Genomic DNA, 48,394 nt, shown 5'->3' with positions numbered 1-48,394 from the left:
TGTAGGATACTGTATGATATGAAACGACTATGGGCATTGGAGTCTGCGAACTAAACAACCCCCTTGCCCCCTTTGTTAAGGGGGAATTGATGTTGATTTATCTACGTGGAGATCATGTGAATTCCAAATGCGGTTACCCTGATAAATATGCTTCTTTCCATTGACGATAATTCAATATTCTGTTAGTTTACTGGTAGTAATATTTGCATTATAAAATTAATAACACACCAAATGAATTAAAATGTGCTTATAAGCAGAAGTGTGTAGATAATAGTTGTTTATTTTTTAATAAGGTATCAATGCGTATGGAAGAAGAATTAAATATAAAACGAATTTGCGTAATAGACGGCCAGGGTGGCGGAATCGGAAGCGCAATCATTAAAAGACTGAGGGAAGTTGTTGTTGATACAATTGAAATTCTTGCTCTTGGCACAAATGCCATAGCAACATCTCAAATGTTAAAAGCCGGAGCAAATCGTGGAGCATCAGGTGAAAACTCAATAGTTCATACCGTAAAACAGGTTGACATTGTTATCGGACCTATAGGGATAATTCTCGCAAACGCCATGATGGGTGAGGTAACACCTCAAATTGCACAATCTGTTTCGTCTTGCAGTGCAAGAAAGCTTCTGCTTCCGCTTTCTCAGGAAAATGTTGAAATAATCGGGGTTTCTTCTTCTCCGCTTCCCCATATGATTGAAGAAATGATAGATAAAAATCTTAAAGGGGTTACAAAAAAACAAGCTTTAAGCAACATCAAATATTAGTCTGGTGTAAATATTTTGTTTTAAGTATGCCAGGCAAAGGAATATGGACTATTAAAAAGATATTAAAGGAAGGTTAAAATGTGCGAAGCCAATGCATATCTTATAGAAGAGAATGACAATAAACTTATAATGGAAGCAGTTGATAGTGTTGAGCCTGAAGGTGATGGAATCAGACTTGTCAACATATTCGGAGATCAAAAATTCATAAAAGCCAGGGTGCACTCTCTATCACTTGTAGATCATAAAATATTTCTAAAACCTCATAATTCGTAATGAAAATTCTTGTAGCCAAAACAGCGGGCTTTTGTATGGGTGTTAGAAGAGCAGTTGAAATGGCTCTTGATATGCCCAATAAGTACAAATGGCCGATATTTACTTTCGGGCCGCTTATCCACAACCCACAGGTGCTTGATCTTTTGCGCGAAAAAGGCATTACAGTTATCAAGGATATTCCTGAAAAAGGGTCAGGTACTGTGCTGATAAGGGCTCATGGGGTACCGCCAGGCACAAAAAAAAGTCTTAAAAATTCAGGTTTTAAGGTAATTGATGCTACTTGTCCCCGTGTTATTAAAGTACAAACTATAATCGGTAAACATGCAAAAGATGGGTATACCTCCATAATCATCGGGGATAAAAATCATCCGGAAGTAATTGGTCTGCTCGGGTATGCCAGAGGTCACGGATATGCTGTCGCAAGCATTGAAGAGCTTGAGGCTCTTCCCGAATTTGAGAAGGCAATAGTTGTCGCCCAGACTACACAAAACATCCATTTTTATGAAAAAGTAAAGCAATTAGTTGCAAGTAATTACCCTCATTTTAAGCTTTATGATACTATCTGCAACTCAACATCCATGAGGCAAGCTGAAGTAAAAGAACTTGCAGAACAAGTTGATGCAATAGTTGTAGTTGGGGGACATAACAGCGGAAATACACAAAGGCTTACAGAAGCAGCTATACAGGCCGGAAAGCCGGCTTATCAGATTGAAACGGAATCCGAGCTTGACCTGGCATCTCTTTCTTCTGCCAAAAATATCGGAATAACAGCAGGTGCTTCTACACCAAACTGGTTGATTAAAAGAGTTTACAGATCTTTAGAAGATCTTTCATATAACAAGGCGCGTGGCTGGCGCAAGCAACTTTACAATATACAATATTCTTTGTTTATAGGAAATATCTATGTATCTATAGGAGCCGGATGTCTTTGTTATGCAAACATCAAACTGCTGGGTGCTTCAAATTATTTTCCATATGTGGTTATGTCAATGCTTTATATTTTTTCAATGCATGTAATAAACAATCTTATAGGCATGAACGCCGATTATTACAATGATCCGGACAGAGCGGTTTTTTACAACAAGTATAAAATACCACTTGCCTTTCTCGCAATTTCGGCGGGAGGTGCAGGCATTTTAACTGCATATTCTATAGGTCTTACTCCATTTATTGTTCTTTCATCTATCAGCATAATGGGTCTTTCCTACAATTTGAGGATTATCCCGGAAAAAATAACAAAGGGCAAATACAGAAGCATAAGAGATATCCCAGGCTCTAAAACAGTTCTGATTTCTGCTGCATGGGGTGTTGTAACTTCACTTCTGCCTGCCTTGTGTTTAAAAGCCAGCCCCGGAATTATTCTGGTTTTCACATGGTCTGTGTGCATGGCTTTTGTGAGAACCTCCTTTTTTGATATTCTTGATATGCAAGGCGACCGCATTGTAGGCAGGGAAACAATTCCAATAATCATAGGAGAAGAACGCACTATACGCCTTTTAAAGGCTATTCTTATTTCGATGGTTGCGCTTTTGCTTGTATCGGGTGCATTTAATATTATCACAAATCTTGGTTTTATTCTTTTTCTATGTCCTTTATCTTTGTTTTTGATTCTCTTAAAACATATTGAGGGCTATATGCTTTCAGGAACGAAGCTGGAATTTCTTGTAGAATCTCATTTTATAATTGCAGGCATAATAGCTTTGTTGTGGCCGTTTGCCTGAAAAATATTTTCTTCTATTCCAAAGCCCCGGCAATGGCATCCAGCTTTTCCCAGCGCTTATAAGCAGCTAAGATTTCCGTCTCAATTACTTTCAGGCGTTTTGTAATGGCATCGATTTCAACTTTATCTTTTTTGTAAAAAGCCGGATCTGACATATTGGCGAAAAGCTGCTTTTGTTCAGTTTCCAATTCGTCGATTACCCGTGGCATGATTTCTAAGTCCCGTTGCTCCTTAAATCCCAGTTTGCGGGGTTTTTCCGGTTTGTTTTTTAAAACACGGGGCTTTGATGTTTTATTTTCCTGTTTGGGTAAAGACTCTATAACCTGGCGTTGGGCCAGCCAGTCATCATAACCACCGGGGTATTCACGCACTGTGCCGTTTCCCTCAAAGGCAAAAGTGCTTGTGACCACGTTATTTAAAAAGCTACGGTCATGGCTTACAAGCAAAAGGGTTCCTGTGTAGTCTAACAGCAGATCTTCTAAAAGCTCCAGTGTTTCTGCATCCAGATCGTTTGTTGGCTCATCCATAACAAGTAAATTGGCCGGTTTGGCAAACATCTTTGCAAGCAGCAGGCGATTTTTTTCACCACCGGAAAGGATGTGTACCGGTGTACGAGAACGTTCGGGAGGAAATAAAAAATCCTGAAGATAGGAAATCACATGGCGGTTTTGTCCATTAAATTCTATAAAATCATTTCCTTCGCCAATATTTTGAACTACGGTTTTGTTTTCATCAAGCAAAAGTCGCAATTGATCAAAATAGGCTACCTGAAGCTTGGTGCCGTGACGGATACTGCCACTATCCGGAGCGATTTCGTTAAGCAGTATTTTAAGCAGGGTGGTTTTACCCGAACCATTGGGACCAATAAGCCCTATTTTATCCCCTCTCATAATTACAGTGCTAAAACCCTTGATATATGGCACATCGGCATAAGAAAATAAAATTTCTTTGGCTTCGATGACCAGCTTGCCACTTCGTTCGACATCCTGGGTCTTCATGTTCGCACGGCCAATTTGTGCCCGGCGCGCCCGAAAAGCTTCCCGCAATTTTTGTAAAGCACGAACGCGTCCTTCGTTTCTTGTCCGGCGGGCTTTTATGCCCTGGCGAATCCAGACCTCTTCTGCCGAAAGCTTTTTGTCGAATCGCCTGTTTTGGTTTGCCTCGCTTTGGGCATCTTCTTCTCTGCGTTTTAAATAAGTATCATAATTGCAGGCGTAGGAGATCAAGCGGCCTCGATCCAGCTCAAGAATGCGGTTTGCGATTCTTTTTACAAATGCCCGGTCATGGGATACAAAGAGCAAGGTTTGAACGTTTTTGGCAATATAGTCCTCCATCCAGACGATAGTGTCGATATCCAGATGGTTGGTGGGTTCGTCCAAAAGAAGTATATCGGGTTGCCGGATCATGGCACGGCAAAGCATTGTACGGCGTTTCATGCCTGCGGAAAGAGAGGCAAAATCCAATTCTGGATCAAGCCCTGCACGCGCCAGCAAATCTTCGATTTGAGGTGCCAACACCCATCCATTGGCAGCATCCATCTGATGCTGTAGCGTTTCGTACAGGGAAAGGTGCTCAGGGTTATCTGTCACAAGGTTGTCGGATAAGCGGCGGTACTGGATAAGAGTTTCGCCTTTATGTCCCAAGCCAAGAGCTACCATATCGAAAACAGAGCCTTCGGATTGGCAGGGTACTTCCTGCTCTAAAATAGCTGTGGTCGCACCCTGCTGGAATCTGATTTCTCCGCTGTCTTGCAACAGACTGCCGTTTATAAGCTTGATCAGGCTCGATTTGCCTACACCGTTTCGCCCGAGCAGGCAGATACGTTCGCCCTTTTCAATTTGCAGGCTTACTTTGTCGAGTAATGGTGTACCTCCCAGGCCCCAACTCACATCCTGCATGCTGATTAACGCCATAGGATATTATCCTTGAAACCTAAAGTTGCAAAAATACCAGCATCCTTTGATTTCGTCTGGTTTTTATAATGCAAATCAGGCCTATATATTTGTTTATCATCAGTATAACGCATTATTAATCACTTTTTGGTATTATATCATTATTTGTTTTGGTCATCTTTTCGAAGATTTTCGTCAGATCAAAGCCAAAATACCGCAAACACATCAAAAGCAGCAAAGCGGCACCTCCTTCATCTAAATTCCCTACAAATGGAATATTGTCAGGAATAATTTCAATTATTCCGACGCCGATATTAAGAAGATAGAGAAGCGATATAAGACCTAAACATGCTACAATAATCTTTTTCATCAGGGTTCTTTTCCCTTTATTTATATTTAAATTCAAAGCCTTAACCTACCATTCCTGTTTGAATTTCAGTAAGCATACAAACGAGTGATCGCATGATACCTTATGTGATAAGGAAAAAGCAAATATTGCTTCTCATTATCACTTTTGATATGCTGGTTTACAAATGAATGCATGTAAAAATATATTCTTTGTTTGTTTTTTGCTGTTGCTTATTTCAGGGTGTGCTGCAAAATACGGGATAGAAACAGATTCTACAGCCAGGTATAATGAAACTGTTGAAAACCGTAAGCTTAAAGCAGGTGATCTGGTTTTTTTTGATCCTCCGCGGTATAAAAGACATGTAGGAATTTATATCGGAAAAGGAGAATTTGCCCACACTTCAAGCAGCAAAGGGGTAACTGTTTCCAGGCTTTCCAATCCTTACTGGAAAAAACATTATCTGAAATCACGCCGGATACTCCAATGATTCAAATTACAGATCAAATATCAATTTCAGAAGATGAAATAAAAGAAGAATTCATTCAGGCTTCGGGACCGGGCGGTCAAAATGTTAACAAGGTGGCATCTGCCGTCCAGCTCCGCTTTAATGTAAAAAACTCTCCTTCACTGCCCGATGATGTGCGCAACAGGCTCATTCAGATTTCAGGAAAAAAAGTTTCATCTGAAGGCATACTTATAATAAATGCCAAACGATTCCGCGACCAGATAAAAAACCGAAAAGATGCAACAGACCGCCTTGTTAAATTAATACAAAAAGCAGCTGAGATACAAAAGAAGCGTATCAGAACAAATCCATCCATTGCTTCAAGAAAAAAACGGCTCGAAGCAAAGCATCGCCGAAGCACAATAAAAAAAATCAGAAAAAATGTTCCTTCGGCAGAAGAATACTAGAACTCAAAATCCACAACAATAGTACTGTCACTCATCTCTTTAATCACTCCACCCACTTCCTGATGCATCGGGTGCACCGTGTATTTACCCAATGAATCCAAGTCCACAAAAACAGATACTATAGCAAAATCGTAAGATCTTTCGGAGTGCAGAACATCACATCCAAATTTATAATATGTGATCTCCGGAATTTTTTCGGATAAAGCTCCCAGCTTTTTTTCAAGTTTATCTATCTCATTTTTACCAACTTCTTTTTTAAACTTTATTACAACAACATGTTTTATCATATACTTTCCTTTCAACTATTTCAGATACACTCTTTTTACGCGATCCGAAACCGATGTTACGATCTCATAATTAATGGTTGTTTGTCTGGCTGCTTCATAGGTTGCTTCATAGCTGACTTTGAACCCGGCAGCAACATCTTTTATTTATGTAATTACTGCTTTAAGAGACATGGTATGCAATAGAGAGCAATATTTTTCACGTTTTATAATTGCGCACGTTTAAGTCTGAGCGAATTACTAATCACGGAAACTGAGCTGAAGCTCATTGCTGCTGCAGCTATCATTGGAGACAACAGTATTCCAAAGAATGGGTACAACACTCCAGCGGCAATTGGAATACCCACCGTGTTGTAAACGAAAGCAAAGAATAAATTCTGTCTGATATTACGCATGGTGGCCCGGCTTAATCGTCTGGCTCTGACGATACCCCGCAAATCGCCTTTGACTAAAGTGACGCCAGCGCTTTCAATTGCCACATCAGTACCTGTACCCATGGCAATACCGACTTGGGCTTGCGCCAGTGCAGGGGCATCATTAATGCCATCGCCTGCCATGGCAACGATATGGCCATCTGCCTGAAGCTGCTTAATGAGTTCGGCTTTTTGTTCAGGCAATACTTCGGCATGTACCTGGTCGATCCCCAGTTTGCCGGCAACGGCTTTTGCGGTGGTTTTGCTGTCACCGGTAAGCATCACTACCCTGATACCTTCTGCATGCAAATCACGAATGGCTTCGGCTGTCGAGTCTTTGATGGGGTCAGCAACGCCGATTAAACCCGCTGCTTTGCCATTAATGGCAATCAACATCACTGTATTACCTTCGATGCGTTGTTTGTCCGCTTGTTGTGATAAGTCGCCCATGTTGATACCTATGCTTTCCAGCAGTTTTACGTTACCTGCTGCCACCGTATATCCATCAACTTCGCCCGTAACGCCTTTTCCTGTAATAGACTTGAAGCTATTGGCCTTAACCAGCTCAATTCCCTTTTCTTCCGCTCCACGTACGATCGCTTCCGCCAACGGGTGCTCACTGGCGCGTTCGAGGCTTGCGGCTATACGTAATATTTGATCATCTGAAAACCCAGCTTCTGCCTGCACAGCGACCAGCTTTGGTTTGCCTTCGGTCAGCGTGCCGGTCTTGTCCACAACCAGGATATCGACTTTTTCCATGACCTCCAACGCTTCGGCATTCTTGAGCAAGACTCCGGCCATAGCGCCCCGTCCCGTTCCCACCATGATAGAAACAGGTGTAGCAAGTCCCAATGCACATGGACAGGCGATTATAAGCACAGCAACGGCATTAACAACGGCATGTGCCAGACGAGGCTCCGGTCCCCACATCCACCAGGCGATGAATGCAACCACGGCAACGCCAACCACCGCGGGTACAAAATAACCTGCCACGACATCTGCCAATTTCTGAATTGGTGCTCGTGAGCGTTGTGCTTCGGCCACCATATTAACAATTTGTGCCAGCAAGGTATCGGAGCCGACTTTTTCCGCCTGCATCAACAAACTGCCCGTTCCGTTAACCGTCGCGCCGATGAGTTTTTCACCGGCCGACTTTCCCACAGGAATGGGTTCACCTGTAACCATGGATTCGTCTACGTTGCTTTCACCGTCAATGACCTTACCGTCTACAGGCACTTTCTCGCCGGGACGAATACGCAAGATATCGCCTGGTTGTACCTTTTCAAGTGAAATATCTTCTTCCGTTCCATCATTTCGTACGATGCGTGCCGTATTCGGAGCGAGGCCGAGCAACATCTGAATGGCCGCATTGGTCCGTGAGCGGGCACGTAATTCAAGTACTTGTCCCAAAAGCACCAGGACAGTAATCACGGCTGCTGCTTCAAAGTAGACAGCTACCAAGCCATCTTCCATCTGCATGACGGGAGGGAAAATCCGTGGAAACAATAAAGCCGTTACGCTATATAACCATGCTACTGAAACACCCAGTGAGATCAAGGTAAACATGTTGAGATTCCATGTCTTGATTGATTGCCAGCCTCGAACAAAAAACGGCCACCCTCCCCATAATACAACAGGTGATGCCAGCGCAAATTCAATCCATTGAACCGTTTGCATCGAAATCCAATTGGGTAACCAGGCAGGCATCAAATCAGCAATCATGGCCAGGAAAAAGACCGGTAAGGCCAGTACGGTGCAGACCCAAAAGCGACGGTTCATGTCGATTAGTTCTTCATTTTTTTCTTCACCGCTGACTGTAACCGGTTCCAGAGCCATACCACACTTGGGGCAATTACCGGGATGGTCTTGCATCACTTCAGGATGCATGGGACAGGTGTACCCGGTTTTAGCTGCTGCTGCTTTCATTGGTTCCAGAGCCATACCGCACTTTGGACAACTGCCATGTCCCTGCTGTTGAATTTCAGGGTGCATGGGGCAAGTGTAAATTAACTCGCCATTTGTTTCGGAAGATGGTGAGCTTTCCTTATCCAGATATTGTTGCGGATGTTCTTTAAATTTATGGAGGCAATGCTCACTGCAGAAATAATACTGCTTGTCTGCATAAAGGTAATTGTATTCGGAGTCACTTGATACACTCATGTTGCAGACAGGATCTTTATGCTGATTTTTTTCTGAAATTAGTTTTGTGCTCATATCTCTGCCTCCCTTGTGGTTTGGTTAACTCAGGTCAGCAACGGGGGTGTAACGTCAGAAAGACCCGGCGCGATAGACCTGTTGGCGCAAGCCCGGCATGAGTTCATTTATAGCTATCAACACTCAATGCACATCTGAACCCAACCTCCGGAAAAGCTTCCCACGGGTAGCTTTCATTTTGGATAACCACGCCATTTGAAGTCAATTTGTCGACGGTTATACTGAAATAAGGCGTCTTTGTATCATTGGAATTTATTTTTGCCGACCATAGTTTGGATGGTGTATTGCTTAAATCTGTTTCTACCGACGATTCATTTCCGTTGCCCATACTGGTCATGTTATGAGATTGCATTATATTTTTGGAATTATCGTAAACCGGTTCGGTCTTTTCTTTTTTCCTAATCTTTCTCAAAGGCGACCAGTCGTTTTTTATCAGATACGCCAACTCATTTTCAGTTAACAGCCGTTTCCCATAATATTCTGCGTAAGCCATAGCGCCATACCAGGTTACCCGAACAACTGAGTTGGCAGCTCTTTGCGGATCACGCAAGTGAAACATATTGTGCTGGTAAATGATCTGTTCATAAGGTTTTGTTCCATCACCCATATAAAACCAAATTTCTTCATTTTGTTTAACAAGTCCATTTTCAACATTCAAACGTTTCTTTACAGCATTTAAAAATTCTACATAGTTAAAATAGGTCACTTCGAATTCATCTATGTAAAAAGATTGTACTTTGGAAGTACTATTTTTTGAATTGACTGCTTCAGCATCTGTAGCAAAATCACCTCCGTTTATAAGTTTCATATTAATACCATCATAACCCAACAGTTCTTTTGGTTTTAATTGTATAGGGTACGGTTTGAACATAGGAGTTTTAAATGTATGGTTTTCTGCGTTTTCGCTGATTTCGGATGCTTTTTGTTTTATTCCCGGCTCGCCGATTAAGTGCCAAATACTCATTGAAATAATAGATGCAATCGCTATTATCACCCCTGTCCATATCCATTTAGGTTGATAAAATCCGGATTTTACAGTCTTGTTTTTATCCCCGTTAAATTCTTTTCTTTGTTTATCCGCATTTATCAGATCCAGAAGGGAATTATACAATTCAGAAACTGATTGAAAGCGATCTTCTTTTTTTTCAGCCGTTGCTTTCTGGATTACCAGGTTTAATTCCTTGAAAAATTCCTTTTCCGGATTATTTATACTTGCTTGTCTAAACGGAATAACGCCCTGATTCATTTTGCCGCATACTGCTTCATAAAGGATTTTTCCTAAGGAATAGATGTCCGCCTGATTGCCTGCCATTCGAAAATCCATAAATTGTTCCGGTGACATATAGGCAGGTGTTCCCATGCTATCTACTGAATGAGTTACAGGTTTCCATCGGTTGGATCGAGCCAATCCGAAATCAGCGATTTTAGGTATATTATCATCCATAAGTATGTTTTCAGGTTTAATATCCCGATGCACAATACCATTATCATGAAGTATCTTAACCCCGTCCAAAACCTTCAAAAAGTACTTATCCAGCCAATTAATGACTTGTTCAGTATCATCATCAGGGTAGAACCCTTCTTCCGGCATGGCATAACGAAATGTGGCGCCGGGAATATATTCCATAACAATAAATTCAACAAATGTATCATCTTTTGCCAGATCTGCTAATCCTGAACCATAGTCATAGATTTGAAGAATATTGGGATGCCGAATTTGAGCTAATGCTTGCACTTCCCTGCGAAACCGGCACAAAGCGGCTTCCATCATTTCGTCATCATCAAGGGTTTGCAAAAGCTCCTGGGAGATAACTTTGATGGCTACATCCCTGTTTAAATTAAGCTGATGAGCCCGGTAGACTTCACCCATCGCCCCTTTTCCGATAAATTCCAATATCACCCACTTATCATTCAGGACAGCGCCGATTTTAAATAATTTCATTTGGTTCTTTTCCATAAGTCCAAAGAGATTAAACTTCTACCACAATTACAGTCACATTACCTGTTTCTAACTGCTGCTGCACGAAGGTATGATCCTTTGTTAATTGAACCATTGCATTGTCTCTGAAACGATATATCCTGCTATCGCCAACATGAGCAATAAGTGCTTTACTACCCAATAAAACAAGTGCGGAAAGTGTTGTGCCCATTATATCATCTTTAATCTTTTCATTGGTATACTTGCTGACGATTTTATTATCGGGTCAATAAATCAAAAAAATCTTCCGCTGGTACCGGAGGACTGAATAAATACCCTTGTATCATATCACAGTCATGCTTTCTTAAGAATTCTAATTGATTTTCATCCTCTACTCCTTCGGCGATAACCTTCAAATTCAGATTATGCGCCATAGCTATAATTGTCTTAACAATCGCAGCATCATTAGAATTTGATACAACGTTCCTTATGAAAGAAATGTCGATTTTCACAACATCGAGAGGCAACCGTTGTAAATAATTGAGTGACGAATACCCTGTGCCAAAGTCATCTAACGAAATCTTAATACCCGCATCTTTCAATTGTTCCAGGTTACTGACAGCCCTTTTGGGATCTGTCATGATAGTTGTTTCTGTAATTTCCAGCTCGAGATATTGTGGATCAAGCTTGATATCCTCTATAACTGTTAAGACCTCCTGGACGAAACCTTTTTGTCCGAACTGTCGCGCGGACACGTTTATTGCCACACTAATCCTTTTTGAACAGGCTTCCTGCCACTTTTTATTTTGAAGGCATCCGGTTTGCAAAACAAATTTGCTGATCGGCACGATAAGTCCATTGGCTTCAGCCAATGGAATAAATTTAGCCGGCGAAATCAAATTCCCCTCCGGTGTTTTCCATCGTATAAGCGCTTCCATTCCGATTATTGTTCTTGTAGCTAAATCCACCTGCGGTTGGTAATAGAGCAGAAATTCCTGCCGCTCGATAGCCCTGCGAAGATTGGTTTCCAGCGTCAGAAGTTCAAGGGCGTTTTCATTCATTGATTTCGAATAGAATTGAAAGTTGTTTTTCCCCCTTTTCTTTGCATAATGCATTGCTGTATCTGCGTTTTTGATGAGATTTTCAACATCTTTGCCGTCATCAGGATACACAGCTATGCCGATGCTGGCGGTTATAAAGACTTCACTGCCATCCAGTTCATAGGCTTGTGACAGTTCGTTGAGGATACGGTGAGCAACATGGACGTAATTTTCGGTATCATCAAGCCCGTGTAACAGTACAATGAATTCATCGCCACCCATCCGGGCTATGGGTTCTTCTTCATCAAATATACGTGACACAAAATCGCTGCTTCGCAAGGTATTTAAAAGCCTTGAAGATACAATCTTAAGAAATTTATCTCCGATTATATTTCCAAGAGTATCATTTATTCGGTTAAAATCATCTAAATCAATTATGGCAACAGAAAATGTATGTTTATAACGATTTGCATATTCAATCGTCTTTTTTACGAGTTCTTTAAAGAAATATCTGTTTGGTAAATTTGTCAGATTATCATAGTATGCGAGAAAGTGTATCCTGTCCTCAGCCTTTTTCCGCTCTATACCTAAAGCAATTTCATCCGAAATTGATGATAGTGCCGTAAGAGCCGACTCCTGAAGCGGTTTTTTTGAAAACATCGCCATCACACCCACCAGCTTTTCACCAACTACAAGAGGATGTCCGGCAAAGGCCACCATCTTTTCCAGCTTTGCCCATTCCTGATCACTTATCTGAGGATCTCCGATCACCGTATTGGTCAAATGTGGCTTTTTATTTTCAGCTATTTTGCCAATCTTATATTTTCCGATCGGTATACTTTTATGGTTACCATCGATATGCGTATACATTCCGGCACTTGCCATTAAGTGAAGTGCATTTATATTTTCTTGAAATATCCAGATTCGCGCAAAGGCTGCATCAAGGTTTTTAACTATAGACTCTGTGCAGAGTTGCAATAAAGTTCTCAAGTCCTCTTGCTGCACAAGCGCTTTTCCAATTTCAGCTCCCAATGTTGCTTGACGTGCCCGGTCAATCAGTTCATCTTCAGCTTTTTTTCTATCAGTAATATCGCGGAAATTAAGTTGGATGACCTTATAAGAGCCTTCCTGATAAACATTTCCGACAAACTCCGTGATGACTTGCCGTCCATCAACAGTTTCAAGGATTACCCCATCGTAATGAACAAGACCTTTTTCCCGCAACTCTCTTAGTGCTGTCCCCTTTTTATCAAAATCATTAAAGTAGCGGATTTGCGAAAATTCTTTTCCTATAAACTCTTCATGTTCAGCGTCGAATAAACTCAAAAGAAACGGATTTACATCCTTAACCTGTCCTGTTTCAAAATCGAGAATCATGATACCGTCATTGGATGTTTCGAAGAGACGTCTGTATCTTTTTTCTGATTCTTCCAAATCTGTTTCAATACATGTGAATTCATTCAGGGTCTTCATGGGCCGGACGACCACAATATAAATTGTTAAAGCCGACAAAATGCTCAACAACAAAGTATCGGCAAAACTCATCATATGGGGAGACATCCATTTATTAACTTGTAAGAAAGAGAAAGAAAGCATAATGAGCAATTCGATACCGGCAATGAGGCCAAGCAGTTTGAGTCCTATCACAAAAGAATTTGAACCTGACTTATAATCAGATTTTATTAACATCTAAAACCTCCTCAACAGCAAAAGGTATAGGGGAGTATGGGTGAAGTGATTTTACAGAATTCAGGATATGCCAAACAAAGCAATTGAAAATCGACATGAAATTATTTCAACCACAATCGGCGATTCACTTTTTCTGAGATTACTATTAAAATAGCAGACTTCATTATAAGATACAATCAAAGAATGAATATTGAAATTAACCATTGAGCGGTTTGATAAAGCAAATCTTCCGATCTTTCAACTATTTCAGATACACTCTTTTCACGCGATCCGAAACCGATGTAACAATCTCATAGTTAATGGTGTTTAGCATGGATGCTATTTCATCAACTGTAATAGAATTGCCCTGCTGTTTACCAAAAATCACAACTTCATCGCCTTCTTTTACTTCCGGCATATCGCCTAAATCTATCATAGTCAAATCCATGCATACACGCCCGGCTATTGGAGCTTTCTGCCCGCAAACAAGCATGGAACCTCGCGAAGAAAGAAGCCTGTTGTATCCGTCGGCATATCCGACCGGAACTGTGGCAATGGTTGTTTTTCTGGCTGCTTCATAGGTTGCTCCATAGCTGACTTTGAACCCGGCAGCAACATCTTTTATTTGTGCAATTACTGCTTTAAGAGACATGGCAGGCTGTAAAGATATTTTATTTTTATTTACTTCTTCAGATGGATAAAGTCCATAGATTGATATTCCGGCACGAACCATATCAAGATGGGTTTGCGGCAAATCAATAATTGCCGCACTGTTTGCAGCATGCTTAAGCTTAAACTCAATGTTTTTTGACTTAAGCTGATCTGTAAATTCAGTAAATATTTCAAACTGCTTTAGTGCAAATGATTTGTCAAAACTATCTGCCATTGAAAAATGGGTATATATCCCTTCTGCTTCAATGCCGGAAAGCCTGGCAATTGATTCAACTTCAGCCAGCGCGCTTTCAGGTTTAATTCCGTTTTTATCGTAGCTTCTGAAACAATCGGGCAATATTCCGATTCTTCCCATACCTGTATCTATCTTAAGATGTACCTTGATTTTTCTGTTTTTTGATAATGCAAATAAAGAAAGAGATTTAGCAAAAGAATAAGAGCAGACAGTTTGAATAAGGTTGTACTTTAAAATATCTTCATAATGAGCCGGTTGCGTAAATCCGAAAATTAAAATCGGAGCATCAATTTTCTTTTCTCTTAATAATATTGCCTCTTCTATCCGGGCAACACCTAAATAATCGGCTCCGCTATCAAGAGCACAGCGCGCAACCTCGAAAGACCCATGACCATATGCATTTGCTTTTACTACAGCCATAAGAAGTGAATCAGGATTTGTAATCCGCCTTAATTCACGTATATTATGAGCAATTGCTTTTAGATCAATCTCAGCCCAAAGAATATTTTCAGCCAATACACACTCCCTATAGTTTTGAGTATTCCATGCCAAATGCTTCGGCCACGCCCTTGCATGTTATTTTTCCACACACTATGTTAGCACCGGATCTGATCTCGGTATTTTCTTTAAATGCTTTTTTCCATCCCTTATTTGCAATCTTGATAGCATATGGCAAAGTTGCATTTGTTAATGCAAGTGTTGATGTTTTCGGTACAACGCCCGGCATATTGGAAACACAATAATGGACTACACCATCAACTATATATGTAGGATTTTTATGCGTTGTGGGTTTGGAAGTTTCAAAACATCCTCCCTGATCGATAGCCACATCTACCATAACAGAACCCTTTTTCATGCTTTTTAACATTTCTTTTGTAACCAGCCTCGGTGCTTTAGCTCCGGGAATGAGTACAGCTCCTATGACTACATCAGCCTCTTTAACAAGCTTTCTGATAACAGCCGGAGTAGACATAATAAGAAAACAATTTTTTGGCATAACATCGCTAAGATAACGCAGACGATCCAGATCTTTATCGAGAAGATATACCTTTGCACCTATACCACAGGCCATTTTCGCTGCATTGGTTCCAACAGCGCCAGCACCGATTATAAGAATTGTTCCGGGGTCAACACCTGGCACACCGCCCAGCAGAACCCCCTGGCCGCCATTTCCCATCTCAAGATATTTGGCACCTTGCTGGATTGCCATTCTCCCGGCCACTTCACTCATCGGGGTCAGCAAAGGAAGTGATCCGTCAGATTTTTGAATGGTCTCGTATGCAATATTTACAGATTCTTTACTGATAAGTACTTTTGTCAATTCTTCAAAAGCAGCAAGATGAAGATAAGTAAAAATAATCTGATTTTTCTTAATCAGATCATATTCTAAAGGCATGGGTTCTTTCACATGCATTATCATATTAGCCCGGTCAAAAATTTCGGCAGGTGTTGTTATAATACTTGCACCCGCTTTCTCATACGCTGAATCTTTAAAACCGCTTTCGATACCGGCACCTTTTTCGATCAAAATATCATGCCCGTTTTGCGTCATCAATTCGACACCGGCGGGAGTCATTGCCACCCTATGCTCTTCTTCTTTTATTTCCTTAGGAATTCCGACAATCATGTTTACGCCTTATCCTTATCGCAAATGGTAAAATTTATCAGTTGCCTTAAATTAAATTTTAAATAAAATCTAAACGCGGTTACCCTGATTAATTCCCGTTTGAATTTTTATTCATTACTTTTTCTATTCTCCGCTTACGTCTTTCCATATATTCAGGGTATAAATCGGCATAAAACTTTTTCCACCTTTTATGCAACCAAAGCCATTGATCCGGATATTCTTTTATTATCTTCTCAACAACATCATTCATTAACTGTGTGTTTGTTACCAAATCATCACGCAAGCTTTTTGTTCTTGTTATCTGGATCGGGGGTTCAAAAATTATTCCCAGTTTATTGTCTTTATCTCTGATACAAAAAGCTGGAATCACCGGACTTTTACACCTTAAAGCGACAACTGCCGCAGCTGGAGTTGCTGTTACTTTTTTACCGAAAAAATTAACTTCAACTCCCTCGGAAGCTGTAGTGCTCTGGTCTATAAGAATTGCCAGAATATTACCACTGCGCACGGTCCGGTTCATTTCAGGCAAAGCCCCTTCCTTATCTATTATCAAATTTCCAAACCGGGTTCTCATTTTTAATGCCAATTTATTGATAATCGCAGAATCTATCTTTCTTGCAACAGAAGTCACAGAATGGCCAAAATAACAGGGAATATACAAAGAGGCTGACTCCCAGTTACCTATGTGAGCAGAAACCACTACAACTCCATTTCCACCATTAATCGCATTACGCAAATGCTCCTCACCTTTTATTATATGTATATTTGCAAGAACATTTCTCTTATTAAAAAAAGACATTTGTATGATTTCAATAATAGTAATCCCAAAATTTTGAAAAACTCTTTTAGAAACTTTTCTTATTTTTTCATTATCCCATTCAGGATATATAAACTTTAAATTACTCTTTGTTGTCCGCCTGTGAGACGTATCCGTATAATACAGAACAGCCCCAATAATTATACCAAAAACACATACTATGCTTTTTAATATTTTTCCTGTAAAAAGCATTTTTTTATCTTTTATCATATCTTCTTTCATTAAATATTTTAAATAATACGGTATAGCTTAAATATCAGGTTTATAAAATCAAATTTATAGGGATATTTCCAAAAGTTATAAATTATGATACACATCACTGATGTATATATTATAGTATTGATATACAATCACGCACTTATTAATAATTTAAACAGAAAAACAGGCTGTTATCAACAATTATAGCTTAAATAAAAACTATCCCGTAATTTATCAAGGATTTTTTTTAAGGACAACCAATTATAACGCATGAAATTAGCTTTTTGTTTATTTAATTATTTTCCTTTCGGAGGTCTTGAACAAGACTTTCTTAAAATCAGCACAGAATGCCTTGTTAGAGGGCATAGTATTGATATTTATACAATGAATTGGGAGGGAGAAAAACCGGACGGAACAACGGTTATTTCTGTACCGTACCGGGGGAAAAGCAACCACAGCCAGGTTGCCTCATATGCAGCTAATCTATTAAAACTAATTAAGCAAAAACATTATAATCTTGTAATAGGATTTAACAGGATCCCCGGACTTGATATTTATTATGCTGCAGATGTTTGTTTTGCCGCACGAATAAAAACACAACGCTCATTTTTATCCCGATACACACCCCGCTACCGCTTGTTTTCTGAATTTGAAAAGGCTGTTTTTTCCAGGGGCGCAAAAACCGAAATTATCATTCTTTCCGAAAAGGAAAAGCTGATTTATCAATCCATATATAATACCGGGGAAAGTAGAATCCATATTGCACCTCCGGGTGTTGATAAAGATTATATTCGCTCATCTTTTGGCATTGAAACCCGGAATAATATCCGCAATAAACTCGGACTTAATAAAAAAGATATATTTGTTTTAATGATAGGATCACATTTTCATACCAAGGGAGTAGACCGGTCAATAAGAGCATTGGCCTCCCTGCCATCTTTAATGCGGGAATCAACTTATCTTTTTATTATAGGCAAGGGTAAAGAAAAGCCATACACCAAACTGGCGAAAAAACTGGGTGTGGAAAATAATGTTCGTTTTTTAGGCTCAAGAAGTGATATCCCTTTATTTCTGGCAGGAGCCGATTTTGTTCTACAGCCTTCGCGCATTGAAAATACCGGCAATGTAATAGTTGAAGCCATTACCGCAGGAGTTTCGGTCATGGCAACGGATACTTGCGGTTACGCCGTACATATTGAACGTGCAGATGCAGGCATGATACTGCCTTCATCAAAATTTAATCAAAAGACAATGAACAATATGCTAAAAGAAATGCTTACATCAGATAAAAAAGAAGCCTGGAAACTCAATGCTTTGGCATATGCCGATAAAACCGATCTTTATAATCGAGTCCAGATTGTAGCTGACCTTATTGAAGATATTGCAAAGAAAAATAGTGGCAAACAGTAAATGAATATTAGCAATTACAATACCCCGATATCAATTATAGAAAAACCGGAAAATGATGGCGAAAGGCTGATAATCAACCGAAACTATCAGGATGTTTTATCTGATATTGGTTTTACAAGTTTTGATGTAGCCTGGTCTGATATGAACAGTGAATTGATTGAACAAAAAAAAGACAGAAGTATTCTCCGTCTACAATTTCCTCTTACAAAAGAATATAAAATAAATAACTATGACAAGCTGACTAAAAACATTTATTTTTATATTAAAAAATTCCGGCAGAAATTAACTTTAGGGCAAAGAGTAAAAAGTATATTCATGAAAGCAAATTTTTTTCCTGAAGGATTAAAAGAATTTAATAACTACTGTCTTTTTCGTAAAAGCGGTTTAGCTACAGCTGCCCCAGTAGCAGCCGGAAGCATGTTTTCTTCTTCTAAGGTTGATTCTTTTTTTATTACGCAGGACTTTACCCCTTTTATCGAACTTGAAAATATTATCCTAAATCAGTCTGAAACACTTCATGGTAAAGAAAATCATATCAAAAAAAGAAATATTCTTCGTGAAATAGCCTTATATGCGAAAAGAATGCACGATTGCGGCATCAACCATAAAGACTTTAACGCAACACATATTCTTCTTCAAAACCAGGATACACCAAAGCCTTTGATTGCTCTTTTTGATCTGCAAAGAATAGATTTAAATCCGTTTAATCGCATGCGCTGGCCGATAAAAGCTTTTGCCGAATTAAACTATACACTGCCGTCATCTATTTTTACTGAAGAAGACAGGCTCTTTCTTTACTTAACTTATAAAAACAAAAAACAGCTTTCTGCAACCGACAGATTGCAATATTTATGTATAAAAAGAAAAACCGAAAAGATTGCAAGGCATAGCAAAAAGAAAAACCTTGCGCCTAAGACTGCTCTTTTTGAAAGATAAAAGAATCAAAAAATTTCCCTTTCTTTTTTTCTAGCGACAAATTAAGCCTTTTAGCATATTCGCCCGGATCAGCAGCTTCAGGATGTGAAGAATCAAATTCCTTTATCATTTTCATTCCATTTTGGTTAGGTTCCAAAAAACAAATAACCGCATTCGGTTTAGATATACGGATAGATTCTTGTAATACTTGTATTCTATCTTTTTCATGGATATGGTGTAATACACCAAAAAAGAAAATTGCATCAAAAGTACTATCATCAAATAACATATCCTGAGCATCAAAAGCTTTAAATGTTATGAAATGATCAACACCGATTTTCTTGGCATCACTAAGCCAGTCTTGCTTTGAATAGATTGAATCATCGGATTCGGGTTCTCCCGTCAATACGTTATAACCATTTAATGCAAGTAATATTGCAAAATAACCCTTCCCGGTTCCGACATCCAATATTTTTGCATTTTGGGGTAAATTTAAATATAAAATTACTTCGTTTGCATCTTCAGCTATAAAGCCAAATTGTTTTCCTATAATTTCTTTTGCTTGATTAACATCCATTTTATCTACTTCCCTTTTTAGATTTATGAACAACCTTGAACTTTGGCTTGGATATAATTTGCACCTTGCCTTCACCTGCAAAGAAATACTGCCGGATTCTTTGAAAAATGTTTATTACTGATAGAAAGAGAGTAACGCAAGTTTTAGTGAGCTTGTCAGTGCGCCTGGTAAATGTCAGGAGAACCATAACGAATTCGACTGCTTGTTATATCTTATGAGCCAGTTTCAAAACGCCCCATTTGGGCCGATCTCTGCGTTGGGCTCAAATTTCGCACGAAGTGAAGCATTAGCGCTATCCTCGAAATACTCAATGTATTCCTGCGGTTGAAGTTTTCGCCCGCCTTGAGCTTGACCAAACTGAAACGTTTTGAAACTGGCTCTTATAATAAGCCTTTAAAATCGAGAATCATTTTCACAAGGGATACCATCGTTATCGCCATCCATTTTTGTATCAGGACAGTTCCGAATAAAGAACTCAGCCTCCGCACGAGAAGTCATTTCACTGCAATATTGCCTACCATCACATTTAAACGATTCATTGTGTGAATAGTGTTGTTCGCTTTCTGTTTCAGTGGGTTCATACTCTGCCGCCATATCGGCATATTTTGGTTCAATATATTTACCATAAATGGACCAGCCTATTGCGATGGCGATAGCAAGAAATAGTAATTTTTTCATAGTCTTTACTAACCCAGCTGCCTGTTTATCCTAAACATAACAACGTTTATATTTTTCAATAAACTGAAATAATTTTGCATACCGTCCTTTTCCCCAATCTTCAAGCATCTGATCTACATTCATACTTTTAAAGATACAGAAAATTTTACAATTTAGGCATTGCTTCTGTTTAATCTCATCTAGTATAATTCTTTTTTTTAAATCATCCACAATAAATTCTCCGCATCCCTTAACTAAATTATAAAACAGAGTTTTCATTTTTGATTAGATTCTATAATTATCATGATTTTCGATAGAAATCTATACCCAAAATCCGTTATTGATTTTTATAAAGGTGTAATTTTGGTATTATTTAATAAAAAACCAGTCCAAAATACTTAAGCCTACATTATATTATCTTACCGTTAACCTTGACAAGGCCTTTCCGTAAACCGTTTACACCACTTCTACCCAGCCAGTCCCCTGTGGCATCCGACGAAGACATACGATACAACTCCAATATGTGTAATAGATATATGATTGACAGAAAGAAGCCGCTTTTCTATTATTGCAAATAAATAAGGTTAGATATAATATAAGCATGATATTGGAATCATCCGAAGGAAGGTCTTATATATAGATCTTCAATTCTGTCCTGAGCTTTAAGGAGGAATTATGAAAGCAAATAATTTGAATAATGATAATATACCGGGATTAACCCGTCGAAAATTTATATGGATGTCTTCTCTGACATTAGCTGGAATATTAACGGGTTGTGCGATAAACCCTGTTACGGGGCAAAATCAGTTTATGCTTGTTTCAGAAGATTCTGAAATTCAAATAGACCAGAAAAATTCTCCCCAGCAGTTTTCCACAGACTACGGAACAATTCAGGACAATGCTTTAAATAACTATATAAACCAAACAGGCAAAAAAATTGCTTCCGTAACTCACAGGCCCAATATGCCATATACTTTTCGCTGTGTTAATGCTTCATATGTTAATGCCTATGCTTTTCCAGGTGGAAGTATTGCCGTAACAAGAGGTATTCTTGTAAATCTTGATAATGAAGCTCAGCTTGCTGCATTGCTCGGACACGAACTTGGTCATGTAAATGCAAGACACACCGCAGAACAGATGTCAAAAGGAATGCTGACTTCTGTTGTTGCCGGAGGCATTGCGGCTTATGCCGGATCGAAAAATGAATCATACGGCAAGATTGCACAAAACCTTGGAATGTTAGGATCGGGAATGCTTCTTGCCTCTTACAGCAGAGATAATGAGCGTGAAGCTGATGCACTTGGAATGGAGTATATGGTAAAGGCCGGTTACAGTCCGGATGGCTTTATTGGTCTCATGGATATGCTGAAAAGCACGTCCAAACATACTCCCGATGCGACAGAACTGATGTTTTCTACTCATCCTATGAGTGAGGAAAGATATGATACTGCGCTTCAAAAAGTCAGCACCACTTACAAAGATTACCGGAATCAGCAGTTTTACAGAGAACGTTACATGGATAATACTGCTAAACTCAGAGCTATTAAACCTGCGATAGAAGAGATGCAACAAGGCGATTTGGAAATGGGGAAACAAAATTATCAGACAGCAGAAAATCATTTTAAAAAAGCACTATCGCTTGCTCCCGGTGATTATACCGCTCTGGTTATGATATCAAAATGCCTTTTGGTGCAGGATAAGTTTAACGAAGCATCAAAATATTCGGAAACTGCTAAAAACGTATACCCTCAGGAAGCCCAGGCCGTTTATATCTCCGGATTTGCAAAGATGAAGAAAAAAGACTTTGAATCTGCTTATCAGGAATTTTCTAATTATGAAAGTACTCTACCAGGAAATTCCAATACAATATTTTACAAAGGTTTTTGTTTAGAGAGTATGAATAAGCAAAAAGAATCGGCATCCGAATATAACAGATATCTTCAGATGGAAAAAAGCGGCGACAATGCTACTTATTCTTACAAGCGACTTGTTGAATGGGGATATATAAAACCGTCCAACTGATATTTTGCCACTTAATAATATAATCCGTTAAACAAACTAAAGACATTAACTTATGCACCCAATCAATATACCGGAAGAACTACTGCCGGATTTAAACAGCAGGCTGGATTCCTTTCACAGCACATTTTATCAAACAGGGATTGATATCAAGAATGATCCGGAAACATATTTTGAACTCAAGCTGATTTTTGCTTTAAGTGATTTTGTAGCAAAAGCCTGTACAAGAACCCCATATATACTAGTGGACCTTTTAGGTACCGGGGATCTTAATAGATCCTATAATGGGGAAGAATATGCAAAAAATTTACTAAACCTTTTATCGGATACAAAAAGTGACCCCGATATAGGAAGTATTTTAAAAATATATCGTTGTCGTGAAATGCTGCGGATTGCCTGGCGTGATCTATCGGGGGCAGCCGACTTTTCTGAAACAGTTAATGACCTATCGATTTTTGCAGATTCATGTATTGATGCCGCACTATCCCGTCTTTATGAAGGCATGAAGTCAGAATTCGGAACACCCTTAAATTTGAAAGGCCAGCCACAAAGACTTGTTGTTATCGCTATGGGCAAACTCGGAGGCTATGAACTTAATTTTTCATCAGATGTTGATCTTGTATTTGCTTATCCGGAAAGAGGAGAAACAAAAGGCGGGGAAAAAATAATAAGCAATGAAGAATTCTTTGTCCGGCTTTGTCGCCGTCTTATAACTATTATCGGAGCAACTGGCTCTGAAGGTATGGTTTTCCGGGTAGATTTACGTCTTCGCCCTTATGGAGAAAATGGGCCGATTGTTATGGACTTTGACAGCATGGAAGATTATTATCAGGAACAGGGCCGTGACTGGGAGCGATATGCGCTGATAAAAGCAAGGATAGTTGCAGGCGACAAAACTGCCGGAAAAATACTTTTAGAAAGGCTCAAACCCTTTGTTTACAGGAGATACCTTGATTTTGGAGCTATTGATTCCTTAAGAGATATGAAGAAAAAGATAGATCTCCAGGTCAGGCAAAAAGAAATGAAAGATAATATCAAGCTGGGACCGGGGGGGATAAGAGAAATAGAATTTTTTGCCCAGATCTTTCAGCTTATACGCGGAGGAGTGATTCCTGTTCTTCAGGAACGGAAAGTAATAAAAGTATTAAAAATTCTTTCCGAAAAAAATTATATTCCTGAAGATACCTTAAATGAACTTGAACATGCTTATTATTTTCTGCGTATTGCAGAAAATCATTTACAGGAATTTTCCGATAACCAGACTCATGACTTGCCGCAAGATTCTGTATCGGAAATTCGCATGGCCGTTTCTATGGGTTTTTCAGACAAAAAGGCATTTCATGCAGAGCTTGACCGGCACAGGAAAAATGTGCACCGCCATTTTGGCAGTCTTCTTGATACAGGAGAAAACGGTGCAGTTAATAATGAAGATAATATTGAAAATCAATTATTTGATGTCTGGCAATTTCCTGACAGGAAAGAAAATAATATAAGCATTCTCACATCAGCCGGTTACAAAAGACCTGATGAAGTAATTAATCTGCTTATGCATTTTCAAAATGATAATTCCACTCGGACACTTAGCGGCAGCGGGAGGCAAAAGCTTGACAAATTACTGCCTTTAATCCTTAAAGAAACAGGCATGTCCGATGAACCTTTTGTTGCGTTAAATCGTATTGTAGATCTTCTTAAAGCAATTGAAAAACGCACATGCTATTTGTCTCTTTTATTAGAAAGCCCGATTGCAATGAAACATCTTGTAAAACTGGCTAAATCAAGCTCATGGATTGTATCATTTCTGGCCCGGCATCCGGTACTTTTAGATGAACTTCTTGATCCAAGAACTCTTTATGTGCTTCCTCAAAAAGAAGAACTCAAATTAGAAATCAAAAAACGGCTCGAAATGGTTTCTTCTGAAGATCTTGAGTATCAAATTGAACAGCTTTGTATATTTAAACAGGTAAATACTCTTCGTGTTGCTGCTGCAGATGTAACCGGCGGTCTTCCTCTAATGAAAGTTAGCGATCATCTTTCATATATTGCCGAAGTAATAATAGATAGGGTGCTTAAACTTTCATGGAACCATCTTGCTCAAAAACATGGAGCACCGGATTGTATCCTAAACCGGAATAAACCCGAAAAGGGTTTTACGGTTATAGCATACGGAAAACTTGGCGGTCTTGAACTGGCTTACAGTTCCGACCTTGATCTTGTGTTTCTTCATTCAGGTATTGATGGCCTGACATCAGGCGGCCCAAAGCCTATTGAAAATTCGCAGTTTTTTGCAAGGCTCGGACAAAGAATGGTACACATATTGACATCCTATACACGTGCAGGAATGCTTTATGAAGCCGACATGAGGCTCAGACCAAGCGGAGGGGCAGGACTTCTTGTCAGCAATATTGAAGGATTCAGAGAATACATGCTTAACGAGTCCTGGACATGGGAGCATCAGGCAATTGTGAGAGCTAGACATGTAGGCGGAGATAACAGCCTTGCAGAAAGATTTCAACAAATCCGTCAGGAAGTACTATCACGCCCAAGAGATAAAGAAAAACTTAGAAAAGAAGTAACTGAAATGCGTGAGCGAATGAGAAAGGAACATTTAAAAGTTGAAGAGGGTATGTTTGATTTGAAGCAGGATACGGGGGGTATAGTAGATATTGAGTTTCTGGTTCAATATCTCGTTTTGTTAAAATCGAGTGAATTTATCGAGCTTACAAAATGGACCGACAATGTTAGAATCCTTCAAACGCTCGCAGAGACGAAAATAATCGATGAAAACACTGCTCACTTTTTAAAAGAAGCCTATCTAACATACAGATTGACATCTCACAGGCTTGGCCTCCAGGAAAAGGCTGCAAAAGTAGAAGAAAGCCTTTTTACTGATATAAGGGAGCAAGTTAAAACAATCTGGGATTCTTTAATAAATAAATAATATTTTAGAGCCAGTTTCAAAACGCCCCATTTGGGCCGGCGTTCAAGCATTTCGCCATAAGAATAAGGAACAGGCGAATTATGCTTGCTGATTATATAAGTATATTTTGCCATCAAAGAACGCGGCATTTATCAAAAGGCGCTATATTCTGAGGATAGTATAGATTAACTAATTCTTATGACCACAACTGTTTATTTACAAGCTCAATATCATCTGTCTTCAAATGGAAGGGATAATTTCTTATCTTCGGAGGAGGAAAATTACCATAGGGCCTGTTACATGCGACCATTCCGTCTTTTCCTTTACAACCACTGGTCATAAAGGGTAGCCCGGAATTAATAATTTGATTCAATTCAAATTCCGGTAATCCAAAATCTTTTATCTGTCCCAAGTTATCGAAATCGAAATTATTGATGCCGGTAATATTTTCATCAATCAGATACCTGGCCAGTTGAATTCTTCGATATTGTCCGACAGGAGGTGGTTGTTGCTGTTCCATTTGTGAGCCAGGCTCAGGATAAAACGAGAAGAGATGAGTGCCTCCACCCATATCGGATGACCTTTGGATAGTTTCGACCATTTCTTTTTCTGTCTCACCCAATCCAACAATGAGATGAACTCCGGAGTTTTCGCCGCCATATATTTTAATTACTTTCTGATAAGTATCCCAGTACTGTTCCCATCGATGAGGGCCTCTTACTCCTTTGCCCCTGTATTTATCGAACAACTCCGGTGTAGCTGCATCTATGGCTACGCCTATCTTATCAGCACCGCTTTCCTTATATTTAAGCAAATCAGCTTCCGTGGTAATTGTAGGACATATAAGAACCGAGATGGGAGTATCCAGTTTGGCCCTTATTTTTTCTATAATGTAAACTGCATCTTGAGGTGACTTCTTTCTGGTGATCATGGAGATGCAGATTCTTTTGAACAAATTTTTACTTGCGTTCATCTTTTCTATGATATCTTCCAGAGCGTAGATGGGCCAGTCTACCCTGATGAAACTATTTTCTTTAGAATTAATTAACCTGTCTCTTGAAAGACCGCAATATGCACAATTAGCAGTACATCCATTGGAATAAATTTGCAGCAAATTGATACAATATAACCTGGCATTTCTATAGAAACGCCCATTTTTAAAACCAAGAGTTAATGCAGCAGCCATACTCATCTTCAAGTATTCAGGGCTTTGTTGTTCCATATTTCTTCCTTCGATATTCATTCCCCCTTAACAAAGGGGGATTAAGGGGGTTGTTTCCTTGTTCAATATTGGATATTCAAATTACTTTCATATGCCATCTTGTCCGGGAAGGTTATCCGAAAATCTTTTTATCTACCTTGATTATATTCTGCCTCAACCCCAATTCATCATATCCATATCCCATGGCAATTCCTAATGCCTGAGTTATGGGTAAGGAAGGCAGAGTCTTTGTATTTTTATCTTTTACTTTTAATCCCATCTGATTTACATCATAGGTCATCTGGCAATTTCCGCAGGCTGTTAAAATCATACTTATATCTTTGGCAAAACAGGTTTGCAGATTTTGTTTCAAGATATTAATGCATGCATCCTGGTTTGTAGCGATCAAAGTTTCCCCGCAGCAGGCATTCAAATCAAAGATTTCAGATATAAAGCCAGAGGCAAAATCTTTAACGGCATCTTTTGTAAAATTCATTATTTCGGCTGGCCGGTAGATCTGACAAGGATGCTGCATGGCAACCTTAAAATCCAGGATTATTTTAATATGATTTTTTACTTTCCCAATTCCAATTTCTTCAGCCAGAAGTTTTAAAATATGTATGACCCTTGTCTTGTTATTGAATTCAAGCCCTATTTTTCTTAGAATCTGCTTCACATGGTGAGCTTTGTCCATATCACTTTCCATTAGCTGCTTTGCTCTGGATAAGGTATTGGTGCAGCTTCCGCAAAGAGTCAATATATCCAAATTTTTACTTTCCGCTATGGCAAGGTTTCTTGCGGCTACCGCAAGCCATAAATCCTCATTTCTTGATTCAAGCATTTGTGAACCGCAGCAACCAAAATCAAGATCAACCAGTTCTATGCCTAATTTTGTCAATACTCTTCTGGCGGAAATTTCATAATATGAAAGCCTGTAAGGTATAATACAACCTCTGAAAAAAGCGTATTTCATTGAAAGTCCTTGGGCATACATATCTCAAACAATTGCAAATAATCATTGTTTTCTTTTTCTTTCATGGAAAAAGCATTACCGGAAATTATTATCCCGGCTATCAATCTTTTATAAGCTTTCGGGTAATTTTCGGATCTTCTCCGAAGACTAATCATAAGGTCTCTGGGCCTAAAGTCTGTTGGGCAGGCATCATCGCAGGCAAAGCACATGGTACAATGCCATATCTCTTTAGTATCAATAAGATCTTCTTCTTTTCCGGCAAGATGCTTTCTGATTATATTGCCGATTCCAAAACCGAAAGGAGTGAGGGGACACACTTTTTCGCAATCCATACAACCAGTACACTCAGACACAAGCCCCTCCTGTAATACTACAACAAGTCTTATGAAATTCGATTTCTAAGCCGTATTCCTTTGCTCTTTTTATCGCTGCATCAGACCAGATAGCGATCCGGTTTGCTCCTGAATCTATAGCCAGAACTTCCAATTCTTCGCTTACCTTTCCTCGCGGGCGGGCGCAACCTAGTGAAATCAGGGTATTTGGCATCTTTATTCTTGCCATAGCTATGAGCCTTCCCACCTCAGATGGATCAGGCGGTAATACATTTTGTATCGGGGTTCCAGCCAAAGGCATTAATACTACAATAACCAAAATCGGGGGTTCAAATTCGGCTATCATCTTTAATGCATCCCATTCCCCTTTAATCTCTCCATAGTTTAAACCTGCAACAATATGAGGGGCGATAGGAATCCCTACCTGTTTTAAAGCCTTTAATGAATTTTTTATTGATTCAATACCTGCATTTGTGTGGCAAACGTTCTTAAAGGTTTCATCGTCTCCGATTACATCAATTAATGCTTGATCTACTCCTGCATCCTTGAATCTTTTGGCCGTTTCAAGATCTATCAGACCGGAATGGATAGATATGTTTAAGTCAGTAAGTCTTTTAACTTCAGAAATGGCATCAATAAAAGGCTCCCACGGTATTCTCCCATTTTTGAGACAACCGCCGCTGATCAGACAACCTGAATTGCCAGACTCATTTATCTTTATGCATCTTTCAACCAATTTCTCCGGGGTGGTAGCAGGAATCATGGATTTTAAAAGTTTACCGCCACAATGGTCGCAGTTTAATTCGCAGCTTTCTCCGGTAATTGAAATAGCAGGATATTTCCCTTTTTCTTTATTTAAGGTTATCATCCCCGGAAGATAGAAATCTATTTTTTTTCCCCATTTTTCCCAGGAAAGTTCTCTGGCTTCTGACAGCAGCCCGGATACATCTTTATTTTCTCCAATACCCATCAAAGCCCACCCATGTCTTTCGCAAGATTTGATCTAATTGATCGTCCTTCCAGTGATTATCCAATAACTTTCTTTTTTGATGAGCATTATCAAGTGATCTTTGAAACAGACCCTTCCATCTTTTTTCATATTCACCAAGAAGCGTCAGATCCTTTTCTTGAATAGCTTTGGCAACAACTTCTCCTGCGATCTTTCCGCAGGAAATGGCCTGGGAAATGCCTGCACCGGTTATTGGATCTGTCTGTCCGGCGGCATCTCCAATTATCAATATGTTTTCATGTGGGCTGGTATCAAGATACCCGCCCACCGGAATCAACCCGGCAGTATAAGCAACTGCGCTCTTGTCTTTGATCTTTTCTTCCTTTTGTAATCTATCCAATAAATGTTTTAAACATGTTGATAGTTTTATGCGGCCTATCTTATTGTTTATTCCTACACCAACATTTGCCGTTCTGCCTTTGGGAAACAACCAGCCATATCCACCCATATATTCCATGCAGAAATAGATGCATGTTGCTTCTATCGGTTTATTGAGAAGTACTTCACATTGTGCGGCAGATACAAATTCTTTATTTTTTCTGTTTATCCATCCGCCTACTGTGGAGTTTGGCCCATCAGCCCCGATAATCACTTTTGCCTCAATACATATTTCTTTGTTTCCCGTTCTGGCAATTAACCCTGTCTTATTACGGGAAAGAGCAATAGTTTTGATCATCAGATCAGCACCATTACTGATTGCATCCAGGGCCAGTCCTTTATCAAATAGCGACCTGTCAATTATATACCCCGGCGCCTTTGTTTCTACTACATCACCTCCCGGCATGTATGTTATCATCATACCGACTTCCTGAGTGATACAGCGGCTATTAAAATTAACCTGTTGCATCAATAGCTTGGGAATGTGTTCAGCGCATTGAACCGGCGATCCTATACAAGCCTTCTTCTCGATAATTAAGGTGCGAATTCCCTTCTCGGATGCAACCCTGGCTGCAGTTGTACCAGCAGGTCCTGCCCCTATTATCACTAAATCATAGTTTAATATCTGACTCAACTTCTCATTCCTCATTCCAATCATCTTCCACACTTTTACTACAAGCATAATTGGAGGCATATAAAATGCCACCCTACGGCAGGACTGTATTCCCCCTTATAAAAGGGGGACAAAGGGGGTTATTACACTCCGCCGCAATCCCCTAATTTATGAAGTTTATCTATAAAAACGAATATCCAATATCGAACAAATAATTTCGAATTATGAAATAGTTGGCGTGGTATAAATCCCCGCCCTACATCATCTGCCGTAGGGCGGCATTTTATATCGCCACGAATGCTTCCTGTTTTTGTCTTTGGGAATAATCCTCTATATCAAAATTATTCTTTTTCTTCGACATTCATTATTCCTTGTTCTATATTCGATATTCAAATGAGCCACTTTCAAAACGTTTCAGTTTGGTCAAACTCAAGGCGGTCGAAAATTTCAACCACAGGAATACATTTAGTATTTCGAGGATTGGAATTTGAGTCCAACGCAGAGATCGGCCAAAATGGGGCGTTTTGAAAGTGGCTCAAATTACTTTCATATAGGTCTTAAGCTTTGTCTTAAGGTCGATAGCTATTTAATATCTTACTGATCAATCCTGCATCCAGTTCGGTCTGACCTTTAAAAACACTGACATAGGCATCATTTTCTTTCCCCAGCTCATAACAGGTAGTATTTTCAATATCGATCAATATGCCGGAAAGCCCGGCCATCTCAAAATCCTTCCGGTGTTTGACATAAAATTGTCTGCAACAACTTCCGATATAAGACTTTATCCCTTTAGATTCCATATCGGCAAATGTTTCCATCAAGTCCTCAAAACTGGTAATAGTAACAGGATTTAACCCCTTTTCATTTGCCAAACGATAAGCATCTCCAACACTGCATTCCCCGCAGTCCACACACTCCCTTTTGTGTCTATGTTCACAATCAACAAGCTTGGCGCAATAAGGAAGCAATAAGTAAGATGGTTTCTTTTTGATTATCTGATCAAAAGTACCATTTACGGTAAAGATCCTGTTAGCTTCAGGCGAAGAGATTCCATGTTTTAAGCATTCAACTTTTTTTACCGCCTCATATATTGCATCGACGAAATCCGAGGGAGAAATATCCGGGAATAATCCCTTTCCCTTTTCAAAAAAATCAAAAACGACTTCCTGTATTCTTGCTCTTTCCGCCCGTGTAAATTTTAAGGTCGCTTCCAGATCAAATAAGGCGCTTTTCGGATGGGCAAAGAAATCACCCGTAATTAAAACACTCTGAATGATATTGGTCTCAACATTAATCGTTAAAGAGACCTGAATTGATCCGCCTTTTGTCCTGTAACTTGAGGTTAAGATCGGAAGTTTTTCAACAGATCCTTTTCTTTGGTAAATCCACTCATTCGATTTAAATCTATCTATCTTATTTTTAAACAGCCCTTGTTCATATTCTGTAAGGCCCTCTTCTGCAAATTTGATTTTTAATGTTTCTTCAAAACCTTCTTTTATCGCATCCTTTACTTCGCTCAATTTTGGCAGGTATCCCAGTTCCCACTTAAGACTTGTAGTGCGTTCCCTGGCGGATTCTATCCCTTTATCCATTAACTTTTCTGTAGGGATTCTAAGGGATTTTAACATGGTATCCACGTCAAAATCCATAAGTAAGGTTCCCTGAAACAAAAATGCGTTTTTTTCTTCAGTTCCTCCTGTCCCGGAAATCTTTTTACCTGCTACTTCTATATCGTTTTTAGGACGATATTTAGCATCAATACCAAACCTCTTTAACCCAAGGATAACAGCCTGACATATCTTCTTAAATAATATCTCAGGATTTGCAGCTCCTAATTCCTTTTTGGAAGCATATATTCCCCACCCAAGCTGGGAACGATCAAAAAATATAGCTCCGCCCCCGGTCATTCGTCTGTTAATATCAATGCTTTGTTCTCTGCAATAACTTGTTCTGATTTCCTGCTCTACACTTTGATAGTAGCCAACAAGGACTGCTGGTGGGCTAAATTGTAAAAAACGAAGAGTATTTGGAACAAGTTCTTTACTTCTCGCTTCTAATATTAAGTCATCTAAGGCCATGTTTTCAGCTGCACTCAAGACTCCCGTATCCAATAAGCGCCAATTTTTCATTATCAAGCCCCTATTTCAAAGGTCAGAGGAATACTTCGAATATTTTCGCATACGGTATCAAGCTGTTTTTTTGCCCCGGACATCAAAAGAAGGATGCCTTTATGCACGCTTAAAGCAAAAAAAAGACCTTGTGAGTTTTCATTAAAAACCTTATATATTTCCGGAACGCGGCTGTTCATTGTAAGAAACTTTATGGTATCATGATCATCAGGAATCAGATCCTCCAGAAATCTTTTTTCCCAGATTTTCATATTTGATTTAAGACTTTTTTCCCCTGGATTAAGATAAGTTGTAACAATTCCTTCGCCTTCCAAACCCATAAGTTTAGCGCCAAAATCATTAATAAAAAAAATATTGGATGCATTGTCAGGGATTTGGTTTTGATGGAATTGATCAAGATTTCCATTATGAAAAAGCACTTCTACTTCTTTATTTTTCCTGACAGGCAATACTATATTTTCTATCCCATCAAATTTATCAGACAGTTCTTTTGAAAATGATGGGCCTTCAATAATCCTGTGCAATGGATAACCGGCATTATAAAGTGTTTTATATTTACTGCCATAAGTAAATTTTATTGCCGAAAAGGTTGAGGACAACTCAAATAATGAAGAACCAAGAGTTTTGTTATGCAAAGAATTGTAACCTATCCCACCTTCTTTAATAAAGCTGCTGATTGTTTTTTTTTCGCTCAACGGCTCAACAGGAAGACAATATTCTCCCAGTTCGGCATTTACCTCGCTAATAGTAGCGTCGCCGTTTAACTCAACAATTTCAGTATCTATCCATGTAAGTATTTTATTCATTTTTCACCGGATTAATTTTGGCAGCATCAATGTGATATCCTGAACTTCTATTTCACTTCCTATTCTTCTTGCCCCTTCTCTTAAATTAACCATACAGGTGGGGCAGGCGGTGGCAATGATTTGCGCACCCTGTTCTTCTGCTTCTTTTACTCTGTCTTCGGCTATTTTTGCCGCCAGATCAGGATCACTTGCAGCAAATGGACCTCCGCAGCACATTGCCTCATCTCTGTTATAGTCAAACTCAAGCAAATCAACTCCTGGAATTGCTTTTAACAAAGCCCTGGGTTCTTCATAAGTTTTGCAATGTCTTCCGATATCGCACCCGTCAAAGTAAATAATTTTGTTTGGAAATTCTTTTTTGAATACAAGTTTGCCCTGTTCAACCAACTGATGGAGAAGTTGAGTTATATGCAACACTTTATATTTTTGAGGATATTTGTTTTTTAAAGTTTTATAACATCCGGCACATGAAGCAAAAACAGTTTTAACTTCAAGCTTATCAAATACTTGGATATTTTGCTGCATAAATTCATTTGCCTTCTCTTCTTCACCCATTCGAAATAAAGGATCGCCGCAGCAGCTTTCCGAATTTCCCATCACATTAAAATCAAACCCTACACTTTCTAAAACCTTTATAATAGATTTGGCAATCCTATTGGAAGAATATGAAGATGAACAGCCAACGAAATACATATTATTACTTTTTTTGTGCTCACGATATTGGGGAGGAAGCCATGCCCCTCTTTCTTCTTTATCTTTAGAAAAAGGGTTTCCACATTTTACCAGATTATCTCTTAGCATTTTTTGGGATTCAGGAAGTTTCCCAGCTTCTACGAACTGTTTTCTTAATTGTGAGACAATTTCAAGATAATCAACTCCTGTGGGACAAATCTCATTGCAGTTTCCACATAAAGCACATGTATAAAATGATTCAATAAGATCCTTGTCATATTCCAGTCCGCCTTCAATATATTTTTTCAGAAGATACATCCTGCCCCTTACCGTTTGGCTTTCAAAACCCACATTCTTTGATACGGGACAGCCAAAACGACAGAAGCCGCAACTGGCGCAGGTATAAACATTTTTGGAAATTAAATCTTTTATATCTTCTTTCACTTTCTGCCCTTTAGAAGCTTTAAAGAATTATTTATAAAACTATCCGGAAGGCGATTTGCACTTTTTGCAAGAAAAGCAAAAAGAGGCGTCGCATGTTTCATCAATATAAAAACAAGAGACAAAAAGATATCAGGGATTCTGCTTTCAACTGTTTTGCCCGGATTAAGTATGTTTTTTGAATCTAAAGTCCTTTTTATCTCTTTCATTACATCAAGTGATTTGCCATGAATATCTGCCATCTGGTTTGAGTTGAAAAGCCCAATCCCATAAACTGCGCCATGATATTTTTTCCCTGTTTCAGCTATTTCACGGGTATAAGAAAGGGTCTTCATAAACTCATATTTTTCTCTTTCATCTGTCAGTACTACAGGAAAAACACTTATGGCGCCATTATCACTACAGACACCTTTGAAAGCGAATCTTTTTCCCTTTAAAACGGTTTTCCACTCATTAAGCGCCTGTCCCAGGAACCTTGCAGGAAGTCTGATCTCCTGAGTCAATAGTGTCGGCCCTAGGCTTTTAATGCTAAGAGCTGTTTTATATCTGTTTCCCCATTCTTCTTCTGCCATTTCATCGGATAATCTTGTGCCACGGCAAATAGTGTTTATTGCTTTTTCTTTTTCCTGCAACTTACCGTTTATATCATTTAAAGTAACTGCTAATATCATTTTACTTTCAGGTAACCGGCTTCCTTTTTCTCTTAACAATCCGATAAAGCCTTCATCCATGATGTTATAATAATAAGGACTTATTTCGTTTAACTTGATAACAGCCTCCAATCCTGCATCAAAACTGTCAAAGCTAAACAACATATGTTTCATATTATTTTTTTTAAATATTTTAATAGTTGCTTCACAAACTATTCCCAAAGTCCCTTCCGAACCAACAAAAATCCATGAATCCCAAGGATTGGTTTGTATAACCGTTCCATCAGGGAGTACTACTTTAAGAGATATTATATGGTCACCAAGTGGCCCGTGCTGGGAAACACCAATTCCGGAAGAACCACCTGTTGCAATATAACCGCCGATTGTAGCAACAGGGGCGCTTGTAGGACAAGCGCCCAGATGAAAGCCATACTTTTCAACGGCATTTGATAGACGTTTCCACTCTGTCCCGGTTTCAACCGTCACATAATCATCTTCAGTGTTTACTTCTATAATACGATTCATACCGCTTAGATCTAAAACTATGCCTCCGCCAATCGGCAGGACTCCACCAAGCCCCCATGAACCTCCACCCCTTGGTGTAACGGGAATGTTTTTTTGAAAAGCATATTTCATGATGTCTGCAATGTGTGATAAATTGGCGGGCCTTACAACAACATCAGGCTTAGCTACACCAAATCCCTTAAGCAAATCATCCGGCAGCGGGGCCAGATCATGACTATAGCAAATACGATCAAGATTGCTTTCGCTTATCTTTTCCTTACCGACAATTGCCGCTATATCTTCATATACAGACATCAGGTATTTTTTACGCCCCTTCCGTTTGAGCTTTAACTCTCTCTATTTCTCCATTTAACCAATCCGCCAAACCGGTCTCATGCGTCATCAGAGTCTTAAGTTCTTCTTCAAGATTGCTTGGCTTGATAACAATTACCCAGCCGGATTCATACGGGCTTTGGTTTATCAATGTCGGTTTTCCTTCCAGGATCTCATTGACTGAAATAATCTCACCGCTAATTGGCGCATATAGCTCACCGATCCACTTGGCGGATTGCATCTTGCCGAATGATTCACCCTGTTTTACTTCATCTCCCTCAAACGGAAGGTCGACATATACAATATCACCAGCCGATTTCTGCGCAAAATCTGTTACTCCAACTCTAACTTTTTTGAATTCAACCCTGGCCCAGATGTGTTCCTTATGATAGTGCAAATCATCGGGCATATCATATCCGTTAATTTCTGCCATTTTCTTTCCTTTCGAAATATAAATAAGGGATCAGTTTTCAGTGTTCAGGTGTCAGCAGTTTAGTTTCTGACACCTGACGCCTGACACCCGAAACCAAATTACAGTCCCATAGCCTCAGCTACCAATGCCGGAAGATTTATATATTCCAATTTAGCCTTCGCTGCTCTACCTGCCAGCGTAAGTTGTTCTACACACATAGGACAGGCCGATGTAAGGACTTCTGCGCCGGTTGCTACAGCCTCTTTAATTCTGTCATTGGTAATAGCCAATGCCAAATCAGGTTCCAATGCCCTAACAGCCCCTATGCCACTACCACAACAACCGGAAGCCTCTCTGTTTCTTTCCATTTCCTTAAGGGTGATGCCGGGAATGCTTTCGATCACTTTCCTGGGTGCATCAAATATTCTTGCATGCCTTCCCAAATGGCATGGGTCATGGTAGGTCACAGTTTTATTTATTTCTTTGGTAAATTTCAACTCCCCTTTTTTAACCAGATCCGCAAGATATTCACTTATGTGAATAACCTTGAAGGGAAGCTTGTCTTCTATAATCTCAGGATATATATCCTTGATGGTATCCAAACAACCTGAACATGCGGTTACCAATGTCTTAACACCTGCCGCATCCAAGGCTTCCATGTTATGCAATGCCATATCTCTTGCCACTTTGGTATTGCCGCCCCAATACTCCATTACTCCGCAGCACCACTCCTTATCAGCCAGATATGCAGGCGCGGCTCCTGTAGCCTTGAGAATTTTTATTGTAGCCTCTGCTTCTTTACGATCACGATAGACGCCATAGCACCCTGAAAAGAAGATAGTATCTCCTTTATCAGGAAGTTCAAACTTTTTAGCCAGTTTATTCTTTTCCTCCAGGCTTCCCCCGAAGGTATTCTTGTTTTTGGATACGGTAGCATGAAGTTCCTGCATTATTTTAGGTTCCAACCCCAGTGCAATCGCATCCTCTCTCATTTCCCGGACTATTTTTGCCGTATCAACTAAGGATTTGCCGTTTCTCATATCTACTGACCCGCATTGCTCCACGCAACTTTTACATCCAAGACAGGTATAAAGCACTTCAACAAGCTCGGGAGAATAATCAATGGCGCCCTCCAGAATTCCCGCGGCAACTGCAACTCTTCCCCTGCTGAAATAATGTTCAAATCCTCCGGTATGTTCCCTTACGGGGCAAACATAACGTACTTTTTCAGAGTATTTTGCCCGACAGATACCACACCTTGCACATCTGGCAACATTATATCGATATTTTTCTAGCATATCTTTTCCTCCTCTCTACAAACCCCAATGTCCGGGATTAATTATATTGTTGGGGTCCATTGCTTTCTTTAAGGTGCGCATGAATTCATAATAAGAAGGTGACCAGTTGGCGCCTGTAACTCCGGCGGGTATACGCTGGGCGGTTGTTGCAAACAGCCCGTCATTTATCGTGACATTAACAAACTCGTCAGCTATTTCCATAACTTTCTTTCTTGCTTCCGGAACATTAACCTGCCAGTAAACATTTGTCGAAAGATAGCACTCGCCGTGCCCCACAGGCAACATAACATCCATTCTGACACCGCCATATTCCTTTATGCCTTTTTCTTCGAATCTTTGATCAATCAGCTCAGCATACTTGTTAAAGAGTCTCGGAAGATCTTCTTTGGGAACATGCGTCTCGAGAAATACCCACATACCTATCGAAGCAAGCTTTCCCATTTCACGATACATTTCTCCGGTGCCGGCTGCACTGGCCTGCATATGAATCGCTTCCGAACCCATTTCACCCCCTGCCGCCTTGCAAACCTCATCTACTACCTTAATCTTGCCTGTTACCTCCTCTTCCTCATATCCTCTGGTATAGCATAATAAAACCCAACATGGGTCTTTCATAAACAGCGCCGTAGCATTGGGTGCAAGTCCGACAAGATTAGTATAAGGAAAGGGCTCTATCGCCATCAACCTGGACATGGCATTCCAGATATCGTCAAAACTCTTGAAAAGAAAGCCTCTTGGTTTGGCAACCGTTTCGAGGGGGTAAATTGAAAGCGTTACTTCGGTCTTGATGCCGAATGTTCCTCCATCACCGATGAATATACCGGTTGTATCGGGTCCGCCCCCATCACGCATGAAGGTGGTTTTACGATGCACATTAGTCCCCGGACCTCCCCCGGTTTGGATCACGCCTCCGGTGGGCGTAACTATTTTCATGCCCAGTATATGATTCGCATTGGGTCCCACAACTTGCGTTCGCGTCGACCATCCTCCACCCATAACGCCGCCTATCAAGCCACCGAGCGTATCCGCATAATAGGGCGCCCAGACAAGATTTGCATAATATCCCTTTTCGGTCAGCTTGGTTCCCAGCTCGCAAACACCGATGCCTGCCTCAGCTGTTACCGTCATGTTTTCTTCATTTATCTCAATTATTTTGTCCAGCCGTGTAGTATCAATTACTATACTTCTTCCGGGTATGCCTGCCGGAAAACCAAAAATAGAAGCGCCTCCACCCCGCGGGATTACCGGAGTATGAGTCAGATTTGCAAGTTTGATGATCTCCGATACTTCTTCGGTGCTGCCGGGCCTTACTATTATCCCCGGAACCTTTCCCGGAACAGGACTTGAGTCGCGGGAATATGCCCACAAAGCAAAGTCGCTGTCTGTTGTAAATTTGGAACCAACAATCATCGCCAATTCACCATACAATGGATGATGTTCTTTGACTCGCATTACATTCATTTTTTACTCCTTTCTATGCATAAATGGTTAAATCGTTTTATAATATTTAAATTGTAACATAAGACTCAACGGACTAAGACGGGTGCAGTCACCGATGCCTCTGCTGCTATCTCCGCATCCAATGTAGCCCATGGCAATTTCCATCTTGTCTTGGAAGTTGTCGTGACCATGCTATTCAGAGTGACTACAATGAGGATGCTAAGCCCTAGCGAAACAAACCACAGCACCCACTTGCCCCAGACGGGCATTCCGGCAAAATTCAGTGCGATTACGATCGGGACATCTATTATACCCCATCCTGTGGCAAACGCAAAGAACGGTAAAAGTGAAATGAGAGGCCGTTTCCAGCCCGTCAGAATCGGTACAAAAAAGTACATCAGAACACCACCAAAAAGCCATGAAGTTCCGTTTATCCACATATTATATATCGGAAAACCCAGAAATGTCAGCATTTGTGGCGGTTGGTATACATACGCCCCCATGGCGACACCTGGGACTTCGGCTACAAAGTCAAATAGGCAAAACAAAACCCATAAAATGATAAAGCCTTTGGTCTCCAGTCCTTTTTTTAAATAACTGTAGGCAATATAAGACAAGAGCGGAAATACAGCGGTATAACCAATGAGCATCCAAAAGGGCATGATTATTCCATATGCCTGGTATACAGGCATTATTGAGTTAACCGGCATTGTAACATGTACAAGTACTTCAAGGTTCCCCTCATTAAAAAAAGCTATAATCCCGGAACCCATCGTAAAGAGTAGTATCGGGTCTTTATGGCGTATGAGTCTATATACCCCATAAGCGATTATGCCCGCGAGTATTACAGACATCCAGACAATCTGATAAATCATTATGGAATCGGACGCTAATTGATCCACTTGCATTGGAAATATGTTCCCGTAATCAGCTATTTCTTCAGCCTGCAAGATTCCGCTACAAAAAAACAGAAAAGATAAGCCCAGTAACAATCCTAAAATGCTATAATTTCTTATCTCTTTCATGATATTTGATAGCCTCCTCACGACTCAAATAATAATCAATCTTTTTAATGGTAAAGCAAATCACGGCACAAGTGCGCAAGGCCCTCCAAGAAACACCCGTATAGCAACAGCAGGACCCGTGAAAAGAAGCAGATAAAGCCCATTCATGACCAAAATCCAGATGATAACACGCGCCAGTTCCCGCTGCCAACCGGCAGCAAAACGCTGTGCACCGAACCATGATTCGAATCGCACATGCCCGTTTGCAGCTCGCAATCTCAACACCCATAGGGTAATTACGGCATAAAAAACGAAAGGCACTACCGGATAAACAAGCGGAAAGTTGCCCTTAGCCATAACAAACACCGGGCCGATCAGAGGTTTTATATAGGAGTGAATGCCGTTTTTTACGCAAAGTCCCTCCACTAACAAGTCAAAGAGATAGAATATCGGAATACCGATAACAAGCACCGCACCGAGATTACTCAATTGCGGATACCGCGCATGCAGTTTTCTGACAAGCCATAGCATTACAGAATATATGCCGGCAAAAAAAGCTCCATATTGCCAGATCAGATTCAAGGGCTTGTTTGGTGAAGTCCACAAAGTAGAACCCCAGGGCATAAGAGTAAGCTTTGGATTGAATAGCAGGTAGCAGCCCCAATCAGCGTATGGTTCCTGCCAGAACATGGTTGTTGTGGCAATGAACAGCAGCGTGCCGAAAGTCAGCTCCCTGGCACGACGGCTATTACGAATAAGATATATGAGTACAATAAAAAAAACAACAAGCATGAGTTTTTCCTGCACCCAAATTGCAGAAAGATTAGGATTGTTGAATCCCGGCGGCAGTTGCATATTATCAACTACGGCACCAGCGGTCCCACTTTCTAACTGTTGGCTCGAAGGCACGGTAATATCCGTTGCCGCCATGGCCGGATATGCAACAAGGGCAATAAAAAGAATCATGAAACCGTAAAGACAAGTTTTGTTAAACATCCTTACCCCCTTCTTCAGCAGTATAATTTTTCAAATCCCGTTTCTTCTTGCCAACAAAACAACTTCCAACTAATCCTTATGTCCTATGCTTAAAATGTGCCAAAATAATTATACTAATAAATACAATTATATAAACAACTAAAGCTTTTGCGAATATGGAATACAACACTTATATGTGTTGTTATTCACACTTATTGTGATAAAGTGCGAAATAAGATACGCTTTATTTGACCAACATAGGAGATTCTCATGCATATTGATGAAAATATTTTTTTTCGGGAAGCCACACTACGCATATGCGGAAGCCTGGAGATTGAAAGAGCACTGTGGGATTGTTTTATGTATATCCGTGACTATATCCCGGCAGATATTATGCTTGTAGATGTTTATGACACAGATACAGGAATAGGTGAAACCATTGCAAAAGCAGATTTAAACGGAGGAAAACTTACATCCGTCAAAACCATTGCCCAGGAAGATACGAAACGGATTATCGAGGAAACAAGAAAAAAGTCTGATATGCTATCAAAAGTTTTGGTGGCTGACCGAATCGGTGATCATCCTATAATGGGGCCTATGTCTGAAGTAATCGGCCATCCTGATGCCGCCTTTATGGGAATTGGTTCAAATCCTGAATGGGATTTAATTGCAGGTATTTTTATCGGTAATAACAAAGGAGAAAAATACTCGGAAAAGCATGTGCGACTGTTTACGCTTTTGGATAAGCCTTTTACCATCGCTCTTTCCAATTATCTGCGTTACAGGGAGGTCTTGAAGCTCAAGGAGAGCCTGGCAGATGACAACCGGTATTTGCAACAAGAGTTGCGGCAACAAACGGGAGAAGAAATTGTAGGTGCTCATTTCGGCCTGAAGCAGGTCATGGAAATGGCCGGGCAGGTAGCACCCCTGGCCAGCCCCGTTCTCCTGTTGGGAGAAACCGGAACCGGAAAAGAGGTCATGGCCACGGCCATTCATAATCTATCGCTACGCAAAAACGGTCCTTTTATTAAGGTGAATTGTGGCGCAATTCCGGAATCACTTATGGATAGCGAGCTTTTCGGCCATGAAAAGGGCGCATTTACAGGAGCTTTTTTACAAAAACGGGGACGTTTCGAGCGGGCCCAGGGCGGTACGATCTTTCTTGATGAGATTGGTGAGTTAACGCCCGGAGCGCAAATCAGGCTATTGCGGGTAATACAGGAAAAAGAGATTGAACGTGTTGGCGGAACAGAGACCATCAAGGTTGACATTCGTGTTATAACCGCCACGCACCGCAATCTTGAGGCCATGCTGGCTGAGGGCAAATTCCGCGAAGACCTTTATTTTCGCCTTCGGGTTTTTCCAATTGTTATTCCGCCACTTCGTGACCGTCGTGCCGACATTCCTGCACTGGTCCAATATTTCATGATGAAAAAAACCAGAGAGATGGGTTTTGTAAATATCCCCTCTCTTGCTCCAGGAGCAATTGAAAAACTAATGAATTACAACTGGCCCGGCAATGTAAGGGAACTGCAAAATGCAGTTGAACACGCCCTTATCCTCGGCAGGGAACAACCACTGGCTTTCGACAATCTGGGCGACATTATCCCTCGCGCAAAAACAATAATACCCGATAGTGAAATGGAAAACCCCCTCAATCTTGAACAAGCAACTACACAAGCAATTGTAAAGGCCATGAACAAGGCTGGTGGCCGTGTGGGAGGGGAAAAAGGTGCTGCAAAGTTGTTGAATATAAACCCTTCAACTCTCAGGACGAAAATGCGCAAACTTGGCATTCCTTTTGGCCGTAAAAATAATGTGTGAGAATTTCTAATGACAATCCAAAATACTACATGATTTCAATTTACTCCATAAGCCGATCATTTATAACAACCCAAAGCGTGTAACAAAGATCCATATGGACACTGGAACAAAGTCTCGTTTTGCGGAAAGAAGAAGTGCCGAGAGAATTAATTCCAACCTTAAAAACAATTATGGAGGCCCTAAAGAAAATGACGGCTCCATTTGCAACCGTAATCAGAAACGGCGTGCACGAGCGTATATCGGCCTCACACCTTGTCCCTGGCGATATTGTAATTCTTGAAGCAGGAATAATTATTTCCGACGATATCAGGGTAATAGAGTCATCACGGTTGAAGATTGAAGAAGCCGCACTTACAGTGCGAATCTGTCCCGGTTGAAAAGCAAACTAAAGCTCTGCATGATGAACATCTTCCGATTGGTGACAGGAAGAACATGGCATATAAAGGTACTTTTGTTACTTATGGCCGTGGCACAGGGATTGTTACATCAACAGGCATGAATACTGAACTCGGCAAAATCGCAACCATGCTTCAGGATGAGGAAGAAGTAAAGACACCGCTTCAGAAAAGGCTTTTAAGCTTTGGTAAAAAACTCGCCTTTGCCATTCTTGCAATATGCGCTATTGTCTTTATAGCAGGCATTTTAAGGGGGGAAGCTCCTTTACTGATGGTATGTCAGCAGGTCAGTGCATTAGAAGGTTTGGAAAGTAAAATTGGGAGCGATCAAATATCTGTATTCGGTTATTTCATGACGGGACTTGCCCTTAGCAATGATGCCGAAACGGATGGAGAAAACAATATTATCGGTGATCCCACTGAAACTGCTTTGTACACTGCCGCGAAGCTTAACGGTTTTGATAAAAAAGAATTAGAAAAAAATTTCCCCCGCGTTGCCGAAATTCCCTTTAATTCAGACAGAAAGTGTATGACCACCTTTCATAAGTGGCAGGCATCAAGTTCGGAACCGGAAGATAAAGTTGCTTTCATCTCTTTTACAAAAGGAGCCCTGGATGTTTTAATTGAAAAGTCGGTTGATGTCTTAACATCTAAGGGAGTAACGGCAGTTGATATTGGTGAGATTAACAAGATTAACGATGCGATGGCTGCCGATGGCATGAGGGTTCTTTGTCTTTGCATTAGAAAGTGGGCTGCATTGCCTGACGATTTAGTTCCTGAAAATGTTGACAACATCCGGAAGTTTATAAAGTATATCATGACTATCAATGAATTATTGTTTACCCTTGCATTGTCGTCTGTGGTTTTTATTGCGGTAGAGATCGAAAAATTTATCAAGAGAAAAAAAAGCTTGAATGTTTTCTGAAATGGTTTTGCAATAGATCTCCCATACCGTCACTCCTGTGAATGCCGCTGGTTAGAACTACTTGACTATATTGGGTGACGCCATTTGCTCTTCCCAAAAATCGAGATGGGCAGGCACGAAAAACAAGCAAATCGGGCCTGCCCGAAACGTTGGGCATCTTTAAAACGAAAGGCAAAAAAACATATGGGTTAAGCGATCCTTGAAACGATCACGATTTTATAGCGTTGGTCATAAGCTCACCCACCCGTCGGGTGAAACCGGCAGGGTCGTTTATTTTGCCACCCTCGCTGATGGTGGCAAGGTCAAACAGAAGGTGGGCGTAATCTATGAGAACCGGCGCGGCAGCATCCTTTTCAAAGATCGAATTGATCTTATCGACAACCGGATGGTCCATGTTCAGTTCGAGAATCCTTTTTGCGTCGGGTGTTTTTTGACCCGAGGCCTTGAGAATTTTTTCCAGGTAGGCGCTCATGTCAGAGCTGTCCCCGGAAAGACAGGCCAACGAATCGGTGAGGCGGGTGGACGGTTTTACTTCTTTTATTTTTTCTTCCAAAAGCAGACGGAGTTGCTTGAAAAGGCCATCATATTTATCCTTTTTGTCATCGTCGACCTTGTCTAACGTAAGGTCGCCCTTTTCAGCACTTTTTAACGATTTGCCTTCGTATTCGGTGAGAGATTGAACCACCCATTCATCTATCGGGTCGGACATGAGCAGGACCTCATAATTCTTTGCCTTGAGCTGCTCCAAAAGAGGGCTGTTCAGAAGAGCGGTCATATTATCACCGGTAATGTAGTAGATTTCCTTCTGATCGGGCTGCATGTTGTCCACATACGTCTTGAGTGAAACCCACTTGCCGTCTGATTTGCTTGTCTTAAATCGCGCCAATTCGGCGATTTTGTTCTTGTTTTCAAAGTCGGAATGAATACCAACTTTGAGAACGGGCCCAAATTCTTCGTAGAATTTTTCGTATTCTTTGTCTTCCAGACCTTTCAGCAGTTCCAGAATCTTTTTGATAAGATTCTGGCGGATATTTCTCACCAAAGCGTTTTGCTGGAGAATCTCACGACTGATATTCAAGCTGAGATCCGATGAATCTACAACCCCTTTTACAAATCGGAGGTATTCCGGCATCAGCTCCGCACAGTCGTCCATAACAAAAACCCTTTTGCAGTAAAGGTGGATACCATGTTTTGCATCAGGGTTAAACATGTCAAGGGGCGCTTTGGAAGGTATGTACAAAAGGGCAGTGTATTCGGTGGTTCCTTCGAATTTGCTGTGCAGCCTCGCCAGGGGAGGATTCCAGTCATGGCTGATATGCATGTAAAACTCTTCATGTTCCTTGTCGTCGACCTCCTCCTTAGCCTTGGCCCATATCGCCTTCATGGTGTTTAAGGTTTCTTCCTTTACAACCTTGCGGGTGGTCTTCCCAAGGGGTTTGCCGTCCTTGTCCTTGATTTGCTCCGCTTCCGGAAGGGGTTCTTCTTTTTCAACATCCATAACCACCGGGTAGCTGACAAAGTCGGAATGCTGCTTGACAATGTGCCTGATGACCCATTCATCCGTAAAATCCTGTTCCCCGTCTTCTTTTTTCTTTAGTTCAAGGGTTATTGAAGTTCCCCGGCTTTCCTTTTCAGCTTCTTCGATGGTATAGGTTCCGTCTCCATGGGATTCCCAGCGAACCCCCTTTTCCGATCCGGCCGCTCTGGTCAGGAGGGTGATCTTGTCTGCTACGATAAAGGCGCTGTAAAATCCGACACCGAACTGGCCGATCAGTTCAGGGGTAAGGGTGTCTCCCTTGCTCTGCTCCATGGCCGCCATGAAAGCAGCCGTTCCGCTTTGAGCAATGGTTCCGATATTTTCCATAACCTCGTCATAGGTCATACCGATGCCATTGTCCGAGATTTCAAATGTCTGTTTGATTCCGTCCGGGGTGAGCTTAATCTTAAATTCCGTGTCGTTACTCAGAATATCGGGGTTTGTTTGGGCCTCAAATTGCAGTTTGTCGATGGCATCCGATGCATTGGATATCAGTTCGCGGAGAAATATCTCCTTGTTTGAATAAAGAGAGTTAATGATCAGCTTCAAAAGCTGCTTAACTTCCGTTTTGAATTCGTGGGTTTCTGCTTGATTACTCATAATTCCTCCAGTCAAAAGTCTGTTTTCAAATAATATAAAAATATACTCTAAAATGCGTGTTATTTTTAATTTGTCAACCCGTGTGGCTATATTATGGGCGTATAAAATTAAACTTATAAGATCGAATGACAGCCGGCTTTCTTCATCTAAATATCATTTAATTACTTGACAGAGGGCATCCAGGTTATGAATCGATATTATATTTGAAACAAAATTATGACGGACCTTTTGTTTTTCGTTCACCGGCAAGTTGTACCTTTCCGGCCGTAGAAACATTTATCAAATCGGGAATCAATCAAACAAAAAAGCGCATTATGGCTTGAATTAAAAGAAACTATAAAACTAAAGGGCGTTATATATTAAAATAACAATAGAATATGCATCTCAGAGTAGTATAATAATAATTAATTATCGTGTAGATAAAAAAATAGCCTCCTGATAGCATAACGGGGAATTATCGAAAACTACCATTTGATAAAAGGAGGCTATTTAAATGATTGATGACGTAAGCAGGTATAATTATTTTTGTCAATTTCGTTCGGCAATACGCACAGGGTAACCGCATTTAGAAATCAACCTGCCAGGACTTTCATAAGATAATCATTATCCCAACCAGCCCTAAGTCGTTTTGATTTTATGCTCTTTTTCGGTGTTGTTTCTTTTTTAATCATATTCAAGGCAATATGTCTGAGCACAGCAAAATTTTCCGGTGCATTTCCAATTCTAATTCTGCTCTCATCTTCCCGGAACGTAACATCTAATACCCAGTGAAGGCTATTTTCAATACCCCAATGACTACGGACGGCATTGCCAAATTTTTTTGAATCATTTGCTATGCTGCCAATGTAATAGCTTGTTTTTTTTCTGTCTTTTCGTCGAATTGCCTTTCTCGATCAACCATACAAATTGTATTCAGATTTTTCCAGTTCTCTCTGCCTTGGAGCCAATCTATATCTGATGTTGTGCAATATCGCCGTATCTCAATTCTACCATGTCCGCCATCAACGCTCTCATAATAGTCGTATATCGAATCCCTAAAATTTCTGGAAAACTGTTCCTGAAAATACAACTTTATGTCATCATGCAATTTGCTTTGATTCCCCTTAAGAGAAAATATATGACGACGCCGAAAACTCGGTTGGCTTGCCGTTAAATTCAGCGACAGTATTTGAAGCACAAATGATAGTTGATAGAATACGCAATGTGAGAAAAGAATGAACCGTTTGATGTAAGCCGTTTAACGACGGATTTAGATTAGCATCAAACAGCTTAAAATTTAATTACATCAAAGCAAATACTGCTTTGAGCATTTTCGGCGAGAAAGCCCGTCAAGGACGTTGGAGCGAAACAACTCCTGGAGGGACAATTTAAGGGCTTCTCTCTGAATTCTTTAATCCGGATAAGGAATGATGTGGCGGTCAGCTAATAGTTGGGATGCCGGATAAACGTAACGATTAGATAAAGAGTTCGCCGCATGAGAGAACCGCCGGAAGCAAAGTGCATATTACCAAAAGTGCAGCAATAGAACTGTTTTCTCAATTTGGCTAAGAATATAAACAACTGATTATATTTGAATTATATTTTACACATTTTTGCTTGACATAAGGAGTATAGAATGTCCCGCACTATCCATGGTTGTAAAAATCGGGCCGCCGAACGCTGAATCCCGGAAGGTTCATTTTAAATCGCTCTCCTTGGGGCCGGAAACAGTTTTATGCTGATTGGAACCAACAATGATTGCTGAGCCATCTTTGATCAACTGCTGCCCAAGTGTCACGACCCTGCCGGATAACTCTTCCCCTTCCACCTGGACACGGTCTCCTTCGATGATACCTGTCTTTACCTCGCACCAGGCCACAGACTTACCGTCTTTGCTTACAATAAAAACCCCCGTTTTATCATCACGAGTGGTTATGGCTTGTTGAGAAATAATCGTGGCCTCCTGCACCCTTTCCAAAACCACTGTGGCTCTAAGTTCCGCTAAAAGTCCGCCGCAAAACTATCGGCACACGCTGAATCTGAGCCACCTCAACCGGCTGGGGCTGTATAGCCTTATCTTTTTTGTCGGATTCGGTCTTATCCCGAAACTGCCTGAAGAAAAGTACGCTTAATCCTGCAATAATACCGAGCAAAATATCTGCAATAATAATTTTAGACCTGCCCGATTTCATTTTAAAACTACCCCCATTGGATATAAAGCCGTTATAAAGTAATGAGCCAGTTTCAAAACGTCCCATTTTGGCCGATCTCTGCGTTGGGTGAAAATTATAATCCTCGAAATACTCCATGTATTCCTGCGGTTAAAATTTTCCCCCGCCTTGACCTTGACCAAACTGAAACGTTTTGAAAGTGGCTCTAATTTATGGTATTTATGTTATATAGGATTTTGCACTTTCGGGGTAAATATTGCAACCAAAATTGCTTGGGACTGATTACTTTATGGTTTATC

General features: G+C 40.3%; 42 protein-coding genes and 1 pseudogene. 12 read left to right on the top strand and 31 right to left on the bottom strand.

From position 1 onward, the window contains the following. Positions 1 to 299 precede the first annotated feature (299 nt). From KKC46_22775 to ispH, 3 genes are all read left to right on the top strand, one after another. Complete coding sequence (locus tag KKC46_22775) at positions 300 to 767, top strand: DUF3842 family protein (GenBank protein ID MBU1056628.1); 468 nt, start codon at positions 300 to 302, stop codon at positions 765 to 767. A 78-nt stretch (positions 768 to 845) separates the two neighbouring features. Beyond that, positions 846 to 1,040: a CooT family nickel-binding protein gene (locus tag KKC46_22770; GenBank protein ID MBU1056627.1), complete on the top strand. Its 195-nt coding sequence runs from the start codon at positions 846 to 848 to the stop codon at positions 1,038 to 1,040. Then, positions 1,040 to 2,761 (top strand): 4-hydroxy-3-methylbut-2-enyl diphosphate reductase, encoded by a 1,722-nt coding sequence (gene ispH, locus KKC46_22765; protein ID MBU1056626.1) that lies wholly within the window; start codon positions 1,040 to 1,042, stop codon positions 2,759 to 2,761. Before KKC46_22770 ends, ispH begins: the two co-directional genes overlap by 1 nt. A gap of 13 nt (positions 2,762 to 2,774) precedes the next feature. On the opposite strand, the gene KKC46_22760 is transcribed toward ispH, so the two are convergent. Together KKC46_22760 and KKC46_22755 are read right to left on the bottom strand one after the other, a co-directional pair. After that, complete coding sequence (locus KKC46_22760; GenBank protein ID MBU1056625.1) at positions 2,775 to 4,673, bottom strand: ATP-binding cassette domain-containing protein; 1,899 nt, start codon at positions 4,671 to 4,673, stop codon at positions 2,775 to 2,777. A gap of 115 nt (positions 4,674 to 4,788) precedes the next feature. Beyond that, complete coding sequence (locus KKC46_22755) at positions 4,789 to 5,022, bottom strand: DUF1232 domain-containing protein (GenBank protein ID MBU1056624.1); 234 nt, start codon at positions 5,020 to 5,022, stop codon at positions 4,789 to 4,791. A 163-nt stretch (positions 5,023 to 5,185) separates the two neighbouring features. On the opposite strand from KKC46_22755, the gene KKC46_22750 reads away from it, so the two are divergent. Further along, the gene (locus KKC46_22750; protein MBU1056623.1) at positions 5,186 to 5,488 is read left to right on the top strand and encodes a C40 family peptidase; all 303 of its coding nucleotides are present in this window, start codon (positions 5,186 to 5,188) and stop codon (positions 5,486 to 5,488) included. Next, a complete protein-coding gene (gene arfB / locus KKC46_22745) occupies positions 5,485 to 5,913 on the top strand; it encodes an aminoacyl-tRNA hydrolase (GenBank protein ID MBU1056622.1) in 429 nt (142 codons plus the stop codon). Before KKC46_22750 ends, arfB begins: the two co-directional genes overlap by 4 nt. Here the strand turns inward: arfB and KKC46_22740 are convergent. The 8 genes from KKC46_22740 to KKC46_22705 form a co-directional block, all read right to left on the bottom strand. Continuing rightward, entirely contained in the window at positions 5,910 to 6,200 is a 291-nt protein-coding gene (locus KKC46_22740) for a Dabb family protein (GenBank protein ID MBU1056621.1), read from the bottom strand. The two genes, arfB and KKC46_22740, sit on opposite strands and share 4 nt — an antisense overlap. 203 nt (positions 6,201 to 6,403) lie before the next feature. Next, a complete protein-coding gene (locus KKC46_22735; GenBank protein MBU1056620.1) occupies positions 6,404 to 8,824 on the bottom strand; it encodes a heavy metal translocating P-type ATPase in 2,421 nt (806 codons plus the stop codon). Between the two features lie 103 nt (positions 8,825 to 8,927). Further along, positions 8,928 to 10,766: a protein kinase gene (locus tag KKC46_22730; GenBank protein ID MBU1056619.1), complete on the bottom strand. Its 1,839-nt coding sequence runs from the start codon at positions 10,764 to 10,766 to the stop codon at positions 8,928 to 8,930. A 28-nt stretch (positions 10,767 to 10,794) separates the two neighbouring features. After that, positions 10,795 to 10,974: a hypothetical protein gene (locus tag KKC46_22725; protein MBU1056618.1), complete on the bottom strand. Its 180-nt coding sequence runs from the start codon at positions 10,972 to 10,974 to the stop codon at positions 10,795 to 10,797. 46 nt (positions 10,975 to 11,020) lie between these two features. After that, positions 11,021 to 13,471 carry an EAL domain-containing protein gene (locus tag KKC46_22720; GenBank protein ID MBU1056617.1) on the bottom strand — a complete coding sequence of 817 codons (2,451 nt, stop codon included), beginning with the start codon at positions 13,469 to 13,471 and terminating at the stop codon, positions 11,021 to 11,023. Between the two features lie 241 nt (positions 13,472 to 13,712). After that, on the bottom strand, positions 13,713 to 14,873 hold the full coding sequence (gene alr / locus KKC46_22715; GenBank protein ID MBU1056616.1) for an alanine racemase: 1,161 nt from the start codon (positions 14,871 to 14,873) through the stop codon (positions 13,713 to 13,715). A gap of 10 nt (positions 14,874 to 14,883) precedes the next feature. After that, the gene (gene ald, locus KKC46_22710; GenBank protein ID MBU1056615.1) at positions 14,884 to 15,984 is read right to left on the bottom strand and encodes an alanine dehydrogenase; all 1,101 of its coding nucleotides are present in this window, start codon (positions 15,982 to 15,984) and stop codon (positions 14,884 to 14,886) included. Between the two features lie 88 nt (positions 15,985 to 16,072). Beyond that, on the bottom strand, positions 16,073 to 17,011 hold the full coding sequence (locus KKC46_22705; GenBank protein MBU1056614.1) for a hypothetical protein: 939 nt from the start codon (positions 17,009 to 17,011) through the stop codon (positions 16,073 to 16,075). Between the two features lie 258 nt (positions 17,012 to 17,269). On the opposite strand from KKC46_22705, the gene KKC46_22700 reads away from it, so the two are divergent. Then, complete coding sequence (locus KKC46_22700; protein MBU1056613.1) at positions 17,270 to 18,409, top strand: glycosyltransferase family 4 protein; 1,140 nt, start codon at positions 17,270 to 17,272, stop codon at positions 18,407 to 18,409. Further along, positions 18,410 to 19,345, top strand: a complete 936-nt coding sequence (locus KKC46_22695) for a lipopolysaccharide kinase InaA family protein (GenBank protein ID MBU1056612.1) — start codon at positions 18,410 to 18,412, stop codon at positions 19,343 to 19,345. Here the strand turns inward: KKC46_22695 and KKC46_22690 are convergent. After that, positions 19,320 to 19,901: a class I SAM-dependent methyltransferase gene (locus tag KKC46_22690; GenBank protein MBU1056611.1), complete on the bottom strand. Its 582-nt coding sequence runs from the start codon at positions 19,899 to 19,901 to the stop codon at positions 19,320 to 19,322. The two genes, KKC46_22695 and KKC46_22690, sit on opposite strands and share 26 nt — an antisense overlap. Positions 19,902 to 20,294: 393 nt before the next feature. Next, on the bottom strand, positions 20,295 to 20,579 hold the full coding sequence (locus KKC46_22685; protein MBU1056610.1) for an excalibur calcium-binding domain-containing protein: 285 nt from the start codon (positions 20,577 to 20,579) through the stop codon (positions 20,295 to 20,297). 654 nt (positions 20,580 to 21,233) lie between these two features. On the opposite strand from KKC46_22685, the gene KKC46_22680 reads away from it, so the two are divergent. Together KKC46_22680 and glnE are read left to right on the top strand one after the other, a co-directional pair. Further along, positions 21,234 to 22,580, top strand: a complete 1,347-nt coding sequence (locus KKC46_22680) for a M48 family metalloprotease (GenBank protein ID MBU1056609.1) — start codon at positions 21,234 to 21,236, stop codon at positions 22,578 to 22,580. Between the two features lie 52 nt (positions 22,581 to 22,632). Then, entirely contained in the window at positions 22,633 to 25,515 is a 2,883-nt protein-coding gene (gene glnE / locus KKC46_22675; protein ID MBU1056608.1) for a bifunctional [glutamate--ammonia ligase]-adenylyl-L-tyrosine phosphorylase/[glutamate--ammonia-ligase] adenylyltransferase, read from the top strand. Positions 25,516 to 25,690: 175 nt separating this feature from the next. On the opposite strand, the gene KKC46_22670 is transcribed toward glnE, so the two are convergent. The 14 genes from KKC46_22670 to KKC46_22605 form a co-directional block, all read right to left on the bottom strand. Beyond that, entirely contained in the window at positions 25,691 to 26,737 is a 1,047-nt protein-coding gene (locus tag KKC46_22670; GenBank protein MBU1056607.1) for a radical SAM protein, read from the bottom strand. A 91-nt stretch (positions 26,738 to 26,828) separates the two neighbouring features. Further along, complete coding sequence (locus KKC46_22665; protein ID MBU1056606.1) at positions 26,829 to 27,668, bottom strand: CoB--CoM heterodisulfide reductase iron-sulfur subunit B family protein; 840 nt, start codon at positions 27,666 to 27,668, stop codon at positions 26,829 to 26,831. After that, the gene (locus tag KKC46_22660; protein ID MBU1056605.1) at positions 27,665 to 28,021 is read right to left on the bottom strand and encodes a (Fe-S)-binding protein; all 357 of its coding nucleotides are present in this window, start codon (positions 28,019 to 28,021) and stop codon (positions 27,665 to 27,667) included. The genes KKC46_22665 and KKC46_22660 overlap by 4 nt, the downstream gene beginning before the upstream one ends. Next, a complete protein-coding gene (locus tag KKC46_22655) occupies positions 28,014 to 28,970 on the bottom strand; it encodes a radical SAM protein (GenBank protein MBU1056604.1) in 957 nt (318 codons plus the stop codon). Before KKC46_22655 ends, KKC46_22660 begins: the two co-directional genes overlap by 8 nt. Further along, positions 28,951 to 30,081 carry an NAD(P)/FAD-dependent oxidoreductase gene (locus KKC46_22650; GenBank protein MBU1056603.1) on the bottom strand — a complete coding sequence of 377 codons (1,131 nt, stop codon included), beginning with the start codon at positions 30,079 to 30,081 and terminating at the stop codon, positions 28,951 to 28,953. The genes KKC46_22655 and KKC46_22650 overlap by 20 nt, the downstream gene beginning before the upstream one ends. A 488-nt stretch (positions 30,082 to 30,569) precedes the next feature. Beyond that, positions 30,570 to 32,129, bottom strand: a complete 1,560-nt coding sequence (locus KKC46_22645) for a DUF116 domain-containing protein (GenBank protein MBU1056602.1) — start codon at positions 32,127 to 32,129, stop codon at positions 30,570 to 30,572. Positions 32,130 to 32,131: 2 nt separating this feature from the next. Beyond that, positions 32,132 to 32,935 (bottom strand): hypothetical protein, encoded by an 804-nt coding sequence (locus KKC46_22640; protein MBU1056601.1) that lies wholly within the window; start codon positions 32,933 to 32,935, stop codon positions 32,132 to 32,134. A gap of 3 nt (positions 32,936 to 32,938) precedes the next feature. Next, positions 32,939 to 34,051, bottom strand: coding sequence for a (Fe-S)-binding protein (locus KKC46_22635; GenBank protein ID MBU1056600.1), 1,113 nt, complete (start codon positions 34,049 to 34,051; stop codon positions 32,939 to 32,941). Then, entirely contained in the window at positions 34,048 to 35,517 is a 1,470-nt protein-coding gene (locus KKC46_22630; protein ID MBU1056599.1) for an FAD-binding oxidoreductase, read from the bottom strand. The genes KKC46_22635 and KKC46_22630 overlap by 4 nt, the downstream gene beginning before the upstream one ends. A 10-nt stretch (positions 35,518 to 35,527) precedes the next feature. Next, on the bottom strand, positions 35,528 to 35,968 hold the full coding sequence (gcvH, locus tag KKC46_22625; protein MBU1056598.1) for a glycine cleavage system protein GcvH: 441 nt from the start codon (positions 35,966 to 35,968) through the stop codon (positions 35,528 to 35,530). 98 nt (positions 35,969 to 36,066) lie between these two features. Next, a complete protein-coding gene (locus KKC46_22620) occupies positions 36,067 to 37,245 on the bottom strand; it encodes a (Fe-S)-binding protein (protein MBU1056597.1) in 1,179 nt (392 codons plus the stop codon). A 15-nt stretch (positions 37,246 to 37,260) separates the two neighbouring features. Then, positions 37,261 to 38,706, bottom strand: coding sequence for an FAD-binding oxidoreductase (locus KKC46_22615; GenBank protein ID MBU1056596.1), 1,446 nt, complete (start codon positions 38,704 to 38,706; stop codon positions 37,261 to 37,263). Between the two features lie 65 nt (positions 38,707 to 38,771). Next, the gene (locus tag KKC46_22610) at positions 38,772 to 39,710 is read right to left on the bottom strand and encodes a hypothetical protein (protein MBU1056595.1); all 939 of its coding nucleotides are present in this window, start codon (positions 39,708 to 39,710) and stop codon (positions 38,772 to 38,774) included. Positions 39,711 to 39,770: 60 nt separating this feature from the next. Continuing rightward, on the bottom strand, positions 39,771 to 40,685 hold the full coding sequence (locus KKC46_22605) for a spirocyclase AveC family protein (protein MBU1056594.1): 915 nt from the start codon (positions 40,683 to 40,685) through the stop codon (positions 39,771 to 39,773). Positions 40,686 to 40,934: 249 nt separating this feature from the next. On the opposite strand from KKC46_22605, the gene KKC46_22600 reads away from it, so the two are divergent. The 3 genes and pseudogenes from KKC46_22600 to KKC46_22590 all read left to right on the top strand — a co-directional run bounded on the left by KKC46_22600 (position 40,935) and on the right by KKC46_22590 (position 43,808). Next, positions 40,935 to 42,488 (top strand): sigma 54-interacting transcriptional regulator, encoded by a 1,554-nt coding sequence (locus tag KKC46_22600; GenBank protein ID MBU1056593.1) that lies wholly within the window; start codon positions 40,935 to 40,937, stop codon positions 42,486 to 42,488. Positions 42,489 to 42,658: 170 nt separating this feature from the next. After that, positions 42,659 to 43,136: pseudogene (locus KKC46_22595) on the top strand (ATPase). Between the two features lie 18 nt (positions 43,137 to 43,154). Then, positions 43,155 to 43,808, top strand: coding sequence for a hypothetical protein (locus KKC46_22590; GenBank protein ID MBU1056592.1), 654 nt, complete (start codon positions 43,155 to 43,157; stop codon positions 43,806 to 43,808). Between the two features lie 208 nt (positions 43,809 to 44,016). On the opposite strand, the gene htpG is transcribed toward KKC46_22590, so the two are convergent. From htpG to KKC46_22565, 5 genes are all read right to left on the bottom strand, one after another. After that, positions 44,017 to 45,945 carry a molecular chaperone HtpG gene (gene htpG / locus KKC46_22585; protein MBU1056591.1) on the bottom strand — a complete coding sequence of 643 codons (1,929 nt, stop codon included), beginning with the start codon at positions 45,943 to 45,945 and terminating at the stop codon, positions 44,017 to 44,019. 572 nt (positions 45,946 to 46,517) lie between these two features. After that, positions 46,518 to 46,826, bottom strand: coding sequence for an ISAs1 family transposase (locus KKC46_22580; GenBank protein MBU1056590.1), 309 nt, complete (start codon positions 46,824 to 46,826; stop codon positions 46,518 to 46,520). Then, on the bottom strand, positions 46,778 to 47,032 hold the full coding sequence (locus tag KKC46_22575; GenBank protein MBU1056589.1) for a hypothetical protein: 255 nt from the start codon (positions 47,030 to 47,032) through the stop codon (positions 46,778 to 46,780). Before KKC46_22575 ends, KKC46_22580 begins: the two co-directional genes overlap by 49 nt. 588 nt (positions 47,033 to 47,620) lie before the next feature. Next, positions 47,621 to 47,908, bottom strand: a complete 288-nt coding sequence (locus KKC46_22570) for a hypothetical protein (GenBank protein MBU1056588.1) — start codon at positions 47,906 to 47,908, stop codon at positions 47,621 to 47,623. Positions 47,909 to 47,915: 7 nt separating this feature from the next. Next, positions 47,916 to 48,182 carry a hypothetical protein gene (locus KKC46_22565; protein ID MBU1056587.1) on the bottom strand — a complete coding sequence of 89 codons (267 nt, stop codon included), beginning with the start codon at positions 48,180 to 48,182 and terminating at the stop codon, positions 47,916 to 47,918. Positions 48,183 to 48,394 lie beyond the last annotated feature (212 nt).

The organism is Pseudomonadota bacterium (assembly GCA_018817425.1).
Lineage (GTDB): Bacteria > Desulfobacterota > Desulfobacteria > Desulfobacterales > RPRI01 > RPRI01.
This window is presented reverse-complemented; position numbering and strand designations above follow the sequence as displayed.

What these genes read in the sequence shown, in the direction of transcription:
- glnE (MBU1056608.1), top strand. Translation starts at nt 22,633, where the DNA reads ATGCACCCAATCAATATACCGGAAGAACTACTGCCGGATTTAAACAGC.
- ispH (MBU1056626.1), top strand. Translation starts at nt 1,040, where the DNA reads ATGAAAATTCTTGTAGCCAAAACAGCGGGCTTTTGTATGGGTGTTAGA.
- KKC46_22615 (MBU1056596.1), bottom strand. Translation starts at nt 38,706, where the DNA reads ATGAATGTAATGCGAGTCAAAGAACATCATCCATTGTATGGTGAATTG.
- KKC46_22600 (MBU1056593.1), top strand. Translation starts at nt 40,935, where the DNA reads ATGCATATTGATGAAAATATTTTTTTTCGGGAAGCCACACTACGCATA.
- KKC46_22665 (MBU1056606.1), bottom strand. Translation starts at nt 27,668, where the DNA reads ATGAAATACGCTTTTTTCAGAGGTTGTATTATACCTTACAGGCTTTCA.
- KKC46_22760 (MBU1056625.1), bottom strand. Translation starts at nt 4,673, where the DNA reads ATGGCGTTAATCAGCATGCAGGATGTGAGTTGGGGCCTGGGAGGTACA.
- KKC46_22770 (MBU1056627.1), top strand. Translation starts at nt 846, where the DNA reads ATGTGCGAAGCCAATGCATATCTTATAGAAGAGAATGACAATAAACTT.
- KKC46_22670 (MBU1056607.1), bottom strand. Translation starts at nt 26,737, where the DNA reads ATGAATATCGAAGGAAGAAATATGGAACAACAAAGCCCTGAATACTTG.
- KKC46_22775 (MBU1056628.1), top strand. Translation starts at nt 300, where the DNA reads ATGCGTATGGAAGAAGAATTAAATATAAAACGAATTTGCGTAATAGAC.
- KKC46_22755 (MBU1056624.1), bottom strand. Translation starts at nt 5,022, where the DNA reads ATGAAAAAGATTATTGTAGCATGTTTAGGTCTTATATCGCTTCTCTAT.
- KKC46_22730 (MBU1056619.1), bottom strand. Translation starts at nt 10,766, where the DNA reads ATGAAATTATTTAAAATCGGCGCTGTCCTGAATGATAAGTGGGTGATA.
- KKC46_22700 (MBU1056613.1), top strand. Translation starts at nt 17,270, where the DNA reads ATGAAATTAGCTTTTTGTTTATTTAATTATTTTCCTTTCGGAGGTCTT.
- KKC46_22705 (MBU1056614.1), bottom strand. Translation starts at nt 17,011, where the DNA reads ATGATAAAAGATAAAAAAATGCTTTTTACAGGAAAAATATTAAAAAGC.
- KKC46_22630 (MBU1056599.1), bottom strand. Translation starts at nt 35,517, where the DNA reads ATGTCTGTATATGAAGATATAGCGGCAATTGTCGGTAAGGAAAAGATA.
- ald (MBU1056615.1), bottom strand. Translation starts at nt 15,984, where the DNA reads ATGATTGTCGGAATTCCTAAGGAAATAAAAGAAGAAGAGCATAGGGTG.
- gcvH (MBU1056598.1), bottom strand. Translation starts at nt 35,968, where the DNA reads ATGGCAGAAATTAACGGATATGATATGCCCGATGATTTGCACTATCAT.
- KKC46_22620 (MBU1056597.1), bottom strand. Translation starts at nt 37,245, where the DNA reads ATGCTAGAAAAATATCGATATAATGTTGCCAGATGTGCAAGGTGTGGT.
- KKC46_22725 (MBU1056618.1), bottom strand. Translation starts at nt 10,974, where the DNA reads ATGGGCACAACACTTTCCGCACTTGTTTTATTGGGTAGTAAAGCACTT.
- KKC46_22655 (MBU1056604.1), bottom strand. Translation starts at nt 28,970, where the DNA reads ATGGGTATTGGAGAAAATAAAGATGTATCCGGGCTGCTGTCAGAAGCC.
- arfB (MBU1056622.1), top strand. Translation starts at nt 5,485, where the DNA reads ATGATTCAAATTACAGATCAAATATCAATTTCAGAAGATGAAATAAAA.
- KKC46_22565 (MBU1056587.1), bottom strand. Translation starts at nt 48,182, where the DNA reads ATGGGACGTTTTGAAACTGGCTCATTACTTTATAACGGCTTTATATCC.
- KKC46_22695 (MBU1056612.1), top strand. Translation starts at nt 18,410, where the DNA reads ATGAATATTAGCAATTACAATACCCCGATATCAATTATAGAAAAACCG.
- KKC46_22750 (MBU1056623.1), top strand. Translation starts at nt 5,186, where the DNA reads ATGAATGCATGTAAAAATATATTCTTTGTTTGTTTTTTGCTGTTGCTT.
- KKC46_22740 (MBU1056621.1), bottom strand. Translation starts at nt 6,200, where the DNA reads ATGATAAAACATGTTGTTGTAATAAAGTTTAAAAAAGAAGTTGGTAAA.
- KKC46_22685 (MBU1056610.1), bottom strand. Translation starts at nt 20,579, where the DNA reads ATGAAAAAATTACTATTTCTTGCTATCGCCATCGCAATAGGCTGGTCC.
- KKC46_22640 (MBU1056601.1), bottom strand. Translation starts at nt 32,935, where the DNA reads ATGAATAAAATACTTACATGGATAGATACTGAAATTGTTGAGTTAAAC.
- KKC46_22735 (MBU1056620.1), bottom strand. Translation starts at nt 8,824, where the DNA reads ATGAGCACAAAACTAATTTCAGAAAAAAATCAGCATAAAGATCCTGTC.
- KKC46_22610 (MBU1056595.1), bottom strand. Translation starts at nt 39,710, where the DNA reads ATGAAAGAGATAAGAAATTATAGCATTTTAGGATTGTTACTGGGCTTA.
- KKC46_22720 (MBU1056617.1), bottom strand. Translation starts at nt 13,471, where the DNA reads ATGTTAATAAAATCTGATTATAAGTCAGGTTCAAATTCTTTTGTGATA.
- KKC46_22590 (MBU1056592.1), top strand. Translation starts at nt 43,155, where the DNA reads ATGGTATGTCAGCAGGTCAGTGCATTAGAAGGTTTGGAAAGTAAAATT.
- htpG (MBU1056591.1), bottom strand. Translation starts at nt 45,945, where the DNA reads ATGAGTAATCAAGCAGAAACCCACGAATTCAAAACGGAAGTTAAGCAG.
- KKC46_22645 (MBU1056602.1), bottom strand. Translation starts at nt 32,129, where the DNA reads ATGAAAAATTGGCGCTTATTGGATACGGGAGTCTTGAGTGCAGCTGAA.
- KKC46_22690 (MBU1056611.1), bottom strand. Translation starts at nt 19,901, where the DNA reads ATGGATGTTAATCAAGCAAAAGAAATTATAGGAAAACAATTTGGCTTT.
- KKC46_22605 (MBU1056594.1), bottom strand. Translation starts at nt 40,685, where the DNA reads ATGTTTAACAAAACTTGTCTTTACGGTTTCATGATTCTTTTTATTGCC.
- KKC46_22650 (MBU1056603.1), bottom strand. Translation starts at nt 30,081, where the DNA reads ATGCCTCCAATTATGCTTGTAGTAAAAGTGTGGAAGATGATTGGAATG.
- KKC46_22680 (MBU1056609.1), top strand. Translation starts at nt 21,234, where the DNA reads ATGAAAGCAAATAATTTGAATAATGATAATATACCGGGATTAACCCGT.